This window comes from Ruminococcus sp. (assembly GCF_019417665.1).
Classification (GTDB): Bacteria; Bacillota; Clostridia; order Oscillospirales; family Ruminococcaceae; genus Ruminococcus_C.
In genome coordinates this window covers 75,959-129,928 of the sequence record NZ_DXUU01000002.1, presented here as the reverse complement: position 1 = coordinate 129,928, position 53,970 = coordinate 75,959, and the positions used below count along the sequence as shown (strand labels likewise).

General features: G+C 49.2%; 50 protein-coding genes and 2 tRNA genes. 30 read left to right on the top strand and 22 right to left on the bottom strand.

Features of this window, described 5'->3' with window-relative positions; genetic code table 11:
- Both QZ375_RS01255 and QZ375_RS01250 read left to right on the top strand, forming a co-directional pair.
- Positions 1-500, top strand: a 500-nt coding sequence (locus QZ375_RS01255) for a LytTR family DNA-binding domain-containing protein (protein WP_295214164.1), incomplete at its 5' end; no start/stop codon positions are given.
- 15 nt (positions 501-515) lie between these two features.
- Positions 516-959 (top strand): DUF3021 domain-containing protein, encoded by a 444-nt coding sequence (locus QZ375_RS01250; protein ID WP_295214163.1) that lies wholly within the window; start codon positions 516-518, stop codon positions 957-959.
- Between the two features lie 59 nt (positions 960-1,018).
- Here QZ375_RS01250 and QZ375_RS01245 read toward each other — a convergent pair whose 3' ends face one another.
- The 8 genes from QZ375_RS01245 to QZ375_RS01210 all read right to left on the bottom strand — a co-directional run bounded on the left by QZ375_RS01245 (position 1,019) and on the right by QZ375_RS01210 (position 9,810).
- On the bottom strand, positions 1,019-1,798 hold the full coding sequence (locus QZ375_RS01245; RefSeq protein ID WP_295214162.1) for a hypothetical protein: 780 nt from the start codon (positions 1,796-1,798) through the stop codon (positions 1,019-1,021).
- Positions 1,799-1,962: 164 nt separating this feature from the next.
- On the bottom strand, positions 1,963-3,297 hold the full coding sequence (locus QZ375_RS01240; protein WP_295214161.1) for a radical SAM protein: 1,335 nt from the start codon (positions 3,295-3,297) through the stop codon (positions 1,963-1,965).
- A gap of 259 nt (positions 3,298-3,556) precedes the next feature.
- A complete protein-coding gene (locus tag QZ375_RS01235) occupies positions 3,557-4,819 on the bottom strand; it encodes a glutamate-5-semialdehyde dehydrogenase (protein ID WP_295214160.1) in 1,263 nt (420 codons plus the stop codon).
- Between the two features lie 131 nt (positions 4,820-4,950).
- Complete coding sequence (locus tag QZ375_RS01230; RefSeq protein ID WP_295214159.1) at positions 4,951-5,616, bottom strand: epoxyqueuosine reductase; 666 nt, start codon at positions 5,614-5,616, stop codon at positions 4,951-4,953.
- 46 nt (positions 5,617-5,662) lie between these two features.
- Positions 5,663-6,457 carry a glutamate 5-kinase gene (gene proB, locus QZ375_RS01225; RefSeq protein ID WP_295214158.1) on the bottom strand — a complete coding sequence of 265 codons (795 nt, stop codon included), beginning with the start codon at positions 6,455-6,457 and terminating at the stop codon, positions 5,663-5,665.
- A gap of 138 nt (positions 6,458-6,595) precedes the next feature.
- Positions 6,596-7,540, bottom strand: a complete 945-nt coding sequence (locus tag QZ375_RS01220; RefSeq protein ID WP_295214157.1) for a D-2-hydroxyacid dehydrogenase — start codon at positions 7,538-7,540, stop codon at positions 6,596-6,598.
- Positions 7,537-7,836: a hypothetical protein gene (locus QZ375_RS01215; protein WP_295214156.1), complete on the bottom strand. Its 300-nt coding sequence runs from the start codon at positions 7,834-7,836 to the stop codon at positions 7,537-7,539. Before QZ375_RS01215 ends, QZ375_RS01220 begins: the two co-directional genes overlap by 4 nt.
- 354 nt (positions 7,837-8,190) lie before the next feature.
- Positions 8,191-9,810, bottom strand: a complete 1,620-nt coding sequence (locus QZ375_RS01210) for a dockerin type I repeat-containing protein (protein ID WP_295214155.1) — start codon at positions 9,808-9,810, stop codon at positions 8,191-8,193.
- A 309-nt stretch (positions 9,811-10,119) separates the two neighbouring features.
- Between QZ375_RS01210 and rpsF the strand changes: the two genes are divergently transcribed.
- Genes rpsF through rpsR form a run of 3 tightly spaced genes read left to right on the top strand, consistent with a single transcriptional unit; the run spans position 10,120 to position 11,249 of the window.
- Entirely contained in the window at positions 10,120-10,410 is a 291-nt protein-coding gene (rpsF, locus tag QZ375_RS01205; protein WP_295214154.1) for a 30S ribosomal protein S6, read from the top strand.
- A gap of 27 nt (positions 10,411-10,437) precedes the next feature.
- Positions 10,438-10,953: a single-stranded DNA-binding protein gene (locus QZ375_RS01200; protein ID WP_295214153.1), complete on the top strand. Its 516-nt coding sequence runs from the start codon at positions 10,438-10,440 to the stop codon at positions 10,951-10,953.
- Positions 10,954-11,006: 53 nt separating this feature from the next.
- Positions 11,007-11,249: a 30S ribosomal protein S18 gene (rpsR, locus tag QZ375_RS01195; RefSeq protein WP_295214152.1), complete on the top strand. Its 243-nt coding sequence runs from the start codon at positions 11,007-11,009 to the stop codon at positions 11,247-11,249.
- A 69-nt stretch (positions 11,250-11,318) separates the two neighbouring features.
- On the opposite strand, the gene QZ375_RS01190 is transcribed toward rpsR, so the two are convergent.
- The 9 genes from QZ375_RS01190 to QZ375_RS01150 form a co-directional block, all read right to left on the bottom strand.
- Positions 11,319-12,350 carry a hypothetical protein gene (locus QZ375_RS01190; RefSeq protein ID WP_295214151.1) on the bottom strand — a complete coding sequence of 344 codons (1,032 nt, stop codon included), beginning with the start codon at positions 12,348-12,350 and terminating at the stop codon, positions 11,319-11,321.
- A 21-nt stretch (positions 12,351-12,371) separates the two neighbouring features.
- Positions 12,372-13,289: a trypsin-like serine protease gene (locus tag QZ375_RS01185; protein WP_295214150.1), complete on the bottom strand. Its 918-nt coding sequence runs from the start codon at positions 13,287-13,289 to the stop codon at positions 12,372-12,374.
- A gap of 18 nt (positions 13,290-13,307) precedes the next feature.
- Positions 13,308-13,607: a dockerin type I repeat-containing protein gene (locus QZ375_RS01180; RefSeq protein ID WP_295214149.1), complete on the bottom strand. Its 300-nt coding sequence runs from the start codon at positions 13,605-13,607 to the stop codon at positions 13,308-13,310.
- A gap of 236 nt (positions 13,608-13,843) precedes the next feature.
- Complete coding sequence (locus tag QZ375_RS01175; protein WP_295214148.1) at positions 13,844-14,836, bottom strand: hypothetical protein; 993 nt, start codon at positions 14,834-14,836, stop codon at positions 13,844-13,846.
- A gap of 365 nt (positions 14,837-15,201) precedes the next feature.
- Entirely contained in the window at positions 15,202-16,482 is a 1,281-nt protein-coding gene (locus tag QZ375_RS01170) for an AI-2E family transporter (RefSeq protein ID WP_295214147.1), read from the bottom strand.
- 41 nt (positions 16,483-16,523) lie between these two features.
- The gene (locus tag QZ375_RS01165) at positions 16,524-18,917 is read right to left on the bottom strand and encodes a homocysteine S-methyltransferase family protein (RefSeq protein WP_295214146.1); all 2,394 of its coding nucleotides are present in this window, start codon (positions 18,915-18,917) and stop codon (positions 16,524-16,526) included.
- 126 nt (positions 18,918-19,043) lie between these two features.
- Positions 19,044-19,709, bottom strand: coding sequence for a 5-methyltetrahydrofolate--homocysteine methyltransferase (locus QZ375_RS01160; protein WP_295214145.1), 666 nt, complete (start codon positions 19,707-19,709; stop codon positions 19,044-19,046).
- On the bottom strand, positions 19,703-20,578 hold the full coding sequence (gene metF, locus QZ375_RS01155) for a methylenetetrahydrofolate reductase [NAD(P)H] (RefSeq protein WP_295214144.1): 876 nt from the start codon (positions 20,576-20,578) through the stop codon (positions 19,703-19,705). Before metF ends, QZ375_RS01160 begins: the two co-directional genes overlap by 7 nt.
- A gap of 452 nt (positions 20,579-21,030) precedes the next feature.
- On the bottom strand, positions 21,031-21,699 hold the full coding sequence (locus QZ375_RS01150) for a uracil-DNA glycosylase (protein WP_295214143.1): 669 nt from the start codon (positions 21,697-21,699) through the stop codon (positions 21,031-21,033).
- A 376-nt stretch (positions 21,700-22,075) separates the two neighbouring features.
- Here QZ375_RS01150 and QZ375_RS01145 point away from each other — a divergent pair, with 376 nt between their 5' ends.
- The 5 genes from QZ375_RS01145 to QZ375_RS01125 all read left to right on the top strand — a co-directional run bounded on the left by QZ375_RS01145 (position 22,076) and on the right by QZ375_RS01125 (position 26,408).
- Positions 22,076-23,500: a protein translocase subunit SecD gene (locus tag QZ375_RS01145; protein ID WP_295214142.1), complete on the top strand. Its 1,425-nt coding sequence runs from the start codon at positions 22,076-22,078 to the stop codon at positions 23,498-23,500.
- Entirely contained in the window at positions 23,484-24,470 is a 987-nt protein-coding gene (gene secF / locus QZ375_RS01140; RefSeq protein ID WP_295214141.1) for a protein translocase subunit SecF, read from the top strand. Before QZ375_RS01145 ends, secF begins: the two co-directional genes overlap by 17 nt.
- Positions 24,471-24,717: 247 nt before the next feature.
- Positions 24,718-25,524: a sugar phosphate isomerase/epimerase gene (locus QZ375_RS01135; RefSeq protein WP_295214140.1), complete on the top strand. Its 807-nt coding sequence runs from the start codon at positions 24,718-24,720 to the stop codon at positions 25,522-25,524.
- A 2-nt stretch (positions 25,525-25,526) separates the two neighbouring features.
- Complete coding sequence (nrdR, locus tag QZ375_RS01130) at positions 25,527-25,973, top strand: transcriptional regulator NrdR (protein ID WP_295214139.1); 447 nt, start codon at positions 25,527-25,529, stop codon at positions 25,971-25,973.
- A gap of 54 nt (positions 25,974-26,027) precedes the next feature.
- Positions 26,028-26,408, top strand: coding sequence for a DUF4870 domain-containing protein (locus tag QZ375_RS01125; protein ID WP_295214138.1), 381 nt, complete (start codon positions 26,028-26,030; stop codon positions 26,406-26,408).
- Between the two features lie 164 nt (positions 26,409-26,572).
- Here QZ375_RS01125 and QZ375_RS01120 read toward each other — a convergent pair whose 3' ends face one another.
- On the bottom strand, positions 26,573-27,010 hold the full coding sequence (locus QZ375_RS01120; protein WP_295214137.1) for a DUF4830 domain-containing protein: 438 nt from the start codon (positions 27,008-27,010) through the stop codon (positions 26,573-26,575).
- A gap of 64 nt (positions 27,011-27,074) precedes the next feature.
- Between QZ375_RS01120 and QZ375_RS01115 the strand changes: the two genes are divergently transcribed.
- A complete protein-coding gene (locus QZ375_RS01115; RefSeq protein ID WP_295214136.1) occupies positions 27,075-27,830 on the top strand; it encodes a pseudouridine synthase in 756 nt (251 codons plus the stop codon).
- Between the two features lie 155 nt (positions 27,831-27,985).
- On the top strand, positions 27,986-29,122 hold the full coding sequence (ugpC, locus tag QZ375_RS01110; protein ID WP_295214135.1) for a sn-glycerol-3-phosphate ABC transporter ATP-binding protein UgpC: 1,137 nt from the start codon (positions 27,986-27,988) through the stop codon (positions 29,120-29,122).
- Between the two features lie 272 nt (positions 29,123-29,394).
- Here ugpC and QZ375_RS01105 read toward each other — a convergent pair.
- Positions 29,395-29,484, bottom strand: a tRNA-Ser gene (locus tag QZ375_RS01105).
- A gap of 55 nt (positions 29,485-29,539) precedes the next feature.
- Positions 29,540-29,628, bottom strand: a tRNA-Ser gene (locus QZ375_RS01100).
- 251 nt (positions 29,629-29,879) lie between these two features.
- On the opposite strand from QZ375_RS01100, the gene QZ375_RS01095 reads away from it, so the two are divergent.
- The 6 genes from QZ375_RS01095 (at position 29,880) to QZ375_RS01070 (ending at position 37,627) form a co-directional block, all read left to right on the top strand.
- Positions 29,880-30,275, top strand: a complete 396-nt coding sequence (locus tag QZ375_RS01095) for a secondary thiamine-phosphate synthase enzyme YjbQ (RefSeq protein WP_295214134.1) — start codon at positions 29,880-29,882, stop codon at positions 30,273-30,275.
- Between the two features lie 12 nt (positions 30,276-30,287).
- Complete coding sequence (locus QZ375_RS01090; protein WP_295214133.1) at positions 30,288-31,016, top strand: NAD-dependent protein deacylase; 729 nt, start codon at positions 30,288-30,290, stop codon at positions 31,014-31,016.
- 66 nt (positions 31,017-31,082) lie between these two features.
- Positions 31,083-31,544 carry a D-aminoacyl-tRNA deacylase gene (gene dtd / locus QZ375_RS01085; protein WP_295214132.1) on the top strand — a complete coding sequence of 154 codons (462 nt, stop codon included), beginning with the start codon at positions 31,083-31,085 and terminating at the stop codon, positions 31,542-31,544.
- Between the two features lie 178 nt (positions 31,545-31,722).
- Positions 31,723-34,050, top strand: a complete 2,328-nt coding sequence (locus tag QZ375_RS01080; protein ID WP_295214131.1) for a carbohydrate-binding domain-containing protein — start codon at positions 31,723-31,725, stop codon at positions 34,048-34,050.
- A gap of 151 nt (positions 34,051-34,201) precedes the next feature.
- The gene (locus QZ375_RS01075; RefSeq protein ID WP_295214130.1) at positions 34,202-36,832 is read left to right on the top strand and encodes a cation-translocating P-type ATPase; all 2,631 of its coding nucleotides are present in this window, start codon (positions 34,202-34,204) and stop codon (positions 36,830-36,832) included.
- A 351-nt stretch (positions 36,833-37,183) separates the two neighbouring features.
- Positions 37,184-37,627 carry a hypothetical protein gene (locus QZ375_RS01070; protein ID WP_295214129.1) on the top strand — a complete coding sequence of 148 codons (444 nt, stop codon included), beginning with the start codon at positions 37,184-37,186 and terminating at the stop codon, positions 37,625-37,627.
- Positions 37,628-37,877: 250 nt separating this feature from the next.
- Here the strand turns inward: QZ375_RS01070 and deoD are convergent, their stop codons facing one another.
- Both deoD and QZ375_RS01060 read right to left on the bottom strand, forming a co-directional pair.
- A complete protein-coding gene (deoD, locus tag QZ375_RS01065) occupies positions 37,878-38,582 on the bottom strand; it encodes a purine-nucleoside phosphorylase (protein ID WP_295214128.1) in 705 nt (234 codons plus the stop codon).
- Between the two features lie 12 nt (positions 38,583-38,594).
- Positions 38,595-40,016 (bottom strand): polysaccharide biosynthesis C-terminal domain-containing protein, encoded by a 1,422-nt coding sequence (locus QZ375_RS01060; protein ID WP_295214127.1) that lies wholly within the window; start codon positions 40,014-40,016, stop codon positions 38,595-38,597.
- A gap of 535 nt (positions 40,017-40,551) precedes the next feature.
- Between QZ375_RS01060 and QZ375_RS01055 the strand changes: the two genes are divergently transcribed.
- The 12 genes from QZ375_RS01055 to QZ375_RS01000 all read left to right on the top strand — a co-directional run.
- Positions 40,552-40,749 (top strand): hypothetical protein, encoded by a 198-nt coding sequence (locus QZ375_RS01055; RefSeq protein WP_295214126.1) that lies wholly within the window; start codon positions 40,552-40,554, stop codon positions 40,747-40,749.
- 249 nt (positions 40,750-40,998) lie between these two features.
- Entirely contained in the window at positions 40,999-41,496 is a 498-nt protein-coding gene (locus QZ375_RS01050) for an RNA polymerase sigma factor (protein WP_295214125.1), read from the top strand.
- A complete protein-coding gene (locus QZ375_RS01045; RefSeq protein ID WP_295214124.1) occupies positions 41,483-42,379 on the top strand; it encodes a hypothetical protein in 897 nt (298 codons plus the stop codon). The genes QZ375_RS01050 and QZ375_RS01045 overlap by 14 nt, the downstream gene beginning before the upstream one ends.
- A 372-nt stretch (positions 42,380-42,751) precedes the next feature.
- On the top strand, positions 42,752-44,164 hold the full coding sequence (locus tag QZ375_RS01040; protein WP_295214123.1) for a sugar transferase: 1,413 nt from the start codon (positions 42,752-42,754) through the stop codon (positions 44,162-44,164).
- The gene (locus QZ375_RS01035) at positions 44,161-45,237 is read left to right on the top strand and encodes a mannose-1-phosphate guanylyltransferase (RefSeq protein ID WP_295214122.1); all 1,077 of its coding nucleotides are present in this window, start codon (positions 44,161-44,163) and stop codon (positions 45,235-45,237) included. The genes QZ375_RS01040 and QZ375_RS01035 overlap by 4 nt, the downstream gene beginning before the upstream one ends.
- A gap of 350 nt (positions 45,238-45,587) precedes the next feature.
- Positions 45,588-46,622 (top strand): GDP-mannose 4,6-dehydratase, encoded by a 1,035-nt coding sequence (gene gmd / locus QZ375_RS01030; RefSeq protein ID WP_295214121.1) that lies wholly within the window; start codon positions 45,588-45,590, stop codon positions 46,620-46,622.
- 145 nt (positions 46,623-46,767) lie between these two features.
- On the top strand, positions 46,768-47,919 hold the full coding sequence (locus QZ375_RS01025) for a glycosyltransferase family 1 protein (RefSeq protein WP_295214120.1): 1,152 nt from the start codon (positions 46,768-46,770) through the stop codon (positions 47,917-47,919).
- Positions 47,912-49,066 (top strand): glycosyltransferase, encoded by a 1,155-nt coding sequence (locus QZ375_RS01020; protein ID WP_295214119.1) that lies wholly within the window; start codon positions 47,912-47,914, stop codon positions 49,064-49,066. Before QZ375_RS01025 ends, QZ375_RS01020 begins: the two co-directional genes overlap by 8 nt.
- Complete coding sequence (locus QZ375_RS01015; protein WP_295214118.1) at positions 49,063-50,010, top strand: GDP-mannose 4,6-dehydratase; 948 nt, start codon at positions 49,063-49,065, stop codon at positions 50,008-50,010. The genes QZ375_RS01020 and QZ375_RS01015 overlap by 4 nt, the downstream gene beginning before the upstream one ends.
- 18 nt (positions 50,011-50,028) lie before the next feature.
- Positions 50,029-50,469 carry a hypothetical protein gene (locus QZ375_RS01010; RefSeq protein WP_295214117.1) on the top strand — a complete coding sequence of 147 codons (441 nt, stop codon included), beginning with the start codon at positions 50,029-50,031 and terminating at the stop codon, positions 50,467-50,469.
- Between the two features lie 460 nt (positions 50,470-50,929).
- Positions 50,930-51,592, top strand: a complete 663-nt coding sequence (locus QZ375_RS01005) for a collagen-binding domain-containing protein (RefSeq protein ID WP_295214116.1) — start codon at positions 50,930-50,932, stop codon at positions 51,590-51,592.
- Positions 51,498-53,970 (top strand): choice-of-anchor A family protein (locus QZ375_RS01000; RefSeq protein WP_295214115.1); only part of this gene is annotated, 2,473 nt, incomplete at its 3' end. The genes QZ375_RS01005 and QZ375_RS01000, both read left to right, overlap by 95 nt.

The following is a 53,970-nucleotide window of genomic DNA, read 5'->3' as shown; positions in this document are numbered from 1 at the left end:
AAGCCTTTCACTTGAAATACTTTGAAAGGAGTGTCGAGATTGTCTACTCGACTGACAATATGGAAATCAAAATCCAACTGGACAGCCGATATCCAGATCCGGAGGTGCATATTCTGACTGCGGCTGTCACAGAAGAGGTACAGCAGCTGCTCCGGCGGCTCTCAGAGGAAGTGCCCCACACCATTGTCTGTTATGACGAGGACAGCGCCGTGCTGGTGGAACAGGAACAGCTGATCCGAGTGTACAGCGCCAATCAAAAAGTCTACGCAAAGACGGAATTGGGAGAGTTTACCCTGCGGCGGAGAATGTACGAAATGGAAATGCTGCTGGATCCTGGGAGATTTGTACGCATTTCCAACTCGGAGATCGTCAACCTGCGCTATGTCCGGCGGCTGGATCTGAGTATCACCGGCACCATCGGGATGCAGCTGAAAAACGGCGAAACCGCCTATGTTTCCCGTCGATATCTCTCTCGAATCAAAACAATTTTACACATTTAGAAAGGTGGTAATGCTATGAAAAAACAACTTATCATCCGTAGCTTGATCGGTTTTCCCGTGGGCGTATGCATCTGCAATATGATTTTATTGGTGATCTCTTTCTGTCTGGGCACTTACTATGTCTGTGCGCCGGATTGCGCCCAGCTTTTCGGCTCTGAAATCGCCGGTGCAACAGCACAGTTTCTGCTTTCCGGCGTGGTGGGCACAGTCTTTGCTGCTGCTTCGGTCATCTGGGAAATAGAGTCCTGGAGTCTGCTTCGGGCAACTGTAACACATTTTTTCGTGACTGCGATTGTGTTCCTGCCGGTATCCGTGCTTTTGGGATGGACATCGCTGGATCTAAAAGGACAGATCTCTTATTTTTTCATCTTCGTTTTCATTTACATCTGTATCTGGATCAGCCAATATTTTGCGTATAAAAAGAAAATCCAAAAAATCAATCAGGCTCTGAAAAAATAAAAAGGCAGCACCGCACAGAAATTTGTGAGGTGCTGCTTTTTTGGTAAGATATGATGTGCCTATCGTTGCCCCATCATCCTTTGATACTTCTGCATTTTCCCCATGCAGCAGCAGACCACGATCCACCGTATCCAGGGCAGGAACAGCAATACTTGCAGAAAAATCCGCAGCGGTTTTTTCCAGCCGAAACATACGGCACAGGCAATGAGATACCGGTTGCTGTAAAATACACCTGTGATATATGGGATCAGCACAGCGCCAAAGATCGGCAGCATGGGCAGCAGTAATTCGACGGAAGTGATTGCGATAAACACTACCCCGATAATCAGCACCGGCGGAAAGAACAGCGTGCAAAACAGAAACGCCAAAAGATACATTCCCACTAAACTAAGTGCCACTACTAGATTTATCACGCCTATCACCAGCATCAACAGAAAGAATGGCAGGGAGATCCACGTCACCGTCAGATACCGCTTCGCTGCCAGAGCCGGAGATTCCTGGGGCGAAACGATCTTTGTGCCAGCGGCAGTCCGTACCAGCGTATAGATCCACGTCAGCACGCAGATCACAGCGGCGATCACGATGATCCAATCCGGGATTCCTTGGGTCAGGAGCAGTTCCTGCCAGTCCCCTGTTTCCATCAATTCATCCATGGATGGTGTTCCCAACAGATCCGTAATGCAATTGGAACAGGCATTCGATGCCACAGGTGTTGCTGCACCCAGCAGACAGAACAGGTTCAGCAGTACCTGCCCCTTGGTTTTCTCCAGATGCAGTTTTCCGCAAATATCCAACACGATCAAGATGATACAAACAATTGCACAGATGATACTGAGCATAAAATCACCTCCGATTTTTCTGAAATTGCTGCATTAGACAGGGGCTTAGAGCCTGTTTAGCAACTTTTCTGCGTAGATTTTTGAGTGAACTTTCGTTGATTTCAAGGCAAGAAGTTTCAACGCAGAAAGCAACAAAATTCACCAAAAAGATACTAAGCAGGGTCTTAATGATAGGACCACTTTTCCGCAATCCGTCCGATTCGTTCATAAGTGATGCGCTGACAGAACTTTTCCGTAAGCCATCCGTATTTCCGATAAACAAGATTAAACAGAAAATAGGGAATGCGCTGTTTTCTGGATTTTGGACAGCGGCTCAGAATATTTTTGAGAGAATAGACCTGTCGGTACACATCCAGATACCCCTCATATAGTTCTTCTTTTGTCATATTTGCTGGTTCAAATACCACATGGGCTGTATTATAATGGGATAGATCTGGATCTATGATCCGATGGTCATTCTGAAAGCGGGCATAGACTTCTGTTCCGGGATACGGCGTTAAAATATGTGAGGTAACAGTTTCGATCTTGTGCCGGACAATCCAGTCTATGGTTTGCGGAAAAGTGGAAACATCATCTTCATCCAGACCAAACACAAAGCTGGCGTTGATCATAATTCCCCTATCATGCAATGCTTCTACAAGCCGCTCATATTTTTCGATCTGATTCTGACCTTTATGTACCTTTGCTAGTGCTTTTTCATTGAGACTTTCGAAACCGATAAATAGACTCTGACAGCCCGATTCTGCCATTTCATCCAGAAGTTCCGGCATATCTACAATATTAGCAGAAACCGCTGCATTCCACTTCAGCTGCATAGGCTTAATCGCACGGACAAATTCCTGCGTCCAGCTGGGATTTCCGATGAAGTTGTCGTCGATGAACATCACATGCTTTTTTCCAATACGACGAATATCTCCCAACACATCTGCAATGGGGCGGTTGACATAGAAATTTTTATAGCTGCCGCAGCTGTTATAGCAAAAATCACACTGAAATGGACAGCCTCGACTGGTGCTGATGACATTGCAATACAGATACTGCCTTTTGTCAATCAGATGATAAGCCGGGGAAACAATGTCCTTTCCTTGTATGGGTTCATGACAGCAATAAACCTTTTGCAGTGTTCCTGCCTGCATATCCCGGATAATTTCCGGCCAGGTCTTTTCGGCAAGACCAATGCTGATGGCGTCAAAGGTGTCTGTCTGCGGACACGCCGTAATATGAATCCCGCCCGCCACAACCGGAATACCCCTTTTCTGAAATTCCTTTGCAATGTCAATGGCACGGGGCATAACATCCACTGTCACCGTAATCCCCACCAGATCCACTGGCTTGTCATAGTCAATGTCCTCAATGTTCTCGTTGGTGAGGATCACAGTATGATCCGGTTCCAGTAGATTGGCAATGGTCAAAAGCCCCAAGGATGGCGCCATCCGTGCTTTCAGACTGGTGTCCATGGGACGCCGTTCCATTTTGGGCTGAATGAGGTGTACAATCATTGATATATAAAATCCTTTCTTACGTTTCCACCCATTTGTTTTCCTGAAGCATGCCCAGACCAATACTCCCTCACTGGTCTGGGCATAATTTTTCCTTTAGAGCCTATTCAGTATCTTTTTATGTGCGGATTTTCGAGCATAATTTTGTCGTTTACAAGGAAAAAATCCGCAGGCATACTGACGTATGGCAAGGATTTTCGACGCAGTTAACGGCAAAATTTGCCGAAAAGACGTGCGAAAAAAGATGCTGAACAGGCTCTTATTCCCGAATCTGTCCGTTACCGCTGACCAGATATTTCACCGTAGTCAGCTCATGCAGCCCCATAGGGCCTCTTGCGTGAAGCTTCTGGGTGGAGATGCCAATCTCTGCACCATAGCCAAACTCGCCGCCGTCAGTGAACCGGGTAGACGCATTCACATAGACCACCGCCGCATCCACGGTACGCTGGAACTTCTGGGCAGCGTCCAGATCCCTGGTAATGATGCACTCAGAATGCTTTGTGCTGTACTTTGCAATATGCGCCATGGCTTCATCCATGCTGTCCACAACCTTGACCGTAATTTTATAGTCGTTGAACTCCGTGTCGTACAGTTCTTCCGTTGCCGGTTCGATATCTGCGCCAAGAATTTCCCGGGTGGCTTCATCGCCGTAAATGGTCACATCATGGGCTGCAAATGCCGCCTGAACACGAGGCAGGATCTCCCCTGCCACATCCTTGTGGACAACCAGTCCCTCAATGGCATTGCACACAGACGGGCGCTGTGTTTTGGCATTGTCAATAATACGCACTGCCATGTCATAGTCCGCCTCACCATGGAGACATTTGTCCACATACACATGACAATTCCCGGCGCCTGTCTCAATAACCGGCACAGTGGACTGGCGCAGCACTGCCTGAATCAAACCAGCACCGCCACGGGGAATGAGCACATCCAAATAGCCCGTCAGGTGCATCATATCTGCGGCAGTTTCCCGGGAAGTATCCTCTACCAGCTGGATAATATCCCCCGGCAGCCCCACAGTTTCCACCGCCTGCCGCATAATATTGGCAAGGGCTGTGTTGGAGTGGATTGCCTCCTTGCCGCCACGGAGAATCACCACATTCCCGGCTTTCAGGCAGAGGGTCGCCGCATCCACGGTAACATTGGGACGGGATTCGAAAATAATACCGATGACGCCCAGAGGCACACGTGTTTTCAGAATCTGCAAGCCGTTGGGACGGACAGAACCGCTGTCTACGGAACCAATGGGGTCCTCTGCGGCAATGAGCTGACGGGCAGCGTCTGCCATGCCGGAGATCCGTGCCGTTGTCAGGCGGAGACGATCCTGCAAGGATGCTGTCATATTGTTCGCCTGTGCGGCTGCTAAGTCTTTTGCATTTGCTTCCAGTATCTCGTCCTGCCGGGCAAGCAGTGCGTCTGCAATGGCGGCAAGCGCCTGGTTTTTCACCTGAGGTGCGGCGGTGGCAATGGCAGATTCCACTGCCTTGGCACGGATGCCCAGGGTTTCTGCGTAGTTCATAAGTAATTCTCCTTTCAGTTGCATAACAGCATTGTAGGGGCGGCTATCAGCCGCCCGCAGACACACTGTGACGGAAAATACGAGCGGATGATATCCGCCCCTACATGGTTTGTCTATGTCATACAGCAATATCACTGCTGCTTCGTTCCAAAGGGACAAACTACCAGACACAAACCACAGGAATTCATTCTCCCATGGGTTTCAATATACTGGCTCCGTTTTTGGTTGCACGCTTCATAGTCAATAATATCGCTTCGCCATGTTTCAATGTCCCATGAAACATTATGCAGAGCTTTACAAGGACAGATATCCACGCATTTCCGGCAAGAATCCGGACATTTGCTTTTAGTGACAGATGTCCCATAAGGCATCACTGCATCAATGAAAACCGCCGACAACCGTACTCTCGGACCGTACTGTTCTGTAATTACCACGTCGTTTTTGCCGATCCATCCAAGCCCGGCATTGACTGCGGCGAATTTAAAGGAAAACAGAGCTTCCAGTTCCGCTTCACTTTTCCGCCCCACCGGCGGAATCTCATAGGCCGTTCCGCTGGCTCTCAAAATTCGTTCCAACTGCTCCAGAATTTCTTCCAGTACTGCACGGGCATCCTGAATACCTTGTTCAAAATCTGGTTCTTTATAATTTAATAGAGTCAACTGTTTACTGTAAGGTACAGCGAATACCAGCACAGAGGGATATTTTTGCCCAAATTCACAATAGGCTGTTCCGGCATAGCCATACAGCACCTGGGGATATACAGCAAACAGTTTTGAAATTTCCTGTTCAAGTGTCATAACACATCTCCTGTCTCCATTATTTTAAACTCCATTTTCCTCCAATTCAAACTTCCTGCGCCAGAAAATGCGTTCCCACCGGTTCTCCGTCAAACAGCCCATACAGCTGCTCCGGGTCTCTGCCGTTCATAATGACCATGTCCACGCCGTTTTCTGTGGCGATCTTTGCCGCATTGATCTTGGTGGTCATGCCGCCGGTGCCAAAGGATGTCCCTGCACCGCCTGCCATCTGGACAATGCGCTCGTCGATTTTTTCCACCACACGAATAACCTCTGCATCCTCATACTTCCGGGGGTCAGCAGAGTACAATCCATTGATATCCGACAAAATCACCAGCAGATCTGCATCCACTGCCACTGCCAGCTGTGCAGCAAGGGAATCGTTCTCCCCGATCTCCAGTTCCAGCTCATCAATAGAAACCGTGTCATTCTCATTGACAATGGGGATCACGCCCAGTTCCAACAGCCGGTGAATGGTATTCTGTACATGGGGCAAACGGCCGTTGGTGAGTGTGGTCTTTGTCAGCAGGATCTGCGCCACCGTCACGCCGTATTTGGCAAACATATCGTCATAGATGTGCATCAGTTCACATTGTCCCACTGCCGCAGCCGCCTGCTTAGAAGGCGTGTCCTTGGGGCGTTCCGGCAGGTTCAGCTTTCCCACGCCCATGCCCACAGCGCCGGAGGAGACAATGAGCAGTTCTCTCCCGGCATTGTGCAGATCTGACAGGATCCGTACCAGATTGGTCATGCGGCGGATGTTCAGCTTTCCGGTCTTATGCGTCAGCGTGGATGTACCCAATTTGAGTACGATCCGCTTTTTCTTGGAAACATCGATCATTTTTCTACTTCTCCTATTTACTAATAAGGGATGGTATCACCTGTGGCAATGAATGAAATATAAAGTTTTCTCTTGATTTTAAAATCTGTGAGCGCAGCGAACACTGCCATTCCTTATTCCTAACTCCTCATTCCTAATTCAACAAATCACATTCTGCGGCGTACCTGCCAGATACAGACGCAGATTGTCCTCCACAATGGACAGCAACCGCTGCCTTGTCTCCAGAGGCGTCCAGGCAACATGAGGTGTGATTGTACAATTCTCCAGCCCATACAAAGGCGTATCCCCCATGGGTTCTTCCGTCAGCACATCCAGTGCCGCCCCGGCAATCACGCCATTTTGCAGCGCCCACGCCAGATCTGCCTCGTCAATCAGTCCGCCCCGTGCTGTGTTGACCAACAACGCATTGGGCTTCATGGTCTCCAGCCGTCTGCAATTCACCATATGAGCAGTCTGTTCCGTCAGAGACGTGTGCAGCGTCAGCACATCCGCCTGGGCAAAGGCTTCGTCTATTGAAACCAGATCATAAGGGCAATCCTGAGGCGTCGTCCGGGTTGCGGCAATCACATACATACCAAAGGCCGCACCAATGGCAGCGACTTTCCGCCCGATACTGCCAAGGCCTACGACTGCCAGAGTTTTCCCGGCAAGCTCCTCCATGGGGTAGGGCATCACAGAAAAGGTCTTTGCCCGTTTCCATGCACCGTCCCGGACAGCTGTGTCATACGCTGCCACACGGCTGTAATGATGCAGTATCAGAGCAAAGGTATGCTGCGCCACAGCATCCGTGGAATACACACCGGCATTGCAGACAGTAACACCGTGCGCCTTTGCCGCTGCAATGGCAATGTTGTTATACCCCGTAGCACACTCGCCGATATATCGCAGTTTCGGGCATTCGTCGAAAGTTTCCGCCGGGACTGCGGTCTTGTTGCAGAGCAGCACTTCGGCATCTGCCAGACGTTCTGCAAGCTGTTCCGGTGCGGTCAGGTCATAGGCACAGACTTCTCCGTATCTGGAAAATCGCTCCAGTGAAACACCGCCGCCGGAAAGCGTTGCCCCGTCTGTAATCACGATCTTCATGCAGCTTCTCCGTCACTGTCCTGCTGTTTTTCCAGCTTCTTTGTCTTAACACGGTCAATAATGGAAAGTACCACAGCACCCAGGAGCAGTATCACTTCAAATAAGCCCACGGTATGGAACCAGGTCTTATTCGAGACATCGCCCACATAGATCAACAGAGATGCCAGAATGGCAATTGCCAGGATCAGCTGATACGGCCGCCGCAGACGAATGAACTGTGCCAGAAAAAATACACCTGCAACAATACAGAAAATCAGGTGGTAGGTAAATGAAATCGGAAATGTACTTGCGTCCATAATAAAATACTCCCTTTCTTTCATCCGGTATACCGCTGTCCGGATGATATACGTTTTTATTATACCATATTCTTCAGGGCTTTGCAATGGTTTTGTCAGAGAAAATCACGCTTTCGTTGAGAACAAAACAAAAACATTCCCCGAAGCTTTAGGCAACACCGCACAAAGAGCGCCTGACGGCTTTGCACGTCATATGCTTGCATCTTTTCCGTCATATTTCACAAAAATGCTCGTGAATACACAAAGTATTCACTGCGCTTTTTGTTTCATCTGACGAAAAATCTGACTGCGCATCTGACGCACAATCTTTGTGCGGTATTGCCTTTACTTTCGGAGAATGTTCTTTTCAATAACTTAGAATCGACCTTGTTCGTCTTTGATTTTGCTCCACATATATCGCAGCATCCAGCCGTCGAAATCGGTGATCTTCATAGCGGAACCTGCCATCATCAGGGAGTTCTCACCGCCTGGGAATCCTCCCGGCGGGAAACCATCAAATTCGCCTTCGCCGCCGTAGAAATCCGTCATACCGAAACCGTGTCCGATCTCGTGCTCCAGAACGTGAATGCCTGTACCGTCCAGCATATTCAGATAGGCGTCGTCAGAGAGCCGTTGTCCCCAGTCGCCGCCGCAGCCGCCGATGGCAGGGAATCCCTGTGTTGCCCATAGATACATGTCAAAGCGTGCGTCCAGACCGCCGGGATATTCATAGGAACTGTCCGCAAAATGATCGAAGTGGGACAGCTCGCTGGGCGCACTGGGCAGCTTGTCCGGAATTGTTTCCACGCCGTTTGAGGTGTCATAGGTGCTGTCATATGGCTCAATGAGATCGTCATATACCACCTCATTCGGCTGCAGATCCAGCATCACCGACTTGTCCAGTACTGCCCAGCCCACAACATTGACCTCGATATGGTCATACTCCCAGCCATCCCATCCGGAGAGCCAGCTTGCCCAGCCATTAATGCAGTCACTTACCAATTGTTCAAATTGCTGCCGTTGTTCCAGAGTGACAGTTTTATAGGACTGCCAGCGCACCACGTAATTAATAGTGCCCTTTCCGGCAACGATCTGGTCGAAAATTGTATTTCTGCGTTCAGTGGATTTTTCCGCTGAAATGCGGTTATCCCAGATCCAGTCCGCCGCATACTGATATTCTGATGGAAAATCTGCCATGGTCAGTTCCGGTGCTGTCGTTGCAGCAGTAACACTGGTGGTTTCTGTAACAGTGGATTCTGCTGTCAATATGGTATCTATTGTTGTCGTTGTTTCTACAGGTGTGGTTTCAGTGACGATCGGTTCCGATGGTGCAGGGATCAGGCTGCATTGGGGGATCTGCGGATCCGGGAAAGCGAGCGATTCACCCAGGAGATACCGCTGTAATAGGGAAACGTCTGAGTTGGCGAGTACACCATCTTCGTTCAGATCGCCGACGGCAGTCTGGACAAAATCGGCATTTCCGGTTACAAGCTGACGCATCATTGTCAGATCCATGCCATCCAGTACGCCGTCCTGATTCATATCGCCGGCGTGGAGATTGGTGACAGCTTCCGGGGTGATTTTTGCATAGACTAGATTTTCCACACCGCTGCGGAATCCGCTGAGTATACCGTCTGCGGAAAGCTCAAATGTACCGGGCGTTGTGGAAAGGTATAGATTTCCGCTTCCGTCCTCTGCCAGATAATACTGCCCCTCAGAAAGGGCGGACTTGATGGTGATACCGAAGTCAGTTTCGGTAAAGTACCAGGTATTATAAGCCGCAGCACCGTCCGCTTCAAAAAATCCTACATAGACGCCCTCAGCTTCTGTGCCGCCGGGAACGCTCAGATATTTTCCCTCCGTATTCCGCAGAACATACCCTGTCCAGGTGTTGTATTCCACCGAGGATGCCGCAAGGGCGGGAAGAGACGTGACAGTCAGAGCCGCCGCCGTCAGAATGGCTGCACTCCGGCAGATGTTTTGCTGATGTTTCATTACATCCTCCGTTTCTTTGTTTGAAATGAGAAATGGTGGAATTTAGCATAAACTTATTGCTACAGGCGATACCATTATTCCCAATTCCTCATTTGAGAAAATTTTCATACTGCTGATATTCCAATTATGCCACAAAGTTTGTACAATGTCAATAGTTTCTTTGAAAAATGATAAAAACAATTGTGATAGAAAAAACGGAAAAATCCCGAAAAAAGCCCTTGACTTTTTGATGGGCATCTGATATAATAGATATGTTATCCTTGCTCGTGTTATGTGCACGGGCGGAATCCAGAAGGAGGTGTATTGAGTATGGCAAAGAAACAGGAATCCTACGAGCTGATGACGGTTTTCAGTCTGAAGAACGGGGAAGATGCGGCAAAGGCACTGGTTGAAAAGTTCCGTGAAAAGATCGCATCTGCTGCCACACTGGATGAAGTAAACGAGTGGGGCAAGCGCAAGCTGGCATATCCGATTAACGATGAGCCGGACGGGTACTACGTACTGTATACCTTTACGTCCACTCCGGATGTTCCGGCAGAAGTAGAGCGTGTTCTGAACATTACAGACGGCGTTCTGCGTTCTTTGGTGACTGTAAAGTAATTGTTTAAAGATCAGAAAGGAACCGATATGCTGAACAAAGTGATTTTGATGGGTCGTCTGTGTGCAGATCCGGATTTTCGTCAGACAACAAATGGGACACCGGTTTGCCGCATCCGTGTGGCAGTTGACCGCCGGTTTTCTAATAGACAGACGGGCGAACGTGAGACGGATTTTATCAATGTGACCTGCTGGCGGCAGTCGGCTGAGTTTGTCAGCCGTTATTTTCACAAGGGCAGTATGGTCATTGTGGAAGGCAGCCTGAGAAACAACGATTACACAGATCAGAATGGCGTCAAGCACTATAGCATGGAAGTACAAGCTGACAACGTCTCTTTTGGTGAATCCAAGCGTGCTGCACAGGAAGGCGGCGGCTATCAGGGCGCATATCAACAGCCGTCTTATGTACAAGCGGCTCCGGCAGCCCCGGCACAGCCAGCAGCCCCTGCACCAGCTCCGGCGGCAGCACAGGCACCCGGCGCATTGCAGCTGGGAGATCTGGGCGATTTCGAAGAGATCCTCAGCGATGGCGAAGTACCGTTCTGATCTGACAAACAGCGAAAATGAATACCGCATTGCAGATAGGAGGATATATCAGCATGGAGAGAGAAAGATCTCAGCGCGGCGGAAAGAGACCGCGGAAAAAGGTTTGCATGTTCTGCGTGGATCGTGTAGAGCGCATTGATTATAAGGATGTTGCAAGACTGAAGAAGTGCATGACTGAGCGTGCAAAGATTCTGCCTCGCAGAGTTACCGGCACTTGTGCATTCCATCAGCGTGAACTGACAACAGCGATCAAGCGTGCAAGACACATTGCACTGCTGCCGTATGTCAGCGACTAATTGAGAAAAAACGAAGCGCTTCGGGCAATTGTCCGAAGCGCTTTTTGCTTGTGTCATTGAAAATAGGAATCAATCCCAACTGGGAGTTCCGCCCACGGACTCTGCCGCATAATATCGCAGGATCAGGTAAGCGTCGTCTGCATCCACAACACCGTCGCCGTTGACATCCGCAGCAGCAAAGGCAGCGGCTTCTTTTGTCTCGTCGCTGTTATCCGTGAAAGCAGCGTCTGCATTTACGGAAGTTTTGGCGTAATAGCAGAGGGTCTGGTAGGCGTCGTCTGGGGTGACTTTTGTGTCGTTGTCGGGGTCGCCCTTTGTCTGTGCGGTGTAGGTAACAATAGTTTCGTAGGAGTTTGGCGGTTGAATGGCGTTGATCATGTATGGTTCAAACCAAACGCCATATGCACCTGAAACCTGTGTCAGACTTTCTTTCATAAGGTCATACTCGGCAGACCAGATTTCATCATTTGTGGTTGCTGATGTGGTGACACTGTCAAAATTTGCTTTAGAACCATCAATAGAGACTGTCCACGTATCATCTAACCAGGAGAAATCCTCTTCTGTGAGCGCTCTGTCTGCATAGAGTGTGAGAGTCCCGATAGGTGTAAGATAGCCTGCATTCCATTCGAAATATAAATTCTGAATAGATACCCCTGTTACAAGCCCAGAACGAAGCAGTTGAGCTGCCGCCGATTTTGCTTCTTCATATGTCCAGGACGGGGGAGCGCCTTGTTTATCTGTGTAGGAAAAGTTTGGATTTTCTTCTGCACTAACGACACAAAATGTGTTGTCGTCTATTGCTGAAATTGTAAATGCATTTTCAAAAGCAGCTGCAAATGCGTCTGCATCTGCACATGCGGCAATCACAACGCATTCGTTATTGTGCGTTTGGTAGCGCATGGAATTATAATCCGGCGTGTAGTAAAAACGATGCATGATATCTGCATTTGTAGTACGGGACTCCGCAACAATGGTGCCGTCTGCTTCTATAACGCTGGAGATACTGGCTTTTTCCTCAGCAGAAACAATGCCAAACGGAATACTGTTCAGTGCCATCCCTGTGCTGAGCAGAACTGCGAAAACCTTTCTTGTCTTTTTCATAAAAACCACCTCTTGTATAAATTAAATATAGCTATTATTCAGATAAAAGTGTAATAAATCAGTTGTCATTCGAACGCCATAAGTCCCCCAGTAACCTTCAACATTATTTTCAATTTTTGTTCCGGCGCCTGTAACAATACCTACAATAGTACGATATTCAGTATTTTGAAGAGTGGTAATTGCGTATGCAGGACCTCCGCTGTCACCAGCACTATTAATACATGTTGAGTAAAATCTAAGATCGGCTGCTTCTGGGTATAGCTGAATGTCATTTGTAATGTTGAATGTTTGCATACTTCCAGTGCTATAATACCGTTGTCCGTTTGCACCTTGATCTACATTGATATATCCAGGAAAGCCACTTGTTACTATTGCTGAATTATTTGAAAGAAAAGCATTTGTTGGTACACCTAATTCAAAAATCCCATATTGAGATAAATCTTCTTCTACATATATCAACGCATAATCATAACAAGAGCGAATTGGCTCATTATTACGATAGCTCCTAAACATAAGTGGTATATGCAAAGCTACAGCATCGCAAGTTAGTATAGGATTATTTTTATTTGAATTGCAGATGATAACATCAATGTTATCAATAAAACAGTTATTTACGTAATCGTATACACAATGAGCAGCAGTTGCGATGCAGTGGTCATCTACAATAAAGCCAGATCCACCACTACTTAAATAAACGACAGACTGATCAGTATCAGGTTTACGATTGTCGGGGAATATAGTTCTCGAATTTGAAGCATATTCAGACAATTGATTCAGAGTATAATTAGTAATAGATTTTGAAGTGCAATCGTAGCGTAAATAATGAACAGTTCTGTTCAATGCTGAAGATGGGAGTACACTGGCAAATGTGAGTGATGAGATTGTAAGAACTAGTGCAATAATAGTACTTACTACTTTAATAATGATTTTTTTGGTCATAATATCCTCCTTTTTGACTTATCCGTAGTAAGGGATTGAAGGAATTTGGTGAACTAGGAATAACAAAAGAATTTGACGATCAGCCCAATCAATTAAGTTATTACAGTTCAAATCTGCAATAGAGTAATCTGAAAGACTGTATTGACCAAGTAAAAATTGTGCTAATGCAACAGAGTCTGAAATATTAATAGAACCATCGCCATTAATATCTCCTAATGTGCCAGCTGCCGAAGCCGACGGAGCCGAAACAGCCCCGATCATCACGCCAGCCATCACTGTGGCAACACAGGCAGACAATATTCTTCGAATCTTTTTCATTGTTAATGTCCTCCTTTTTGAATTGTTTTAATTTTGTACGTATTCGTCATATAGCACTTCTGCACCCCTCCCTTCTGATTACTATATGACAACTTTATATTACAGTTTCATTATATCACTTTTGAATATAGATGTCAATATCAACAGTTGAAATTCAGCATCATTTACAAATTGGACAGGAAAACTTTGTACATAGGTTTGTCGAATTATGGCGGAAATTGTCTATTCCTTCGAAATCAATCCCAACTGGGCGTTCCGCCTACAGACTCTGCCGCATAATACCGCAAGATCAAGTAAGCATCGTCTGCATTCACAACACCATCACCGTTGACATCCGCAGCGGCAAAGGCAGCGGCTTCTTTTGTCTCGTCGCTGTTATCCGTAAAAGCGGCGTCTGCGTTTACGGAAGTTTTGGCGAAATAGCAGAGAGTCTGGTAGGCGTCGTCTGGGGTGACTTTGGTGTCGTTGTCGGGGTCGCCTTTTGTCTGTGCAGTGTAGGTGAGCACATCATAATATGTAGCGCCATTCCAAATGGCGTCCATTGTATACGGGTTCAAATAGACAGCATAAACAGAGGGCATAGTTTCCAGAATGGTTTTCATGAGGTTATATTGCGTTTCCCAAACGCCGTCATCTCCGGCGATAATATGTGCTTCTGTTCCATCTAATTCATAATCATCACTGTTCAGCCAATTGAAGTCGCTGTCAGTGAGTGCTTTGTCTGAATAAACAGTCATGGTGCCTACTGTAGGAATGTTGTTAGAACGATATTCGTGGTATGCATCTTGCAGTGTCATTTCTGTGACCAATCCGGAGCGAAGCAGGGGGATGGCTGCCGCCTTTGCATCCTCTTGTTCCCATTCGCTGTCATACAGTGAATCAGCATAGGAAAATCCATTGGGAGCATCTTTGCTGGTAACGCAAAGCCTGCCATCTTCTAATGCTTCAATGTAATAATCCTCCGAAAACGCAGCCTGAAACGCTTCTGCATCCGTACATGTTACAAGAAACACAGATGATGGGTCATAGTTCCGATAGGTGCGGTCGTTCTCATCCGGCGTGTAGCGATATTCTTTGTTTTTAATGCGTGTGAGAATTGTTCCGTCCGCTTCTATGGTGCTGGTGATATTGAGTGTTGTCTCCTCTGCGGAAACAATGCCAAACGGAATACTGTTCAGTGCCATCCCTGTACTGAGCAGAAGTGCGAAAACCTTTCTTGTCTTTTTCATAAAAGTCATCCTTTCTGAATTATTTTAATCTTGCACGTGTTCGTCATATAGCGTTTCAGTTTCCCCCTTTTTGTCCGCTATATGACAACTTTTTATTACAGTTTTATCATATTATTTTTAAACGAAGTTGTCAATACAAACAGTTGAAATTCAGCATGATTAACAAACTCGGCAGGAAAACTTTATATATAAAGCTTGTTAAACTATGGAAATATGTTCCTTGGAAAAAATCAGTGCCAGTCAGGAATTCTACCCACAGACTTTGCTGTAAGTTTATCTATTGGAGTTTAAGGGATTCGTGTTGATCAAAGGAGAACAAAAAAGACAAGAACACCGGTTCACCAGTTGTTCCTGTCTGCTGCTTTTTATTGCGGATCTGAAGGAGGATCGTTCTTTTTGACACGGTCACGTATGCGCTGCATCGTTTTGCGGATATGCCATTTTCGTTTTTCCGGTTTTTTTGCCTGATCATTGTTATGGTCAGATACAGTTTTTTCCCGGATCACCGTGTAGATGATGGACATCACTGGAACGCCAACGATCATGCCAATGACACCGAAGAGACCGCCGCCCACGGTAATGGCAAAGAGTACCCAGATCGCCGGCAGACCGATAGATGAGCCGACTACACGGGGATAGATCAGGTTGCTGTCCACTTGCTGAGCAATGATGACGATAATAACGAATGCAATGGCGTGCCATGGGTTTACCATAAGTAGGATCAGGGCACAGGGAATGGTGCCCATCCAGGGACCCACATAGGGGATCATATTGGTGATACCGATGATAACAGCGATCATCATAGGGTATTCCAGACCGCCGATGCTCATGACACAGAAGATCAGAACACCTAGAATGAATGCGTCTGCAATCTGACCGCTGATGAACTTGGAAAAGGTGGAAAAAGTGAGAGTTCCATAATGGGTCAGACGGTGGTAGTGTTTCTGGGGTAGGAAGTGATGCAGAATGCGTGTGCCCTGGCTGCGCAGCTTGTTCCGTCCGGCGAGGACGTAGACGGAGAAGATTAAGCCAATGAAAAAATCAATCACACCGCCGATAAGACTGCTCGCCCAAGTGCCGATAGTGCCCACAGCATCGGGAATATATGTGGTCAGGCTCATGAGTTTGGTGCGCAGGGTCACCGGATCGAAGCCGTTTTCATTGAGCAGGTTCAGGATCTGCTCGCCTCTGTCGCTGTTCAGAAATTTCATGACATTATTATAGTATACCATAATGTTGTCTGTGAAATCCTTGATACTAGTGATAAACTGGGGCACAATGATCCAGATGATGACAGCCAGTATCAGAAACAGTAGAAAATAGGCACAGAATACAGAAAGTGCGCTTGCCGGAAACTTGGGTGCTCGCTTTTGCAATTTAGAAAAGAGCTTTTCGATCTGACAGGTAGGACGATATAATAGAAAGGCAATGACCAGTCCGATGGTGATGGGACGGATGACATCAAAGACATATGCCACCATATTGGTGAACATTTCTCGTTTGATGAACAAAAATGCCACCAGCAGAAGCACCACGCCGCTGAAAATAATGGTGGCAGCCCATTGCTTGTTGACTAAATCCCATTTTCGGTTTTTCTTTTCTTCTTCGTTCAGTTCTGGCATGTCGTTGGTGGGTTCTGTTTCCATAATGCTCCTCCTTTTTCCCTTTTAATTATACATTCATGGTATCATCCGACGATCTGCTTTGCCACAGCCACAGTATCCATGGCATCCTTGGCGTAGAAGTCAGCACCGATCTTTTCCGCATAATCCGCCGTGAGCACTGCGCCGCCCACAACGATCTTACAGTCCGGGCAGGACTGCTTGACTAACTGAATGGTCTCCTCCATGGCACCCAATGTGGTGGTCATCAGCGCTGACAGTCCCACCAGCTTTACACCGTGTTCCTTTGCGGTATCTGCCACCAGCTGGCAGGGGACATCCCGTCCCAGATCCAGCACGGTGTATCCATAATTTTCCAGTAGCACCCGGACGATATTCTTTCCGATGTCGTGGATATCCCCCTTTACCGTAGCCAGAACGATCTCGCCCCGGCTCACAGGTGCGGCGTTGCGCTGGATCAGTGTGGTCTTGATGACCTCAAAAGCTGCCTGTGCCACGCCGGCAGTCTGGATGAGCTGGGGCAGGAAGATCTTTCCCTGTTCAAACAACTTTCCGGCTTCGTCCAGTGCCGGGATAAGCACGCTGTTCACCACGTCCATAGGATCGGTCGTCTCCAGCAGCTGCGCCGTAATTTTCGCCCCCTCGTTTTTCAGTCCGTGGGACATGGCATAGGGTAGATCCAGCGTTTCCGGTTTCGCTTCTGAAGAATATGTTTTCCCGGCGGAAACCGGAGCAGCAGGGGCAGCTGTGGGCATACCCGCATATGCCTCTACAAATTCCGTGCAGTTCCGGTCGATGCCGTCCAGCAGCCGATAGGCACGCACTGCCTCTGTCATAGAGGCAATGTTGGGGTTGATAATGGGCAGATCCAGCCCGTTTTCCAGTGCCATAGTCAGGAATGTCCGGGTGACAGCCTCTCGGTTTGGGAGACCGAAGGAAATGTTGGATACGCCCAGTACAGTTTTCAGTCCAAGTTCCTCTTTTATCCGGTGCAGCGCCTTTAAGGTCTCCCGTGCGCCGTCCTGTTCTGCGGATGCCGTCAGGGTCAGACAGTCAATGTAAATATCCCGTTTCGGAATGCCCAGCGCCGTGGCACGGTCGAGGATACGCTTTGCAATGGCGAACCGATCTTCTGCTTTCGGGGGAATGCCGTTTTCATCCAGGGTCAGTCCCACCACAGCAGCGCCGTACTTTTTCACCAGGGGCAGGACATTCTGTAGGGAAGCCTCCTCGCCGTTGACGGAATTCACAATGGGCTTGCCGTTGTACACACGGAGTGCCGCCTCCAGCACTGCCGGGATAGTGGAATCCAGCTGCAAGGGTGTGCCGCCGATGGACTGGAGTGCTTTTACCGTGCGGATCATCATGCCCTTTTCGTCAATGCCGGGCATACCCACGTTCACATCCAGCAGATCTGCGCCGGCATCTACTTGCTGCACTGCCTGATCCAGGATATAATCCATGTCATTTGCCTGCAATGCCGCTTTGAACCGTTTTTTCCCTGTAGGATTGATGCGCTCGCCGATGATTCGGGGCTGATCAATGATCACCACTTCCGAAGCGGAGCAAACTGCCGCCGGGATCTCCGGCGTTTCTCTCTTTATAATCGTTGTCTGCTCCAACAGGTCGTATGCCGCCTGAATGTGCGCCGGGGTCGTACCGCAGCAGCCGCCGTAAATGGTAACGCCCAGCTGCGCGAATTTTGCCACAGCAGCAGCGAATTCTTCCGGGGATACCAGATATTCCCCAGTGATAGGGTCAGGCAGTCCAGCATTGGGCTTCACGATCAGGGGCAGGGTCGTCCATTTTGCCATTTCTTCCACAATGGGGTACAGTTCATCCGGCCCCAGGGAACAGTTTACGCCGATGGCATCAGCCCCAAGTCCTTCCAGAGTCATTGCTGCCGAAGCCACAGTGCAGCCTGTAAAAGTACGCAGATTCGGTTCAAAGGTCATAGTGCAGAGCACGGGCTTGTCAGAATGCTCCTTTGCCGCCAGAAGCGCCGCCTTTGTCTCGTACAGATCGGTCATGGTTTCGATGACGATCAGGTCGGCATCCTGTCCGGCTTCGATCTCCTCTCGGAAAATATCATATGCTTCTTCAAACGTCAGCGTACCCAGAGGCTCCAGCAGTTGTCCGATGGGGCCGATATCCAGTGCGACCTTTGCAGATGTGCCTTCACAGGCCTTTCTGGCGCAGGCAATGCCGCCGGCAATGAGTTCCTGGACGGAATAACCGGATTTCGCCATTTTGCGGCGATTTGCGCCGAAGGTGTTGGCGTAGGCCACATCGGCACCGGCATCCAGAAAGGCACGGTGGACGGCAATGATACGCTCTGGCTCTGTGATATTGTACACCTCAGGCAGTGCGCCTACGGGCATACCGCCTTTTTGGAGCATAGAGCCGGTACCGCCGTCTAAGCGGATGAATTTTCGGTTGGGGAATAGGGAAGAGAGCATAAGGGATTGTCCTTTCTTGTTTTTACAAATTGCATTTTGTCAGAGATATGGCAAGTGGAATTGCATTCGTTGGATTCCGACCATAGAAAATGCCTTGTTTATCTATTGGCGTTTGAGGAATTCGTATTAGCAATGTCCGCCGCCCTTCCGGAACGCACAAGTCTCCCGCATCCGGCAGGTAGCGCATCCTCTAGCGCCCTTTTTCAAAGGCTGTTCAGACAAACCGATGATGGCTGTTACAGACTTCCGGGGAATGAGAATATTCTCCGCCGTCACTGTCAGTCCCAGCCGTTTCTGGGCATCCAGCAGCTGTAATATTCGGGGCTGCAATTTCAGAGGCAGGTCGCCGTAGCCCGGACTGAACCGCCAGGTAAAATACACCCCCGGCAGCTGTTCCTGGAAAAACAGTTCCGCCCGGTCGCAGATCTGTTCAATGCCAGCACTTGCCAGGGCATCCAGCGCCAGGGAACGTGTCATATTGGAAATGCCGGCACGGTGGATCAGCTGGTCTGCCTGCCCGGAAAGTGTCGCTGCCATGAGCAGGATCCGGTCACAGCCTTCCAGATGCTTTGCAATATCCGCACCCGGCAGGGGCAGTGCTCCGGCGGAAAGACCGTCTCCGTCTCTGGACAGGGGCAGCACCCGATAAATGACCCTTGGCTGAGCAGCTTTTTGCAGCGCTTTTTCGCATTCATCCACCAGTGTCGTGAAAGTTTCGTCCGGTTCACCGTGATATCCCATATACCGGAGCGCCTCTTTCCGGTTTATGGACTCCAAAGACAGGCTCAGCATACAGGCACCGCTTTGAGAATGCCGCTTACGGCTTCGCTGATCTTCCGTGCCACATAAGGATTGTTCATGGTGTACAGGTGAATGCCGTCTACGCCGTCTGTGATGAGATCCACGATCTGGTCGATGGCATAAGCAATGCCGGCATCCCGGAGTGCTTCGGGGCTGTCCTCAAACCGCTGCACCATTTTAGTGAACTTTCTGGGCAGACTCGCACCGCACATGGTCACCATGCGCTCGATCTGTTTCCGGTTGGTCACTGGCATGATACCAGCTTCAATGGGAACGTTGATACCGGCACGGGCAGTGCGGTAGCGGAAATCATAGAAAGTGTCATTGTCAAAAAACAGCTGAGTGATGAGATGATTTGCTCCGGCATCTACCTTTTCTTTTAAATAGCGGATATCTGTATCCAGATTAGGTGCTTCCGGATGGCATTCGGGATAGCATGCCGCTGCGATATCAAAACCGCCCTTGTCCCGAATATAGGCGATCAGCTCAGATGCGTGGATGAAATCCTCAGCCGGCTGCATCCCCTCGACCCGGTCGCCGCGGAGTGCCAGGATATTTTCAATGCCGTTTTCCCGGAACTGTTCCAGAATTCGGTCGATCTGATCTTTTGTATAGTGAATACAGGGCAGATGTGCCATCGGTGTTACGCCATACCGTTCTTTCAGACGGCGTGCAATGGCGAGGGTATTTTCTCCGTTGCCGCTGCCGCCTGCGCCGAAGGTGACGCTGATAAAGTCCGGTTTCAGATCCTGCAATGCTTCCAGCGTATCATAGACAGTCTCAATGGGCGAGGTCTTTTTCGGCGGGAAAATTTCAAAGGAAAAAACAGTGTGATTGGAGAACATAGATGTGATTTTCATGGAGAATCAACCTTTCTGTATTGGTATATCATAAACGGTTATTTCTCATATTATAGCACATTACTGGGAATTTCGGTAGAGTGTAATTTTGAATTGAAAGTCATAGATTTTTTCTATGGTCAGAAGCGTGATATTGAAAAGATGAACAGAAATCCACTGTAGGGGCGGATATTATCCGCCTGCTGGTATAACCCACGAAAACTTTCCTTTTTAATTTGAAAACCCAAAACGTAGGACGGGGCTTGCTCCCACCGTTTTTTCAATGAGGTTCGATAGAATCGCAATGTAGAGCCGAACTGTGTTCGCCCACAATTCCTGCAAACTTCGCAATTACAGTTGGAAAGTTGATCCCGTTGTAAATGATCTCAGCAGACTCACCCTAAAGATGGCGAGCCACCGGGACGTTTACAGAACCTTATTTATTGAAAAGGAGTCAAGGAATAGTTCTAATGTTAAATACTCCAATCGATCTCTGGTAATCCATGTTCCCGTAAAAAGGCGTTTGCTTTGGAAAAATGCTTACAGCCGAAAAAACCGTGATATGCTGAAAGGGGGCTGGGGTGTGCTGCGGTCAGCACCAGATGCTGGGGATGCTGGATGAGGGCTTTCTTGGATTTGGCATTGTTGCCCCATAGCAGGAATACCACCGGCTCTTCTCTGGCGTCCAGCAGCCGGATCACATCGTCTGTGAATTCCTCCCAGCCCTTGCCTCGGTGTGAATTTGCCTGCCCTGCACGCACTGTCAGCACCGTGTTCAGAAGCAGCACGCCATGCTTTGCCCAGTTGGTCAGCTCACCATGTTTCCCAGTGTTGTCAATGCCTATATCGTCTTTGATTTCCTTAAAGATATTCACCAGGGACGGCGGTGGTGCAACGCCCTGACGGACGGAAAAGCATAGCCCGTGTGCCTGGTTGGGACCGTGATAGGGATCCTGACCCAGGATCACTGCCCGGACATCGGCATAGGCGGTGTATTTCAGGGCGTTGAAGATATCGTACATACCGGGATAAATGGTCTGCGTGCGGTATTCCGTCAGCAGGAACTGCCGCAGATTCTGATAATATGTCTTGGCAAATTCCCCGTCTAAAATGGTATCCCAGTCGTTTCCAAAGTGTACCATTGGCATCGGTCTCCTTTTTTAAAATTAACATTAACAATTAGGCATTAGAGGTGATGGTGTTGCCCTAATTATGATTTGTGAGAGCAGCGAACACCATCATTTCTCATTCCTAACTCCTGATCCTTTATTTCTCCTATTATACCATAAGAATAAACAGATTGCAACGTTGTTTCAAAAAGTTTCCCGGCTGAATTTGGAGAAGTCGCCGAAAATTTTACTTTCGAATCGGCAATGTTGTACAACTTTTGCATTACCTATTGACTAATTGCGAAATTTGGAATATAATAATAAGTAATTGTCGATCGTGCATTCTGCCGACGGCACAGTATACTATGCGGTACTGCCACAGACAGACCGCAGCACAGGAGGCTAAATCGTGAGAAAAGTAAAAAAACCTGTTTTCTTCATTGTATTTGCCGTTATCGCTCTGTTTGCGCTCACTACTGTATTCGGTGTATCCTCCCAGTATGGTGATACCGTTACGACCTATGTTCACGGGGTCGGCGATATCCGTCTGGGCATTGATATCCAGGGCGGCGTAGACGTGACCTTTGAACCGGCGGGCGATGTGGATGCAACGGAGGAGCAAATGGATGCGGCGCTGGAGACCATCAAGCTCCGTCTGGCAAACCAGAACATCAGCGACAGCGAGACCTATGTGGATTATAAGAGCAACCGCATTATTGTGCGGTTCCCTTGGCAGGCGGGCGAGAAAAATTTCGACCCGGAAGAGGCTGTCAAGGAATTGGGTGAGACTGCTGAACTGACATTCCGTAAGGGTACGGATTCATCCTATGATGAAGAAGGCAATGCCGTTCCTGCTGGTGACATCGTGCTCACTGGTGCCGATGTAGAAAAGGCAGGCACTGGTGCGACCCAGGATGATACCACAGGGGAATACACCTGGATGGTCACTCTGGATCTGAACGACAGCGGTAAGGAAAAGTTCTATGAGGCAACTTCAGAACTTTATTCACAGCAGGGTCAGATCTCCATCTGGATGGACAACACCATGATCTCTGCCCCGTCTGTCAGCGCTGTGATCTCAGACGGTAAGGCGACCATTACTGGTAACTTTACATATGAAAGTGCCAAGGAACTGGCCGATAAGATCAATTCCGGTGCACTGCCTTTCTCTCTGGAGTCTACCAGCTTCAAGACCATCTCCCCGACCATGGGCGAGGGCGCACTGACAGCAATGATCATTGCCGGCATCATTGTACTGGCGTTCATCATTGTTTATATGATCGTACTGTATCGGCTGATGGGTGTAGTAGCGTCTATCACTCTGATCGGACAGGTTGCCGGTATGCTGGCAGCAGTTTCCGGCTGGTTTGGCTTTATGTCCAGTACGACGCTGACCATTCCGGGTATTGCAGGTATCATCCTGTCTGTCGGCATGGGCGTCGATGCCAATATCATTACCGGCGAGCGTATCCGTGAAGAACTGCGCAAGGGCAAGAATCTGGATACTGCGCTGTATTCCGGCTATCACAGGGCCTTCAGTGCGATCTTTGACGGAAACCTGACGGGTATTATTGTATCCATTGTGCTCATGGGCGCATTCGGCGTGCCGGACAGCATCTGGGCGAAGCTCTTCAACAACACGATCTTCTACTTCTTCGGCGCAACGACTGAGGGTGTTATCTATTCCTTCGGCTTCACGCTGATGACCGGTCTGATTATGAACTTTATCATGGGTGTACTGGCGTCCAGACTGATGACCATGTCTCTGTCACGCTTCAAGTGCTTCCAGAACAAAAAGCTTTATGGAGGTGGTATCGATGTCAAAGCAGACTAAAGAATCAAAACAGTTTGATGTTGACGTAAAAGTGCGTAATTTTTGCAGCAAGTCGAAGCTGTTCTTTCTGATCTCTCTTGCACTGATCTTGATTGCGCTGCTCTCTACCTTCACCGGCGTAGATGTAGCGCTGGAATTCAAGGGCGGTACCATTATCACCTATAGTTATTCCGGCGAAATGGACGAAAAAACCATTGAAGATGAGATCAGCGCTCTGATCGGCTCTTCTGTCAATGCCCAGGGCGGCGAAAGCCTGGACAGTGATACAAAGACCCTTTCTTTGTCCTTCAGCTCCAATGAAGGTCTGACTATCGAGCGTCAGGCTGAGGTAACAGATAAGATCCAGGAACTTTATCCGGACAGCGAGCTGGAACTTCTGGATGCCAACGATGTTGATGCCACATCAGGCAGTGAGTTTTTTGCCAAATGTATTGTTGCTGCGATTTTTGCGGCACTGATCCTGATCGTGTACATTGCGCTGCGATTCAAGCAGATCAGCGGTTGGTCTGCAGGTGTGTGCGCAGTGTTGGGGCTTCTGTCTACGCTGATTGTCACCTATGGCGGCGTGGTATTGTGCGGCTTTGAGATCGACTCCAACTTCATGGCAGTTATCCTGACACTGTTGGGCTATGCTATCAATGATACCATCGTGATTTACGACCGTATCCGTGAAAACCAGACCCTGCTGCCAGGGATGCAGATCCAGGAATTGGTGAACATCAGTTCTTCCCAGTCCCTGTGCCGTACACTGCGTACATCGATCACCACATTCAGTTCCATGTTGGTTGTTACCATTGTCTCCTTGGTAATGGGTCTGACCTCCATTCTGAGTTTCTCTGTTCCCATGATGATCGGTATTGTGATGGGTACCTATAACTCCATCTGTTTTGTACCGAGCCTGTGGGTATGGTGGCAGAAGAAGCGTGGTATCAGCGTTTTGCAGCCTGTGAAGAAAAAGGCGAAAATATAAGTTTTTCTGCGTGAAAATGAGAAAACGAGTCAGTGCAGTGCATTGGCTCGTTTTTTGCGGCTTTGGGGGGGCTGTGTAGGAGAAAAATGTAGGGGGTGAACTAAGTTCGCCCGTTGGATGCGTATCCCTTGTCCCCACAAAGATTGCTATATTTTTTGATTGATTTCTGTGGAAAATCATTCGAATTCTATTGAAATTTTTTCAAAGATATGGTATAATGGAAAAAACGGACGGAAGGAGGGATCCTATGCTGCGTGCCGGTGTTTCCACGGCGTGCCTCTATCCCCGGGTAGTGGAAGAGGCATTGTATGACCTGGCGCTTGCCGGCATTTCCCATGTGGAAATTTTCATCAATACGCATGCGGAACTGCGCCGGAACTTTGTGGATACGCTGGCACAGGTGATGCGGAGGTTTGAGATGACCTGCCGTTCGCTCCATCCGTTTACCAGTGAAATGGAGCCTATGATGCTCTTTTCCAATTACCCACGCCGTGTGGAGGACTATCTGGAATACTGCCGCCGCTATTTCACAGCCATGCAGATGTTAGGCGCAAAGGTGTTCGTGCTGCACGGCAATAAAGTACCGGCAGGGACAGTGAACCGGGAACTTTATTTCGAACGATTCCGGCGTTTGGCAGAACTGGGAGAATCCTATGGCGTCATTGTGGCGCAGGAAAATGTGGCACGCTGTACCAGCGCTTCTTCGGCATTTTTGAAAGAAATGTGCGGTGGGCTAGGGAAACAGGCTCGCTTTGTATTGGACGTGAAACAAGCGGTGCGTTCCGGTGAGGATCCCCTTGCCATGCTGAAACTGCTGGGCAGCCATGTGGTGCATGTTCATATCAGCGACCATGGGCAGTACGGCGATTGTCTGCCCATCGGAAAGGGACGGTTCCGGGTGAACGCCTTTCTGGAGACTCTTGCACAAGTCAGCCCCGATTGTTCTGTTATTCTGGAACTGTACCGCAGCGGTTTTTCTGATGTGTCGGAGCTGGCGAATAATTACACGCTGCTGCAAAATCGTATCCACACAATACAGAAAGGAGGCGTCTGAAAATGTATTGTCCTTTTTGCGGAGAACGGGATACCCGTGTGCTGGACTCCCGTCCCTCTGAAACGAAGATCCGCCGCCGCAGAGAATGCACACGCTGTGGAAAGCGGTTTACCACCTATGAGGTGGTGGAGCGGCCGCTGCTGATGGTACAGAAAAAAGACGGCTCCTTTGAGGCGTTTGACCGGAACAAGCTGATTACCGGCATTTTCAACGCCATCAAAAAGCGCCCTGTGAGCATGGAACAGGTTTCTGCCATGATCGACCAGCTGGAAAATCAGTATGCCAATGAAATGCGCAGTACAGTGACTTCTTCTGAGATCGGCAATATGGTCATGGAAATGCTCAAACAGATCGATGCTGTTGCCTATATTCGATTCGCTTCCGTTTATCAGGATTTCACGGATGTAGCTGGATTTATCGCAGCGATCGGTGCATTGGATCAGTCGTAATGCAGCCTTTTGCTGCATAACTATATTACATATTCATTTAAAGGAGAAATTACCATGAGCAAAGACTTCAACGATTTTCTGAACACCCCGGACAATTCTGTAATGTATGACACCCAGGACATTCAGGATAACAAGATCTGGGCTGCCCTTTCTTATGTGGGAATTTTGTTCATTCTGCCGCTGCTGGTGAATGGCGGAAAGTCCCGCTATGGAAAATATCATGCCAATCAGGGATTTATTCTGTTTCTGGCGGATATTGTCTGTGGCATCGCAGGCGCTATTCTGGGAATGATCCCGATCATTGGCGGCATTTTATCCGCATTGCTTTCTTTGGCACTCCTGGCACTGCTGATTATCGGTATTATCAACGCTGCAAACGGCAAGGCAAAGGAACTGCCCCTGATCGGCGGCCTGCTGCACGTATTTGATAAGTGATCGGGAAAGGACGGGGATGTCCGTTCCGATTTGGATTGTTTTAGGTATTTGTAAGGACACGGCGTGCCGTGTCCTTGTGTGAATTAGGATATTTTTTGTGAAAATCAGGTCTGCTATGGGATTAGTATTAGGTTAAGCCAAATACAGATCGTGATTTTGTTCTGTTATTGGCTTTTTAGAAGTGCTGTCATCTCTTCTGCCGCAGTGCAGTCATACTGTACTGCCCCGATCAGCATCTGATTTTCATCTATCAGCAGTTCCGTGCGGAGCATATCCTGTCCGGAACTGCTTTGTGTATAGGTATAGCGTGTTGCTGTCTCTCCCAGATGTGCCGTCAATGGCAGCTTCTGTGCGCCCTGTAGCGCTGCATAGTCCTCATAAGCATCATCTACGCTGACAGGCAGCTGCACCGTCTCAGCGGTGATACAGCGGCTCTCCGGCTGTCCCTGTGCCCGGAGGAATTCTGTTCGTGCGGCTTCGTCCTCCAGGATGATCTGCACCGGTTCTTCTGCCGGCGGTTCCTGCTGTATCCACCACGCTAGCCAGCCGCATCCGAACAACAAGCCCAGTATGCCGGCTGTTAAAATAACACGTTTTCCCATTCTATGCCGCCTCCTTTGCTGTATGGTATGCGGACAGACGGGAAAACAGAACAGGAGGTCTCTTATGCGTCTGGATCAATTTTTGTCTGCCAGAACCATGTATTCCCGGCGGGAACTGCGCCAGATGATCACAAAGGGAAAGGTCACAGTGGACGGTGCTGTCATAAAACGTGCCGATCTGCCTGTTGACCCGGAGCGGAATGCAGTTTTTCTCTGCGGAAAATATGTTTCCGGCGATCAGTATCTCTATGTGCTGCTGCACAAGCCTAAGGGTTATGTCAGTTCCGCAGACGAGCCGGGACAGCACACGGTCATGGAACTGATACCGCCGGAAATGTGCCGAAAAGAACTGCGCCCGGTGGGAAGGTTGGACAAGGATTCCACAGGGATGCTCCTTCTGACCGATGATGGTCAGCTGGCACACCAGGTCATTGCGACACGAAGTCATGTGGCAAAATACTACCGGATCATTCTGGCACGCTCCTGGGAGGATGGCTATGCTGCACAGATCGCCGCAGGCCTCACCCTTGCAGACGGCGCACAGTGTATGCCGGCACAGGCAGCACTCGTGCCGGGGACGACGCATGAAGTTCTGATCTGTCTCCGCGAGGGAAAATATCATCAGGTACGGCGCATGTTCGCCGCACTAGGGAATCACGTCAGCGAGTTAGAACGTGTGGCACTGGGCGGACTGCTTCTGCCGCCGGATCTGGCGCTGGGGGACTGTATTTTGCTCTCTGAAAAAGATGTCCAAAAAATGCTGAACTATGAAACAAATTTTGCAAGTTTGCTACAAAGGCTTCGGAGAAGTTCGTCATAATTGATAAATGTACATGCAGAATTTTGGGCAATAAACGACTTGAAAAAAGTTTGTTTTTTTGGTATTATTATATTGTCACCGAGAGCAGTGGCCGGGAATTCGGCTCTGTGCTGCTTGGATCGGGAAAATAATCTAGTTTAGGAGGAACTGCACGAATGGCAAGTTTATCACTTCGACATATTTATAAGAAGTATCCGGGCAACGTTGTTGCAGTAAAGGATGTTAATCTGGAAATCAAGGATAAGGAATTTATCGTATTGGTAGGTCCTTCCGGCTGCGGTAAGTCTACAACTCTGCGTATGATCGCAGGTCTGGAAGAAATCTCTGAAGGTGAGCTGTATATCGGCGACCGTCTGGTAAACGATATTGCGCCGAAGGACAGAGATATCGCAATGGTATTCCAGAACTATGCGCTGTATCCGCACATGACCGTTTTCGACAACATGGCATTCGGTCTGAAGCTGCGCAAGGTTCCGAAGGATGAGATTGCTCGTAAGGTAGAAGAGGCTGCAAAGATCCTGGATCTGAGCCATCTGCTGGATCGTAAGCCGAAGGCTATGTCCGGTGGTCAGAGACAGCGTGTTGCACTGGGTCGTGCTATCGTTCGTAATCCGCAGGTATTCCTGCTTGACGAGCCACTGTCCAACCTGGACGCAAAGCTCCGTGCACAGATGAGAACTGAGATCTCTAAGCTGCACAAGAAGCTGGGTACAACATTTATCTACGTAACCCACGACCAGACTGAGGCTATGACCATGGGAGACCGTATCGTAGTTATGAAGGATGGTATCATTCAGCAGATCGATACACCGCAGGCTCTGTATGAGCGTCCGGGCAACAAGTTCGTTGCAGGATTCCTGGGCTCTCCGCAGATGAACTTCATCGACGCTGTTCTGAAGAAGGCAAACAACTATTATGTAGAGTTTGGCTCGGAAGCAACCAAGACTGCAAAGGCTGTAAAGTATCAGATCGAGATCCCGGCTGCAAAGGTAACACCGGAGCTGGCAAAGTATGTCGACAAGGAAGTTGTTCTGGGTATCCGTCCGGAAGCAATTCACGACGACGAAATGTTCCTGTCTAACGCAAGCACTGGCGTCATCGACACTACTGTTGAAATCACAGAAATGATGGGTGCTGAGACTTATCTGTACCTGGTTTGCGCTGGCATTCCGCTGACTGCTCGTGTTGATCCGCGTTCTACTGCTCGTCCGCAGGATGAGATCAAGGTTGCTTTGGATCCGAACAAGATTCACCTGTTCGACAAGGAGTCCGAGGTAACAATTATTAACTGAGTTTCTTTTCAACTGATTATTATAAGAAGGATCTGTGCTCTTATGGGGTGCAGGTCCTTTTATTTTTTGAAACTTGCAAAAGGGCAAAAAATGACCTGCATAAAGCAGGCCGAAAGAGAGATGAAACCATTTAGGGGAATTGGGGGATTCTTCAATCCACGTTTCTAGTATATAGCAAAAAGCTTGAAGCAATCTTAAAAATCATGTGTTTTTAGGAGTGGTATATACTTTCGGATAACACAAAAGCCTTGCCGAAAATCGACAAGGCTTTATGGCGCGGAAGGAGGGATTTGAACCCTCGCACCGGTTTCCCGACCTACTCCCTTAGCAGGGGAGCCCCTTCACCACTTGGGTACTTCCGCACACGAGTATAGTGAATCAAAAGATGGAATATTCCATTGTTTGAGAATGTTCAACTGGCGGAGAGGGTGGGATTCGAACCCACGGTTCCTCTCGGAATCACTGGTTTTCAAGACCAGCTCCTTAAACCACTCGGACACCTCTCCAGTTCGCACTAACAGCTTATTTATTATACAACAAAATCGCCTTTTTGTCAAGTGAATCTGCAAAAAAATCTTTGCATAGGCGAAATTCTTTTAAAAGAAAAGGTAGACATTGATAATTTATAATACATTTATGCGGATACGCTAAGAAAAAGAATGTATATCGATTCGTGATCTGAAAAAGAAAAAAGCTTGCATTCTTTGCGGATATGTCCTATAATGAAAGAGTAGCTTATGAAAAAGGAGACTGGCTTATGTTGTATCAATATTCCCTGACAACACCGGCAGAGGATCTCTGTCCGATTACTGCTCAGGTGCAGGGTGCTGTGGCAGAAAGCGGCATTTCCGATGGCATCTGTGTGGTATACTGCCCCCACACCACCGCTGGGATCACCATCAATGAAAACGCTGATCCGGACGTGGTGACAGATCTGCTGCTTGCCTATCGGAAAGCATTCCCTGACCGCCCGGAATTCCGTCATATAGAGGGCAATTCCTCCGCCCACGCTCGTGCTTCCGCCATGGGGAGTAGCGCCGCAATTCCGGTGAAAAACGGCAGGCTGGTGCTTGGTACATGGCAGGGCGTGTATTTCTGCGAATTTGACGGCCCACGCAGACGGACATTTTATGTAAATATTATTGCTGGCTAAAGGAGAATTTATATGGATCAGGAAAAATGTAAAACGCTGCAAGACTGGATCAATGCTTCGCAGCGGATTGTCTTTTTTGGCGGTGCTGGTGTTTCTACGGAAAGCGGCATTCCCGATTTTCGCAGTCAGGATGGACTATATCACCAGCAGTATGACGTGCCCCCGGAGACCATTCTGAGTCACACCTACTTTGAACGGCATACCGAGGAATTCTATCGTTTTTACCGGAACAAGATGATCTGCCTGACGGCGAAACCCAACGCTGCCCATCTGAAACTTGCGGAGTTGGAACGTGCTGGAAAGCTTATGGCTGTGGTGACTCAGAACATTGACGGGCTGCATCAGATGGCAGGAAGCCGCAATGTACTGGAACTTCATGGCAGCGTCCACCGGAATATCTGCCGTGCCTGCGGTGCGGTGTATGATGCGGAATGGATCATGATGACTACTGGTGTGCCACACTGCGACGCCTGCGGTGCTATGGTGAAGCCGGATGTGGTGCTTTACGAGGAATCTCTGCCTGAGGATACCCTGACACGTGCTGTGACTGCCATTGCCAATGCAGATCTGCTCCTTGTGGGCGGCACATCCCTGACGGTCTATCCGGCGGCAGGATTGCTGCGTTATTTCCGTGGCGATCACCTGGTACTCATAAACCGGGATGCCACCCAAATGGACAATATGGCAGATCTGTGCATTCAGGATCCCATTGGGGAAGTATTGGGGCAGATCACAGTTTGAAAAATCAAGTGAATTGTAGGGGCGGCTATTAGCCGCCCGCAGAGATGAGAAATAAGGAGAAGAACAATGCGTATGGTCATTCAGCGTGTGAAACACGCAAGCGTTACAGTGGACGGTGAGATCACCGGAAAGATCGGACAGGGTTTTCTGGTACTGCTTGGGATCGGTCCCGACGACAATGAGCAGATCATGGAAAAAATGGCGGACAAGATGATGCGCCTGCGGATCTTTTCCGACGAAAACGATAAGATCAACCTTTCCCTCCAGGATGTGGGCGGCGAACTGCTGCTGGTATCTCAGTTCACCTTGTATGCCGACTGCCGTAAGGGAAACCGTCCCAGCTTCGTCCAGGCAGCACCGCCGGCGCAGGCAGAGGCACTGTACGAAGCATGCAAGGCATATTGCAAAAAGATCGTTCCTGTGGTGGAATCGGGTATTTTCGGCGCAGATATGCAGGTGGAGCTATGCAATGACGGCCCTTTCACGGTGGTACTGGATTCCGAAGAACTGGGATTGCATTCCAGATAAGTAAGGTTATCGAAGGTACGGTGCTGCCTTTATACGATTGGATTTCAGCTGGATTTTAACGTCTGCACGCAGGATTTTCACGTAATTTCCATAAAAACATGGGATAATTGGAACATAGAAAGAAAAATGGAAACACGCTGGGGAATTGGGTACACTATAAAAAAGAGGAGTTTTACACATGATGAAAAACAACTTTGGGGTACCGGATGAGAAAGGTAGCGTGCGGACAATGCAAAAGAAAATTTTTTCCTGGGCAATGTGTATGGCGACGGCTGCAATGTTGACTTGTACCGGATGTGCTCAGAACGATACGCAGACGGCGGACAGCGCAGGCAATGCGGTGACAGAGTCTGTCGCAGAGGAAAATACAGAGAACACGACAGAGGACAGTACCAATGTAGTCAGCGGCGAACCGCTTTCTGCCGTACAGTCGGGCAATCTGGGTGTGACTGCCGATGAGGACGACCTTTGTGGTACGTATGACAGCTTCGATGGGGAAATCATTCTGAAAGACGGCGCTACAGTTGTTTCCGGCGGCAATGCAGATGCCATTACAGTGGACGGCGATCAGATCAGCATTACCACCGGCGGAACATACCGCCTTACCGGAACACTCACCAATGGTCAGGTGTTGGTGACTGGTGCGGAAAAGGTAAAGCTCTATCTGGACAGCGTGCAGATCACCAACACTGCCGGTCCGGCTCTGGTATGCGTCAATGAGAAGCGCACCATTGTTTCTCTGGCAGCGGATACGAAAAATATTCTGGCGGACAGCGCTGCAAATGCCGCATATCTCATTGATACTCAGGAAATCGATCCCTGCGCTTTGTATGCACAGGATAAGCTAACAATTAACGGTGCTGGGTCACTCAGAGTCAGTGGAAACAGTGCAGACGGGATCATCTGCAAGGATGACCTGAAGCTGGTAAGCGGAAAAATAACAGTGGACGCTGTGGGAAACGGCGTGAAAGGCAAGGACTGCGTGGCAATGTTTGGGGCAGAACTGGATGTGACTGCCGGAAATGACGGCATCAAATCCACGGAGACTGCGGATACCACAAAGGGCTTTCTCCAGCTGGAGCAGGGCAATGTTTCTGTGCAGGCAGGGGGCGATTGTCTCCAGGCGGAAACACTGGTGTGGATCCAGAACGGCACTTATGTCCTCACCAGCAGCGGTACGGCTGTAAATGCGGAGACTGGTGAGGCAAACAGCGCAAAGGGTGTACATTGCAGCGGTGATGTGGAGATCACCGGCGGCACGATTACCATAGATGCGCCTGAGGACGGGGTACATTGTGCAGGTGTTTTTGATATGCAGGACGGTACAGTAGATGTGACCAGTTCCCAGGATGGCATTCAGGCAGACGGCGATCTGCTGCTCTCCGGCGGCACAGTCAGTGTTGTCACCACTGGCGAAGTGACTGTATCGGCACAAGATGATTTCGACGGCGGTATGCACGACGGTTTTGGCAGACAGATGCCGGACGGAGAAATGCCTCAGATGCCAGGCGGGCAGAGACCCGATGGAGCTGCACCGGAAATGCCAGGGGGACAAGTGCCTGCCGGCGAAAATGGTGATGCAGCGCAGACTGTCTATGGTCTGGTGCCGGCGGTGAACTGGAATGCTGACACCCTGACAGATACGGCAGATACTGCGGATACCGCAGCAACAGAAAATGCCACCAGCAAGGGTATCAAATGCGGCGGCAACCTGACACTCAGCGGCGGCAGCTGTACCATTGTTTCCACAGACCATGCAGTTCATGCCGCAGGAACAGCCCTGTTTCATGGCGCAGATCTGGACATCACCTCGGACAACAAGGGCATCAGTGCCCATGGTGATCTGACGATCTCTGACGGCAACATTACTATACAGAAGTGCACGGAAGGCATCGAATCCAAGGCGAATATGACCATTAGCGGCGGCAATGTTCGTATTCTGAACGCTTCTGATGATGGGCTGAACACCGGCGGCACTGGGGAGAGTCATGCCATGACCATTTCCGGCGGCTATCTGTATGTCTGCGCCGATGGGGATGGTCTGGATTCCAACGGTACTTGGAATATGACCGGCGGCACAGTGATCGTATGCGGCCCTGTCAGCGGCGGAGACGGCTCATTGGATGCCAACGGCGCCATGACCTACAGCGGCGGCACCCTGCTGGCGCTTTCCAGCCGGGGCATGATGGAATATCCTGAAAGCGGTTGCCTTGTTGCCACCAATTGCAGTGTTTCCGCCGGGGATTCCATCTGTATTGTGGGTGAGGACGGAACTGTGCTTGCTGCGGTGACAACGCCCAAGGAAGTTTCGGATGTGATCTTTGGTATCGGCGATACGTCCGCAGAGGCGTTTACTATTATGGTGGGCGGCACTTATAACGGTACGTATAACGAGGACGGCTTTGGTCAGGGCGGCACTGTCACCGGCGGTACGGAGGTGACAGCAAACGGCGGCACTGGCAGTATGCAGGGTGGTATGCAGCCAGATAACGGCACGATGCAATAATTTGACAGTTTGAAGTAGTCTTCTTGGATAGATGAAGTGCGCACAGAGGGAGTTGTCTGTGCGCATTTTGTCGTATGAATACCTTTTGGTCATGCTTTTCCCTTGTCCGGCATATACATGTGGCAAAACACTGTAGAAAGAGGGAATCTCTATGCCCGGTCTAACCTCCAAACAGGCGCAGGAACGGCTGCGCCGGGACGGTGAAAATGAGCTTGCTGCCGCTGCAAAACTGCATCCCCTGCGGATGTTCCTCGGTCAGTTTCGTGATGTCATGGTCATGATCCTGCTGGCTGCCACTGTAGTTTCAGCCTTTCTCGGAGAACTGACGGATGCTGTCACCATTATTCTTATTGTGCTCCTGAATGCGATTCTGGGCTTTTTGCAGGAATTTCGCACGGAGCAGACTCTGGAATCCCTCCGGAATCTCACGGCACCCACTGCCGCTGTCTGCCGTGATGGGAAATGGCAGACCATTCCGGCACGGGAACTGGTCTGCGGCGATGTCATCCGTTTGGAAGCCGGCGATAATGTTCCGGCAGATGCAGCACTGACCAGTGCTGCCGGGCTTGCCGTCAACGAGTCCATTCTCACTGGTGAATCTGAAGCGGTCTCCAAACAGGCAGGCAGCCCAGAGGATACCCGGAACGACCTGCACAAGAAAAATATTGTCTATGCTGGCACAGCAATTCTCCGGGGAAGTGCCGAAGCGACAGTGATTGCCACGGGTACACGTACCCAGATGGGGCAGATTTCCACCATGCTTCAGGATGTCCAGCAGGAAATGACGCCTCTGCAAAAACGCCTTGCCGGTCTGGGAAAAGTAGTGGCACTGCTTTGCCTGGGCGTTTGCGCTGCCGTATTTCTTGCCGGGGTGCTCCGGGGCGAGCCGGTGTTTGATATGCTCATGACAGGCATTACCATTGCTATTGCGGCTATTCCCGAGGGACTCCCAGCAACTGTGACGATTGCTCTGGCACTGGCAGTCAGTCGTATGATGAAGCGCGGCGCATTGGTAAATCGTCTCCATAGCGTGGAAACGTTGGGCTGTGCCAGTGTGATCTGCTCCGACAAGACCGGAACGATTACGGAAAACCGCATGACTGTGACGCATGTCATTGCCGGCGGCGAGGAATTCTCCGTCACAGGAACGGGTCTTCAGATGGCAGGGGCAATTTTGCAGGAAGGTCATGGAGTAAACCCGGCATCAAAGCCGGCACTCCGGGAACTGTTTACTTGCGGCGCATTGTGCAGTACGGCAGAAATTCACAGCGAAGCCCCACAGAAATCCCAGCGCAACCGCAGCGCACGGACTGACCGTGGTACCTGGAGCGTCACAGGAGATCCCACCGAAGTGGCATTGCTGGTGGCAGCGGAAAAGGGCGGCATTTCCCGGAAACAGCTGCTGCGTGCCCATCCGGTGCAGCGCATGGAGCCTTTTGATAGTGAAACACGCCGCATGTCTGTGACAGTTTCTGACGGCGCAGGAACTTGTACCTATTGGAAGGGTGCAGCGGATTGTATCCTGCCCCTGTGCGGTTTTCAGATGGAAGGCGGTAGAGTTGTGCCTTTGACAGAACCGGAAAAGGCTGTGATCCGTCGGCAGGTGTTGACGCTGTCTGACCAGGCGCTCCGGGTGCTTGCCTTTGCGAAACAGGACGGCAGCGCCTGCATTTATCTGGGACTTGCAGGAATGCTGGATCCTCCCAGAGAAGCCGCACGGACTGCCATCCGCACCTGTGCACGGGCGCAGATCCGCACGGTCATGATCACTGGCGATCACAAAAATACTGCCACAGCAATTGCAAAACAGGCAGGGCTGCTTCGGGGCAAAAAGGCAATGACCGGGGAGGAACTGGACGCTTTGACCGATGCCCAGTTGGATGCCTGTCTGGATCAATATGCCGTTTTTGCCCGGGTGAATCCAGCGCATAAGCTGCGGCTGGTGCGTGCCTATCGCCGCCGAGGTGAGATTGTCGCTATGACTGGAGACGGTGTGAACGATGCTCCGGCGATCAAAGAGGCAGACGTAGGTGTGGCGATGGGGCAGAGCGGTACAGATGTGGCACGCCAGGCGGCAGATGTGGTGCTTACAGACGATAATCTTGCTACGCTGGTGGATGCAGTGGAACAGGGACGCTGCGTCTATGCCAATATCCGGAAGTTCGTGCGGTATCTGCTGTCCTGTAATATCGGCGAGGTGCTTACTATGTTCCTTGGGATCCTCATGGGAATGCCTGTGGTGCTGCTGCCTACCCAGCTGCTTCTGGTGAATCTGGTGACAGACGGTCTGCCGGCAATTGCTCTGGGACTGGAACCGCCGGAACCGGAGGCGATGCAGAAACCGCCCAGAAAGCCGGATGAAAGCTTTTTCTCTGACGGGCTTATGGGACGGATCTTTTTCCGGGGTATTCTCATTGGTATCGGTACGCTGGGTTCTTTTTCTGTTGTAGCAAGTATGGGCGGCACACTGGAAGCCGCACGGACAGCGGCATTGTGCACGCTGATCTTGTCACAGTTGGTACATGTGTTTGAGTGTAAATCGGAGCAGCGCACATTGTTTTCCATGCGTTATGGCAATAACCTGTGGCTGGTGGGGGCTGTATTGGTATCTTTGGCGGTACTGGCTGCGGCAATTTATGTGCCAATGCTTCGGGTGATCTTTTCCACTGTGCTCTTGACGGGGCAGCAGCTTGGGATCGCTGCTGGCTTTTCTCTGGCAGTGCCCCTGTGCAGTTCTATATTCGGGCTGTTTTCAGGGAAGCGGAAGAAGAGGGATTGTTGAAGGTATCATTGCAACTGTGACAGAAAGTGCCGGGCGAACAAAGTTCGCCCCTACAATGGTCGCCCTACATTTTGCGGATAATCATGATAGGCAAACATAGGGGCGCTCCAAAAATTTGCGAAATTGTAAATCATATGCCATTTATGTCGTTGAAAGACTCGTAGGGCGGGGGTTTGCTCCCACCGCATCCTCCTCCAAAACCTTCGAAAAATGTCGTCAAAGGTACAAAAAACATTCTGCCGTAAAAAAATCTTGACATCGACCTTTTCCCTATGCTATAATAAAACCGGACAGGGGAGGGCACCCATTACAAAAAACAGCGTCCGATACCAAAGAAGGAATCATCCTGTTATGAAATGTATAACTGTCATGGATTTGCAGGGAAATGTATACGAACCGACCTATCCGAAACGGGCAAAAGGTCTTGTGAAAAAGGGACGGGCACGGTTTGTGGATGAAAATACCATCTGTCTGACGTGCCTGCCCGGTGAACGGGAGGAAACCGTTATGATGTCTAACAGCGAAACAAAAGCGCCCATGAATCTCACTGCGGCGCAGATCTTCGAGGAACTGAAACAGATCCGGGAGGATACTTCCCATATTACACTTGCCATGGAAAAGCTGGAAAAGGTGCCGACGACTTCGGAGAACGAAGCCTGCCTGGAAAAGATCGCCGCTATCCAGAAGATCGTGCAGGAACGGGAAGAGACCAATCAGGCGCTCATCCGTCTCTATGAAAAAATGTATGATGATGTGTATTACACCTCGGAACAGGAGACAGATGCCGACGCATAAATCGGAACTGCACTTATCATGAAACAAAAAACCGCTCTGTAACCCCATTTTATCGGGATACAGAGCGGTTTTTTCTTATCTTTTTTCTTAGAGCCTGTTTAGTATCTTGTCGTGCATGGATTTTTGAGTGAATTTTCGCTGATTTCAAGGCGAAAATTCGCAGGCGGGCTGTCGCCCGGCAAGAATTTTTAACGCAGAAAGCAGTAAAATTCACCGAAAAGACATGTGCGAAAAGATGCTGAACAGGCTCTTACATAACAGCCGTTTCCAGTGCCAGATGCATCATGTCAGTGAAGGAGGTCTGCCGTTCTTCCGCAGTGGTGGCTTCACCCCGAAGGGGACAGTCAGACACAGTGACAATACAGAGCGCCTGCTTTCCGGCAGCGGCGGCATTCATATACAGTGCAGCGGCTTCCATTTCTGTGGCAAGCACGCCCATTTTTGCCCATTGGGGTAAGGGGCTAGGTTCGTTGTAGAACACATCGGTGGAGAGCAGATTCCCCACGTGTACGGGAATATGCAGTTCTTTTGCCGCAGCCGCAGCCGATGCCAGCAGTTCGTAGGATGCAATGGGGGCATAAGTGCCGGGGAGATGATACTGTGCAGCATAGTTGGAGTCGGTGCACGCCGCTTGTCCCAGTACTACATCACGGAGCTGGACGTGATCTGCCACACCTCCGGCAGTGCCCACACGGAGAATGCGTTCCACATCATATTCGTGGTACAGTTCGTAGGAATAGATGCCGATGGATGGCATACCCATGCCGCTGCCCTGGACGGAAACAAGCACGCCGTGATAAGTTCCCGTGTAACCATACATCCCACGGACAGTGTTGTAGCAGACTGCATTTTCCAGAAAATGCTCTGCAATGAATTTTGCCCGGAGCGGATCTCCCGGCATGAGAACGGTTTTTGCAATGTCGCCTTTTGCGGCGGCGTTGTGTGGTGTTGCCATAGAAATATCTCCTTATTTTTTGCGTTTCAGCTGTGCCAGCGTCTGAGTCACGGCGCTGAAATTGTACAGTACCATGAATACGAATCCAACAGCCAGTATGAGGATCCACATGGGCGGTTCTTCTACTACGATAATGCCCAGCAGGAACAGCATGGCGGTGTTGGCAGCAAATTTGGCGTGGTTCACCGGGAATGGCACATATTTCCGGGCATCCACAATGCGGATGCAGTAGCAGACAAAATAGCTGACAAAGGTGGCGATGGCTGCACCCATAATGCCCCACATGTGGATCAGAATGATGTTCAGTACAATGTTCACTGCCGCTGCCACAAGGCTTGTCCAGAAAGAATGGGTGGTGTGCTGGGTGGCAGAGTAGACACTGCTGAGGAATTGGTTAAAGCACATAAACAGTACACCGACAATGAGTACCGGCGTATACTGATATGCCGTGGCATACTCGGGATAGGTATCGGAGTTGATGAGGATATTAGACAGGAGCTGTACAAAGACGATCAGCCCGGCACTGGCAATGAACATAAAAGATTGGTATGCATCAAATACCCGATGGTAGAACCGACTCCGGTCACGGGAATTATTTTCCTCAATGGCGGACATGTTCCATGCCTGAAAGAAAATGGTGGAAATGGTGGAGATCAGGTTCGGGATCTTGGTAGAAACGCCGTAAATACCGGCAGCAGTTTCACCCACCAGACCGTCCGGGCCGGACATATACCGGATGAAAAGCCGGTCGGAAAAGCCAGTGATCAGCCATAGCAGTGCTGACGGGATCAGGGGTATGGAAAACCGCAGCATGGTGTGCAGCATTTTTCGATCCATATAACGAGGACGGAAGAATTTTTGCAGTCCTGCCACTGCCCACAGGAAAATACCTGACAGCAGGTCAGACAGGATGACAGAGATCATAAAGCCGGTGACACCTAGATGGAATCCGGCAATGAATGTCACGTTGAAAATAAACAGGGTCAGCGTGGCGAGAATGCCGTCCATGGCGAAAAGCTTCACCAGACCACGTGCCCGGACAAATTGCGAGGCGATCTGCCGGAAGCCTGAGGTGATACAGTAGATCACCAGCAGAATGACATATCCTTCCGTATAAGGCAGCAGATTCAGCAGAGGGGACAGCAGGATAAGAATGCCGATGCCGAACAGCTCTGTGATACAGGCAGAAGTAAAGACCTTTCGGTTGTCGAAGTTTTTGTCGATGCCATAGCGGATGACAGCGTCTGCAATGGAGAATGTGATAATGGGAATCAGGAAATTTGCCGTCAGTTCCAGCAGTTCCTTGGTGCTGTTGTCTCCCGGATTGATATTTCCCGTATAAAGCCGGGTCAGCAGCAGGAGCAGGATCTTGGAGCCAAAGGAACCAATGGCAAAGACCAGCGTATTGAAAACGAGCTTTTTGTATTTGTTCATGAAAGACCACCTTATGTTTTTTACAATGGGGATTTGATTTGGAATCAGGAGTTAGAGTCTGTTCAGTATCTGGGCGTGCGCAGATTGCGCAGTCAGATTTTTTGGGAGATGAAGTGAAAAACGGAGGAAATCCTTTGTGGATTTCCGAGTATTTTCGCAAAATCTCCCAGAAAAGATGCAAGCAAGATGCGTGCGAAAAGATGCTGAACAGGCTCTTAGGGCAATACCGTCACTCCTCATTTCTGACGCCACATTCTTTATAATTGTATTATAACATAAAATTCTCCAAAAGAAAACGCTTTTTTTTGAAAGTCTTGAAGAATGCAAAAAATGTAAAAATTGCACAAAACAAATGAATCGATTTTGTGCAAATATACAAAACGAAAAAAGTTTTTTGGAAATGCAACATTTTGGTGTTCTGAATTGTATCCATTATGAAGGGATTTTTCCAGACCGTGAAGAACGGTTTCCGGAATTCACATCAAGTATGCCACAGTATCCGCTGCGGAGACGGCAGAAGGGACAGCATCTGTGCATGGTGCTGGCAGTCACCGCTAAGGCTTCAGAAGGGATGCGCTCACCAGCGCAGAAGCCAGACACCGGATGCAGCCTGGAATATGCGATGCGAATTTCGCAGAAAGGTGATTACTTGTTTTTTCTATTTCCTCCAGTTGCTGTGCCCGGAGCCGTATGCACCGGCTTCGGCATCATAGCGATTATTTTTGATCCGTGAAGGGCGGATCTTCGGGCAATATGCCATGGTATAGTAAAATCCTGTGGAATATTGTCAAATGTCAATATCGGTCGATCTGATTATTTTGTTTTGCAGATCGACACAATATATACATATCATGTTGATAAAAATGCGATATACTAAAGAAAAGGGGAACGGGTTCTGACGAAAAAAGAAGGCAGAACCGAAAAATTGTACCGGAACGGGATTTCGGGCAAGTTTTGTTGGAAAGCGATAGGAGGCGTTTTCATGCCGCAGGACGAGATGGCTTTTGCGCAGTTCTACGCACGGCATGTAGATACGGTATATCGTGTTTGTTACATACGGATGAAAAATCAGATGGATGCGGAGGATCTGACGCAGGAAACATTCTTGCGTGCCATGGGTCAGCCCCAGCTCTGGGCGGATGAAAAACATGCACGGGCGTGGCTGATCGTCACAGCTTCGAATCTTTGTAAAAATGCGCTGCGGCACTGGTCGCATTCCAAGCGTGAGGAGGTCGAGGACTGGGAGTCTGCCATGGGGACATCAGAACCACCGGATCAGGATTCTGCCGTATTGTCGGCAGTGATGGATTTGCCGGATCAATATAAAACAGTCGTGTACTTATTTTATTATGAAGGGTATTCCGGAGCGGAGATTGCCGGGATGCTGGGAAAAAAAGAGACAACAGTCCGTTCGCTGCTCCATCGCAGCAGAAAGTTGTTGTCTAAGTCGCTGGGAGGTGAGCTGGATGCCGAATCATGAAGAACAAATGGAACGCCGACTACTGCAGGCACTGGAACAGATAAAGCCGGATGAAGCGGCAAAGGATCGGATGTACCTGGAGATCATGCGGCGTGCTGCATCACAGGAAACAGTGAAAAAACGTCCGTGGTATCTTCGTTGGCAGACCTCTGCTGGAATCTGTACCGCAGCATTGGCATGTGTTGTTGTTGCGGCGGCATCCTTGCATGGAAGAATGCCTCAGGGCGGGACAGAACAGCTTCAGGTGGTGACGCCGGAGACTGTGACGACTGCCGCAGTCTTTGAGGAAACTGTTTCTACAGCATCGGAAGATCAGATGGAACACCAAACAGAGACAGTGACTGTGGTACAGTCTGATACAGAAGCGGCGCAGACGAAGACCGCAGCTTCTGGCGCAATCGATGTAGTGACTGAATCGGTAACAGTACAGGAAGAGAACCAGGCAGCAGTGACCGGGCAGGTGCCTGGACAGGTGCACCGTCAGACCACAACAGCTTGTGCGGCGGTGACAACAGCGGCAGAGACAACGGCAAAGTCTGGGGGGGCAATTGCATCGGCTCAGGATCCACCTACAGATCCGGTAGAAACGACAGCACTGACAAACAACACTGACATGCCGGAAACACATACGGATATACCTATCCGCCAGAATATTTATTTGTACTATAAGCTCACTTGGAACGGTATTCGCTATGATACCCAGTATGCAGAGACTACCGGAAAGGAATTAGAGTACTTGGGATACGGTGTGACCAGCGGTGCAGAAGCAGACGGAACGTATACGGTTCTGATCTACGCCATGGAGGGTATTGATCCAACACAGCAACTTGCGATACAGTATGCTGGTGAAGACGCCTATTATATTTTCACTGTTGCACAATAACGGTGCGGTGATCTTGTGGGATTTACCCATAGGGAAAAATGAAAAAATGACAACTCGTTATCGACGTCACGATCTGCCGTGGCGTCGATTTTTTGGCAATCATATCAGAAGGTACGTTTTTAGGATGAACCTGAAAACAGCAGAAACCGTTTTTCTGCACAGTTTCCGCTGCTATTTTGTTCGCTCAGCCAAAAATCCCATGAAAAATGCCGGAAAAGCTTGACAGCATAGCGGCTGTTCTGCTATAATAAAGGCGTATGCTGTACTCTTATGGAGTACGGCACTGCCGACAGATGCCGGCAGATCCTTTGGGAAAGTGAGATGTGCCGGCATGGTCGCTTTTTACAGCGGATATGCCGGTGCCTTTACCATATGATGAACAATAACCGAGATCAATTCAAACGGATCTTTTCATTTTTTGCGGCAGTTCTGCTGGTGGGTCTGTATGCCGGCGGCTTCGCATGGGTCTGGTATCACAGCTACAGCGATGCGATTCTGTTGCCCTTCTATCGGCGGGGCAACTGGGTGATGATCCTGATCTATGCGGTGCTGGTACTGTTGTTTGCAAAATCTTTCGGTGGTCTGAAGATTGGCTATCTGAAGCGAACAGATATGTTCTATTCCCAGACGCTCTCCATTTTTTGTGTGAATCTGCTGACCTATTTTCAGATCAGTGTAGTGAACCGTGATTTTTCCGCTATATTGCCCATGGTGATTCTGACTGGTGCGGATCTGATCGTGCTGGTTTTGTGGATCGTTCTTATCAACAAGCTTTATTTTCATATTTATCCCCCTCGGAAACTTGTGGTCATTTATGGCGACCGCAATGCAGCGGAACTGGTGCTGAAAATGAGCCGCCGTGTGGACAAGTATATGATCTGCGAATCCGTCAGTGCAGATGCAGAGCCGAAGCAAATTTATGATGCCATTGAACGTTATGAGGGTATTATTCTCTGTGAGGTGTCGGGTGCTCAGAGAAACGATCTGATCAAATATTGTTTTGCCAAAAATATACGGGCGTATATTGCACCGAAAATTTCGGATATTATTTTAAGAGGTGCAGAGGAGATCCGGCTCTTTGACACGCCGCTGCTGCTCTGCCGCAATTATGGCCTGACTTTTGAACAGAAGCTGGGAAAACGGATCTTTGACCTGGTGTTTTCCGTAGTATTTCTGGTGCTGCTGTCACCCTTTATGTTGTTGTCCGCCATTGCCATTAAGCTGGATGACGGCGGTCCGGTTTTGTTCAAGCAAAAGCGCCTCACCATCGGCGGCAGGGAATTCTATGTGTATAAATTTCGCAGTATGGTGGTGGATGCCGAGAAAAACGGTCCCCAGCTGGCAAAAGAGGATGATAACCGCATTACAAAAGTGGGACGCTTTCTGCGGAAATGCCGCCTGGACGAGCTGCCTCAGCTCATCAATATTTTCCGGGGAGAGATGTCCGTGGTGGGACCCCGACCGGAACGTCCTGAGTTGGCACAGGAATACGAAAAGACCATGCCGGAATTTGAGTTTCGGCTTCACGTCAAGGCAGGGCTCACAGGCTATGCCCAGGTGACAGGGCTGTACGATACCCTGCCCTATGATAAGCTGAAAATGGATTTGATGTATATTGAGAATTACTCCATTTTTTTAGATTTACGCATTATTCTGATGACTTTGAAAACTGCCCTGTTCCCCGGCGAGACCAATGAGGAAGCAAATGCTCACGATGTACAGGAATTGCTGCATCAGGAATATATGGAGCAGATGCAGAAGCAAGATAAAGGAGATCAATCATGAAGATTACAGCAGTGATTATGGCTGGCGGCAGAGGCGAACGCTTCTGGCCAAAGAGCCGTACCAATTATCCGAAGCAGTTTCTCTCTCTGACCGAAGACGGGGAAACCATGATTCAGAAAACCGTAAAGCGGCTTCTGCCCATAGTGGCTATAGAGGACATCTTTGTGGTGACTAACGTTAGTTATGCAGCATTGGTGCAGGAACAGCTCCCGTCTCTTCCGGCGGAGAATGTTCTCACAGAGCCGTGCGCACGCAACACAGCACCGTGCATCGGTCTGGCCGCAGCGGTGATCCGCAAGAAGTACGGCGAAGCTATGATGCTGGTGCTGCCGTCAGATCACCTGATCCGATATGAAGAAATGTACATTGATACTCTGCGCCAGGCAGTTGCGGTGGCAGAAAAGGATGAGAATCTTGTGACCATCGGCATTACGCCCACCTATCCGGAGACAGGCTATGGCTATATCAATTTCGCACGGGATACTGCGCTTGAGATGCCAGGCGTGTATCGGGTAGAGCGTTTTGTGGAAAAGCCGGATCTGGAGACGGCAAAGGAATATCTGGCGTCCCACCGTTACCTTTGGAACAGTGGTATGTTTGTATGGAAAACCTCGTCTATTCTGGCGAACATCCAGAAGCTTATGCCGGATATTTATGACGGTCTGACCCGGATCGAGGCGGCTGTGGGTACGGCGGATTATGAGAGCGTGCTGGAGGCAGAGTATCAAGCATTCCGCAGTGAATCCATCGACTTCGGTGTGATGGAAAAGGCGGAGAATATTTACACCTTGCCGGGCAGCTTCGGCTGGGATGATGTGGGAAACTGGCTTGCAGTGGAGCGCATCAATGCCACCAACGAGTACGGCAATTATATTGAGGGCGATGTTATTACCATCGGCACAGAACGCAGCACGATCTGCGGCGGAAAGCGGCTGATCGCAGCGGTGGGTATAGAGAATCTGATCGTAGTGGATACAGATGACGCTGTGCTCATTTGCGCAAAGGACAGCACACAGGACGTAAAGAAGGTTATTGAGAATCTGAAGATCTGTAACCGGAATCAGCTGGTGTGAGTAGAATTTGAAAAGTAGGTTTTGTTGCAAACGTCCCACCGGGACGTTTGCAAGGCTTTACTGGATAAAACGGTTTTACAAGGCGGGGCGGTCTTGTTCGCCCCGCCTCGAAAAAGCTGTCGCTTTTTCTCACCACCTTCTCCGCAGCGCAAAAAGATGCGCTGGAGTGTTTCGCCGTCTGCGGACGGCGACCAGGGCTTTCGCAGCCCTGGACCTGCGCCAGCTGTGCTCAGCTGGACCAGCATGATGAGCAACCTTTTTGAAAACGGATAAGAAACTTTTTTCCCGTTTTTAATATCAAAAATAGAATCTCCCCGGAATCATTTCCGGTGAAAGGAAAGGAATTTATTATGAGTAAACATGCACTGATCACAGGTATCACAGGACAGGACGGCTCTTATCTGGCAGAACTGCTGCTGGAACAGGGCTATGAAGTATACGGTATTATGCGTCGGAAGAGCGTTGTGGATTATGGCAACGTGGAACACATCAAGGACAAGATCCATTTTATTTATGCTGACATGACTGATGTCATCTCCCTGATCACAGCTATGCGTATTTCTCAGGCTGATGAGGTTTATAACCTGGCTGCACAGTCCTTCGTTGCTACCAGCTGGGAACAGCCTCTGGCAACTGCTGAGATCGATGCTCTGGGCGTTACCAATATGCTGGAGGCCATCCGTTCGGTAAAGCCGGAATGCCGCTTCTATCAGGCATCCACTTCCGAAATGTTCGGTCTGGTACAGGAAATGCCCCAGACAGAAAAGACTCCTTTCTATCCGAGAAGTCCGTACGGTGTGGCAAAGCTGTATGGTCACTGGATCACCAAGAATTATCGTGAGAGCTACGATATGTTCGCTTGCTCCGGTATTCTCTTCAATCATGAGTCTGAGCGCCGTGGTCTGGAATTCGTAACCAGAAAGATCACTGACGCAGTGGCACGCATCAAGTTCGGCGTACAGGACTGCGTAGAACTGGGCAATATGGATTCCAAGCGTGACTGGGGTCACTCCAAGGACTATGTCCGTGCGATGTGGCTCATGCTCCAGCAGGACAAGCCGGATGATTATGTGATCGCTACCAACGAGACACGTACTGTCCGGGAATTCGTGGAAACTGCTTTTGCACATGCAGGCATCACAGTAGAGTGGCAGGGCTCTGGTGTGGATGAGATCGGTATCGACAAGGCTACTGGCAAGACTATTGTCAAGGTCAATAAGAAATTCTTCCGTCCGGCAGAAGTGGATGTCCTCCTGGGCAATCCGGCAAAGGCAGAGTCTGTTCTGGGCTGGAAGCGTGAGATCTCCTTCTCGGATCTGGTAGAGCGCATGGTGAAGAATGACCTGGCGCTGGTAGAACATGAACTGAAGTGTCAGAACGTGTAAAATAATGAGAAATTAGGAGTTAGGAATTAGGAATGTCGGTATTGCCTTGCGGCAATGGATTATAATCTGTGAGCGCAAGCGAACACCATCATTCCTCATTCCTAACTCCACATTCCTAACTGGATTTGAATGGAGTTGAAAAAGGTTGCGTATTGCATTTGATGTACTGCCGCTCATTGGCTGCCGGATGACGGGAATCGGTTACTGCGAAGCCGGACAGATCCAGGCGCTGTCCAAGCTGCACCCGGAGGACGAATTTCTGCTGCAATTTTTCTCCCGCAAGGACGAGCATATTAAAATTGAACGGCTGAAACCGTATCTCCGGGATAATGTTAAGCCCCATTGGGCGAAGGCGTCGGGCTATGTCTATCGGCTGGTGTCCAACTTTCTGCCTGTGTCCTATCAGCATTATTTCGGGGATAAAGCGCAGGTGACGCACTTTTTCAACTATATCGTACCGCCGAAGGTCGCTGGGAAAACCGTTGTCACAGTACACGATATGGTGTACAAGACCTTTCCGGAAACAGTTCGGGGCAGAACGAAGTATATGTTGGATACGGGACTGAAAAAGTCCATGAAACGTGCCGATCGCATTGTGACGGACTCGGAGTTCTCCAGGCAGGAAATCATTCGCTATTTCCCACAGTTTGCAGACAAGATCCGTGTAGTATACTGTGGCGTGGACACGAACCGATTCCATCCCGTAGAGGATGCAGCCCGAATCGATGCGGTGAAGCAGAAATATGGAATCGACCGGGAATATTTCCTGTATCTGGGGACGGTAGAGCCGAGAAAGAATCTGGAACGGCTCATGGATGCTTATCATCAGTTTTGTCAGGGAAAATCCCAGCCGCCTTATCTGGTGCTTGCCGGCGGAAAGGGCTGGCTGGACAGCGGTATTTACCAAAAAGTAGACGAACTGGGGCTGAAGACGTCGGTGCTGTTTACGGAATATGTACCGGATGAGGAGATTTGTCCTCTTATGTGCGGTGCATTGGCATTCGTGTTCCCGTCCATTTATGAGGGATTCGGACTGCCGCCCCTGGAGGCAATGGCGTGCGGTGTGCCTGTGCTGACGACCCATGCGGCTTCGCTGCCGGAGGTAGTAGGGGAAGATGCTGTTGTGGCAGACCCTTATGACATCGGCTCTATTGCAGATGGATTGGAACAGCTGTATACAGACCCGGCGCTGCGGCAGAAATTGTCCGAAGCTGGACCGAAACGTGCGGCACAGTTCTCCTGGGAATGTTCTGCCCGGCAGCTGTATGAGGTATACCAGGAGGTCTGCGGTGGCTGAGCAAGAGAAAAAACTGCATATTTTGCAGGTCAATAAAGCATATTATCCCCATATCGGCGGCATTGAAAGCGTGGTGCGTGTTTTTTCCCAGGAGATGCAGGATCGTGCCGAGGTAAAGGTGCTGGTCTGTCAGGAAAAGGGCAAGGGGGAGGATCGTGTGGTAGAAGGGGTTTCCGTCCACTATGCCTCCAGTCTGGGAACGTATTTCTCCTGTCCGTTGTCCTTTTCTTTTCTGCGGAAATTCCGGCAGATGGCGAAATGGGCAGATGTGGTGGAGATCCATGTCCCCTTTCCCCTGGCAGATCTGGCGTGCCTGCTGTCGGGATACCGCGGCGCTGTTGTCATTGCATGGCACAGCGATGTGGTGCGGCAGAAAACACTGCTCCGGTTTTATAAACCGCTGCTCATGCGGTTTCTGCAGCGTGCGGATTGTATTATAGCTGCAACGCCGGGACATATCTCCAGTTCACCTTTTCTGACGCAGTTTCAGGAAAAATGCCGGGTAATCCCCTATGGCATAAACGTGGAAACCTATCGAAGTGTAGAACGCAAGCCCATTCTGAGGCAGATACAGCGGAATCCAGACACGGTACGCATCCTTTTTGTGGGACGGTTTGTGTACTACAAGGGAATTGAGGTACTCTTGCAGGCGTTCCGGCAGGTCAACGGATGCGAGTTATTTCTGGTGGGGCACGGCACTGAGGAAATGGAACAGAAGCTGCACCACATGACAGAAACAGACGGCACAGCGGAGCGTGTGCACTTTCTGGGAAATCTCTCCGAGGAGGATCTGCGGGCTGCTTTTGCGGACTGCGACATATTTGTGCTGCCGTCTGTTGCAAACAGTGAGGCGTTCGGCATTGTCCAGCTGGAAGCCATGGTTTATGGCAAGCCGGTTATCAATACATCCCTGCCCACAGGCGTACCCCATGTGAGTCTGGACGGCGTCACAGGTCTCACTGTGCCGCCGGAAGATGCGGATGCTCTGGCGAAAGCTATGCAGCAGCTGGCAGATGATCCGGTGCTTCGGGAGACATACGGCAAAGCAGCGGCAGAACGGGTAGAACAGGAATTCAACGAGAAAAACGTGGTGGATGAAGTATATGCCACGCTGGAAGAATTTGCGGAAAGGCGGCATGGAAAATGAAAGCACTCATTATTGGCGGCGGTGGATTTGTAGGCCGTTATCTGGCGGAACATCTGATACAGGACTGCGGCTGGGAAACCATCCTGACCAAGCTGCCACAGGAGCATGTTTCGGTTGCCGGATGTCAGGCGTATAACCTGGATATTCTGGATCGTGATGCGGTACAGGCACTGCTGGTGCTCCAGCGGCCGGACGTGATCTTTCATCTGGCGGCGCAGAGTTCTGTGGCATATTCCTGGAAAAATCCTCAGCTGACAGCAGATATCAATATTCACGGCTGTCTGAATGTGCTGGATGCCGTCCGGGGTGTGGAAGGATATCAGCCGCATATCCTGTTGATCGGTTCTGGAGAAGAATATGGTGCATTGCCGAAAGGCACAAGCATTGTGCGTGAGACCACGCCGGTGTATCCGGGAAATCCCTATGCCATTACAAAGCTGACTCAGAATTTGTTTGGTTCGCTCTATGCCAAGGCATATGGGATGCATGTGGTCATGGTACGTGCTTTTAACCATGTGGGACCGGGACAGACACCCCAGTTTGTGGTGGCAGATTTCTGCAAGCAGGCGGCGGAAATTGCAGCAGGCGTGCGAGAACCGGTCATGCGTGTGGGCAATTTGTCTGCGGCACGGGATTTCACCGATGTGCGTGATGTGGTGCGTGCCTATGGACTGCTGATACAGTATGGAAAATCCGGAGAGACATACAATGTGGGAAGCGGCAAAGCAATTGTCATTGAAGAACTTCTGAAACGAATCATTGCCCAGAGCGGTGCGGAAATTACGATAGAGGTTGACCCGGAAAAGCTGCGCCCGGTGGAAATACCGGTAATTCAGGCGGATATTTCCAAATTGCAGGCAGATACCGGCTGGATGCCGGAAATTCCCCTGGAACAGACCATTGGGGAGACCCTGGCATACTGGAAATCCAGGATCGGACAGTGAACAGAGGAGGCGGAATTTATGGCACAGCTGGAAGAACTGTTGGAACATGTAAAAACGGGAGAGATTTCCGAAGAACCGGGTTATGGTGCACCGTCGGATGCCTATGCAGAGGGCGAATGGGAAGAGCAGCGCATTAAGAGCTGGCCACGCCAGATCCACACATTTGGTCTGCGGCAGAATCAGATCAATCGGGGCACGGCGGCGAGACTGCGTGCCTTGGAGATCCAGAACCGCACGCTGGAGATCAAGATCCAGCGGTTGGAGGAACAGATCGAAGCTCTTACGGCGAAGGAAAGGAAGATTCTGGGACGTGTGGCAGCGGAGATGGATACAATGCAGGCAGAGATCAATCGGCTGCGGCTGTCTACACAACTGAATAGCAATGCACTGGATCGGATTCTGAGAGCACCTCAGGAAAACGAAATGCCGGAAACTGCGGCAGAAGAACCAGAGGCATAGTGTAAATTCAAATAGATCGTAATGAGAAGCAATGGTGTTGATTTGTCGACACGATTGCTTCTTTTTTGTGCTCTGAATGGTGAAGTGTTTTTATTCCCTTAAAATGGGCAAATAAAAGGGGTAAAATTGCTTGACTCCGGTCAGTATTCTATACTTCCGGTTTCAATGTTAAAAATGCTCAATTTTAGCAAAATTATGGGATAAAACTATGTAAAATATACAAAATATATGGGCTTATTTTTCAGATAATGCCATCTTGTCATTTTATATGAAATGTGCTATAATAGTAACACCAGGATAAAAAAGCTCTTTTAGGTTTTGCTGCGGAATGCTGCAATTGGACAGAATGATTTGGCATCAGGGGTCAAGATCCTGGATGAAATTCGATGATTCTGGCAATGACGCATGGCGTATGAGTCGGAATATACCTGCATATGGTGAAAGGTGAGGTGACACATTTATGAAAAAAATGAGAAAAAGAGTTGCCGGAATCGTTGCGGCGGCAGTGATGGCAGTGACAGGCGTGGTGTTTGGACTGCCGGCGAATGCGGCGAAGACGGTTTCGAATCTGACAGGCACAAATGAAACAGAAGATGTTACATTGCTGATCGGAGAGAAAAGTTCGCTTCGTGGAGAAACCGTAGAGCAGACGATTCAGAATGTCAACGATGCATATGCACTGGGCATTGCTTCGCAGTTCTGTGTATTCCTGGATGGTGACTTTACGGAGTACGATTCGGATGCAGAAGGCCGTGTGGCAATTGCAGGTGATTTTTATTTTAAGGATCAATACAGCAGCTATGCAATGGGTAAGGGCGATTATTTGCATCATGTGAATCTGAAAGATTTGCTGAATGATACAGGTTATGCCAACGTCATTATGGGCGGCACTGTGAAAGCAGGACAGATGGATGATACATATTTTGGCCCTGATGCAACGAAGGACAATGAAGATATGTATAATGCCGGTAATGCTAATAAAACAGGTGACAGCGGCAGAAGAATCGTCATTAACAGAGAAGACGTGAATGCGGATGATCTGGGAGATAATATTCCGGAAACCACGGGCGCTGAATGGAAAAAAAGTGACCCGGTCGCAGGTTTATGCAACGGAGTTGTTTGATTTTGAGGAACAGTTTGCGCTTTTGAAAGAACGAAGCAAAAAGATGTCCAAGATGAAAACCAAAACAACTGTGACAATTGAAAATGGCAAGGCCATATTTGATGATTCTGCATATGCTGGACAGAAAAAGGAATCGGTTGTTTTCAATTGTACAGCAGAAGAATGGAGTAAGATACAAAATTGCGGTGCCTTTAAGTTTACAAACATTCCCGAGCTGCCGGAGTCTCGTAAAGTCATTACATGGGAGAAAAACTATGTAGACTGGGACTATGCTTATATTATCATTAATGTAGACGGTACAGCGGTGACAGTAGCCAATGATAATGTAAGGACGTCAATTAACGGTATTAAAATTTCTACAGATGATGGTGCATATAACAATCACTATGGTGTTAGCAGTTTATTGTATAATTTTTATAATGCAACTTCACTGAAACTGGGGAAAAACTTTCAGGGTACAGTTTTTGCACCAAATGCAAATGTAACAGATGGAGATAATGGACGTGGACATCTTTCGGGTGCATTGATTGCCAAAAGTTTTGAGGGCAGTACAGAATTCGGATATCGTCCTTATGACATCCTCGGCGCATCAACCAGCTATACCATAGACCTGAATAAAGTCGATGCCGCTAGTAAGTCGCTGGCAGGCGCAGAGATCAGCATGTATGAGAAAAATCCTGAGTCTGGAGAATGGGAACTGATGAGCACACGACTGACACGGGACAGTGCCATTCAGTTTACTATTGGTGATGAGACACCGGATAAAGCCACAACGCTGCAGGAATACTATTATATTGAAGAGACAAAAGCACCAGACGGCTATACAAAATCACCTCAGCGGTATTATATTGATTATGAGGAAAAATACGAATCGTTGAAGGTGGAGAATGGAGACAGTACTTTTGTTCCTAAAGAGGTAAATATTACCATGTATCCGGTTTCCATGGATGGCACAAAGCCGGATTCGGGTAAAACATATACTGTGACCATGGGATATGATGTCACAGGGAATGAAATCACCGAAAAGACATTTACGTATAGGGTGGATAAGGAGAATGATTACAAAAAGTATACTTTAACGAAAGAGGGTAAAGCGTGGAAATATGAGGGCAAGGCAATCGGTACCGCAGCTCGTTTCGATGATACAACGATCCCTGGTATGCGTATTGACACGAAAAATATGACCATTTATCCGCAGCTGTTAGCACCGGGCGCAGGAGAACCGGCAAATCAGGATGCGATCCCGAAAATCGACAACACTCAGGTGTTTACCATCAAAAAGGTGGACGAATCGGGAACACTTTTGCCGGGGGCAACCCTGGAACTGACAGAAGTTGTAAAGGACGGAACGGAAACTGCTATTAAAGCCTTTCAGGGTAAAGAGGCATCCCAGTCCTTGCTGCTCGGTACGGATATTCAGGTGGCAACAGACCGTGTTACTTATTATGTACTGAGGGAGAAAGAAGCGCCGAAGGGCTATGAAGTGGCAGAACCCATCTATTTCTATGTGACAAAGGCTGAAAACAACCTCTATACCTTGTACTATACTGAAGCTGCAGAGGACGGAAAGCCGGATTGGACGAAGGCTGTTGAAAGCAAAAACACGGTGCTTTCTATGGTGGATGTGAAGATCACTGGTGCAAAGGTGACTTTGCAGAAAATCGATAGTGAAAGTAAGGATATCATTACCGATGCGGAATTGTCCCTTTACCGGGCAGATGATACAAAGGTCTGCGATTGGGACGGTGAGACAAAAGTATCCGGATTCTTGGAGCCAGGTGTATATTATATTGTAGAAAAAACCGCACCAAAGGGCTATAAGAAGGATCTGGAAGGACAGAAGATGTATTTTACTGTAAATGAAGATTTTTCTGTACAGTCTGGAATGCCGGAGTATGTTAGTGTGAAAAATCCGAGCAACAACCAGGTGGATGAATTTGGTGCAGCATATGCAAATGCAAAAATCACCAAAATTGAAGTAGATGTTTCTTCTATAAATGGAGACTCTCATGCAATTCAATTCAAGTCGGTTGGAGATTCTACGGATTTTACGGAGAATCTCATGGCAGGCACGAATACATTTATGCCATCTGATTATTCTTTTGGTGAAAATGGCAGAATGAAGATCACATTCTGGAATGCAAACATTAATGAGATCCGGTATTATACAGAGTCGGATTCTGAAAATGTATCGCATCTGGAAATTACAGATGGAGATACAGTTACAATTGCAGTTCCAAATGAAGTAGATGATACAATCACAACAGAAGATACAACAACCAGCACGACAACAGAAGATACAGCAACGAGCACGACAACAGAAGATACAACAACGACTACGACAACCAAGGCTACCACAACAACAGAAGTGAATACAA

What these genes read in the sequence shown, in the direction of transcription:
- QZ375_RS01250 (WP_295214163.1), top strand. Translation starts at nt 516, where the DNA reads ATGAAAAAACAACTTATCATCCGTAGCTTGATCGGTTTTCCCGTGGGC.
- QZ375_RS01245 (WP_295214162.1), bottom strand. Translation starts at nt 1,798, where the DNA reads ATGCTCAGTATCATCTGTGCAATTGTTTGTATCATCTTGATCGTGTTG.
- QZ375_RS01240 (WP_295214161.1), bottom strand. Translation starts at nt 3,297, where the DNA reads ATGATTGTACACCTCATTCAGCCCAAAATGGAACGGCGTCCCATGGAC.
- QZ375_RS01235 (WP_295214160.1), bottom strand. Translation starts at nt 4,819, where the DNA reads ATGAACTACGCAGAAACCCTGGGCATCCGTGCCAAGGCAGTGGAATCT.
- QZ375_RS01230 (WP_295214159.1), bottom strand. Translation starts at nt 5,616, where the DNA reads ATGACACTTGAACAGGAAATTTCAAAACTGTTTGCTGTATATCCCCAG.
- proB (WP_295214158.1), bottom strand. Translation starts at nt 6,457, where the DNA reads ATGATCGATGTTTCCAAGAAAAAGCGGATCGTACTCAAATTGGGTACA.
- QZ375_RS01220 (WP_295214157.1), bottom strand. Translation starts at nt 7,540, where the DNA reads ATGAAGATCGTGATTACAGACGGGGCAACGCTTTCCGGCGGCGGTGTT.
- QZ375_RS01215 (WP_295214156.1), bottom strand. Translation starts at nt 7,836, where the DNA reads ATGGACGCAAGTACATTTCCGATTTCATTTACCTACCACCTGATTTTC.
- QZ375_RS01210 (WP_295214155.1), bottom strand. Translation starts at nt 9,810, where the DNA reads ATGAAACATCAGCAAAACATCTGCCGGAGTGCAGCCATTCTGACGGCG.
- rpsF (WP_295214154.1), top strand. Translation starts at nt 10,120, where the DNA reads ATGGCAAAGAAACAGGAATCCTACGAGCTGATGACGGTTTTCAGTCTG.
- QZ375_RS01200 (WP_295214153.1), top strand. Translation starts at nt 10,438, where the DNA reads ATGCTGAACAAAGTGATTTTGATGGGTCGTCTGTGTGCAGATCCGGAT.
- rpsR (WP_295214152.1), top strand. Translation starts at nt 11,007, where the DNA reads ATGGAGAGAGAAAGATCTCAGCGCGGCGGAAAGAGACCGCGGAAAAAG.
- QZ375_RS01190 (WP_295214151.1), bottom strand. Translation starts at nt 12,350, where the DNA reads ATGAAAAAGACAAGAAAGGTTTTCGCAGTTCTGCTCAGCACAGGGATG.
- QZ375_RS01185 (WP_295214150.1), bottom strand. Translation starts at nt 13,289, where the DNA reads ATGACCAAAAAAATCATTATTAAAGTAGTAAGTACTATTATTGCACTA.
- QZ375_RS01180 (WP_295214149.1), bottom strand. Translation starts at nt 13,607, where the DNA reads ATGAAAAAGATTCGAAGAATATTGTCTGCCTGTGTTGCCACAGTGATG.
- QZ375_RS01175 (WP_295214148.1), bottom strand. Translation starts at nt 14,836, where the DNA reads ATGAAAAAGACAAGAAAGGTTTTCGCACTTCTGCTCAGTACAGGGATG.
- QZ375_RS01170 (WP_295214147.1), bottom strand. Translation starts at nt 16,482, where the DNA reads ATGGAAACAGAACCCACCAACGACATGCCAGAACTGAACGAAGAAGAA.
- QZ375_RS01165 (WP_295214146.1), bottom strand. Translation starts at nt 18,917, where the DNA reads ATGCTCTCTTCCCTATTCCCCAACCGAAAATTCATCCGCTTAGACGGC.
- QZ375_RS01160 (WP_295214145.1), bottom strand. Translation starts at nt 19,709, where the DNA reads ATGCTGAGCCTGTCTTTGGAGTCCATAAACCGGAAAGAGGCGCTCCGG.
- metF (WP_295214144.1), bottom strand. Translation starts at nt 20,578, where the DNA reads ATGAAAATCACATCTATGTTCTCCAATCACACTGTTTTTTCCTTTGAA.
- QZ375_RS01150 (WP_295214143.1), bottom strand. Translation starts at nt 21,699, where the DNA reads ATGGTACACTTTGGAAACGACTGGGATACCATTTTAGACGGGGAATTT.
- secF (WP_295214141.1), top strand. Translation starts at nt 23,484, where the DNA reads ATGTCAAAGCAGACTAAAGAATCAAAACAGTTTGATGTTGACGTAAAA.
- QZ375_RS01135 (WP_295214140.1), top strand. Translation starts at nt 24,718, where the DNA reads ATGCTGCGTGCCGGTGTTTCCACGGCGTGCCTCTATCCCCGGGTAGTG.
- nrdR (WP_295214139.1), top strand. Translation starts at nt 25,527, where the DNA reads ATGTATTGTCCTTTTTGCGGAGAACGGGATACCCGTGTGCTGGACTCC.
- QZ375_RS01125 (WP_295214138.1), top strand. Translation starts at nt 26,028, where the DNA reads ATGAGCAAAGACTTCAACGATTTTCTGAACACCCCGGACAATTCTGTA.
- QZ375_RS01120 (WP_295214137.1), bottom strand. Translation starts at nt 27,010, where the DNA reads ATGGGAAAACGTGTTATTTTAACAGCCGGCATACTGGGCTTGTTGTTC.
- QZ375_RS01115 (WP_295214136.1), top strand. Translation starts at nt 27,075, where the DNA reads ATGCGTCTGGATCAATTTTTGTCTGCCAGAACCATGTATTCCCGGCGG.
- ugpC (WP_295214135.1), top strand. Translation starts at nt 27,986, where the DNA reads ATGGCAAGTTTATCACTTCGACATATTTATAAGAAGTATCCGGGCAAC.
- QZ375_RS01095 (WP_295214134.1), top strand. Translation starts at nt 29,880, where the DNA reads ATGTTGTATCAATATTCCCTGACAACACCGGCAGAGGATCTCTGTCCG.
- QZ375_RS01090 (WP_295214133.1), top strand. Translation starts at nt 30,288, where the DNA reads ATGGATCAGGAAAAATGTAAAACGCTGCAAGACTGGATCAATGCTTCG.
- dtd (WP_295214132.1), top strand. Translation starts at nt 31,083, where the DNA reads ATGCGTATGGTCATTCAGCGTGTGAAACACGCAAGCGTTACAGTGGAC.
- QZ375_RS01080 (WP_295214131.1), top strand. Translation starts at nt 31,723, where the DNA reads ATGATGAAAAACAACTTTGGGGTACCGGATGAGAAAGGTAGCGTGCGG.
- QZ375_RS01075 (WP_295214130.1), top strand. Translation starts at nt 34,202, where the DNA reads ATGCCCGGTCTAACCTCCAAACAGGCGCAGGAACGGCTGCGCCGGGAC.
- QZ375_RS01070 (WP_295214129.1), top strand. Translation starts at nt 37,184, where the DNA reads ATGAAATGTATAACTGTCATGGATTTGCAGGGAAATGTATACGAACCG.
- deoD (WP_295214128.1), bottom strand. Translation starts at nt 38,582, where the DNA reads ATGGCAACACCACACAACGCCGCCGCAAAAGGCGACATTGCAAAAACC.
- QZ375_RS01060 (WP_295214127.1), bottom strand. Translation starts at nt 40,016, where the DNA reads ATGAACAAATACAAAAAGCTCGTTTTCAATACGCTGGTCTTTGCCATT.
- QZ375_RS01055 (WP_295214126.1), top strand. Translation starts at nt 40,552, where the DNA reads ATGGTGCTGGCAGTCACCGCTAAGGCTTCAGAAGGGATGCGCTCACCA.
- QZ375_RS01050 (WP_295214125.1), top strand. Translation starts at nt 40,999, where the DNA reads ATGCCGCAGGACGAGATGGCTTTTGCGCAGTTCTACGCACGGCATGTA.
- QZ375_RS01045 (WP_295214124.1), top strand. Translation starts at nt 41,483, where the DNA reads ATGCCGAATCATGAAGAACAAATGGAACGCCGACTACTGCAGGCACTG.
- QZ375_RS01040 (WP_295214123.1), top strand. Translation starts at nt 42,752, where the DNA reads ATGATGAACAATAACCGAGATCAATTCAAACGGATCTTTTCATTTTTT.
- QZ375_RS01035 (WP_295214122.1), top strand. Translation starts at nt 44,161, where the DNA reads ATGAAGATTACAGCAGTGATTATGGCTGGCGGCAGAGGCGAACGCTTC.
- gmd (WP_295214121.1), top strand. Translation starts at nt 45,588, where the DNA reads ATGAGTAAACATGCACTGATCACAGGTATCACAGGACAGGACGGCTCT.
- QZ375_RS01015 (WP_295214118.1), top strand. Translation starts at nt 49,063, where the DNA reads ATGAAAGCACTCATTATTGGCGGCGGTGGATTTGTAGGCCGTTATCTG.
- QZ375_RS01010 (WP_295214117.1), top strand. Translation starts at nt 50,029, where the DNA reads ATGGCACAGCTGGAAGAACTGTTGGAACATGTAAAAACGGGAGAGATT.
- QZ375_RS01005 (WP_295214116.1), top strand. Translation starts at nt 50,930, where the DNA reads ATGAAAAAAATGAGAAAAAGAGTTGCCGGAATCGTTGCGGCGGCAGTG.